The sequence below is a fragment of the Aeromonas sp. s12 genome, assembly GCF_040907925.1.
GTDB classification, from domain to species: domain Bacteria; phylum Pseudomonadota; class Gammaproteobacteria; order Enterobacterales; family Aeromonadaceae; genus Aeromonas; species Aeromonas veronii.
In genome coordinates, this window is the sequence record NZ_JBFOCT010000022.1 from 1 (window position 1) to 57,671 (window position 57,671).

Here is a 57,671-nt window from a genome sequence, read left to right on the forward strand (position 1 = left end):
CGCGAATTCAACTTCGAAGTGCGACACTCGCCTATGCCGCCTGACGGTACTCTTCGAATACCTTGACAGGCTGCCTGAATCCGAGACATTTCCGAGGTCGTAGGTTGAGCCACTGCTCCGCTCTCCTGACATCCTCGTCCGTGACCTCTCTCAGGTCTGTTCCCTTTGGGATAAACTGCCTCAACAGCCCATTGCTGTTCTCGTTCAGACCGCGCTCCCACGAAGAGTAAGGGTGCGCAAAGTAAGTCTCGGCACCCAGCGCTTCCTCTATCGCCTTGTGTTCGGCAAACTCGCCGCCGTTGTCAAAGGTGATGGTATGCACCTGCTCGATGTAGGGAGTTAACATCTCGATTATCGCATCCCGCACCACCCCAGCCTGTTTGCTCGCGACCCGCTTGACCAGATAGAGCCGGCTCTTGCGCTCCACCAGGGTGACCAGTGCACCTGTGCCTTGCTTGCCCAGCACCGTGTCCGCCTCCCAATCACCGAGCCGCTCCCGGCTATCGACGATAGCCGGCCGTTCATCAATAGAGCGGGCTTCCTTGATGGGAGAACGCAGGCTGCTCGCCCCCTTGCGGTAGCGCTTGTGGCCCTGGCGCAGATGGCGGTACAACTGGCCACCCCGGGCTTTGTCGGCGGCCACATGGCGGTATATCCACTCGTGACTCACCATGAGGCCTATCTGCTTGCCCACCGCGCTTATCTGCTCCGGGCTCCACCACCAGGCGAGTGTCAGCTCGACAAACTGGATGACATCGGCAGATAGCCGAGATTTGGCCGCACTGGCCCGTCGGTGGGTGGCGTGCTGATGCGCATTGTCTGGCTGGTAGCCCTGCGGCCCGGCGTTACGACGCAGCTCCCGGTAGAGGGTGGAGCGATGAACGCCAATGGCGCGTGCGGTGGCAAGGATGGACATCCCCTGTGCGCGAAGCACCGATAACTGGTATCGTTGCCCCTCGGTCAACTGCTGATAGCTCATGGTGATACTGCTTTTACTTTGGCGAGCAGAAGGGTACCACCAATCAGCAGTTGGCCACCTCTCGCCATTCATCCATGAGTGTCGCACTTATTATCTGAATTCCCGGAAAAAGCGATTGAATAGGTTAGCCACGAGGGGGTAATAAAGTGGGGGTTAAGCAGAGAGTTAATAAAGTCTTTGTGTTTCATGGGATTGTGAATCCGTTCACAAATCATGACGTTTTTTTAAAAACATCATGTCACGCATTGCAAATTGGATTCGTTGGAGTATTGTTTTCGGTTTCATATGGTTATACTAGTTCCGGAGAAACTATTGATGTCAAAGCTACTCCTTATGGCTGCAACCTTGGTTGCAAGCAATGCGGTGATGACCACTACGGTTATTGATGTAAACGTAATGGTTCCTAAATCCATCGTTGATCAAGATGGTGCCGAAAAAGTGTTTAACACCATTCACTAGCGTGTAGCGGCTATGGACGAGTATTACACCAGTCAGCGCACCGGCATCGTCAAAAATGGCAATCCTGAGAACCTGCATTTCGAGGTGAAGCAGATCCTCGTTATGAGCGATACCGTCCTAAATCCGACTTGCAAAAGCGATTACGGTCCTGCAACCGTGCTTCTCTATGAAAAAGTCATAGCTGTCCGTGACTCTTATGGACCTAATTTTGGCATCAAAGCACCACCACTCTGGGATGGCATTTGCAACAACGAGCAAGACATTCAAGACCTGACTTTTGCTGTGCACAGCTCTGGTGCCGATATGTGGATCACCACAAAGGGCGGCCCAGATGGCAAGTTTGATGGGATGGCTTCTGCTGGCCCTGACTTCTGGGTGAGCCGTTATGACACCACCCCTGATACCTACGCACATGAAGCATTCCACCTGTTCGGCGCAGAAGATCTTTACAACCGTAAAGGTGCAGAAGGATTCTGCGACCAAGGAGGCATCTGGGCTGGTCGTCTGATGTGTGGTTACGGTGATCTGACCAAGAACAACATGTTCGGTGGCAGTCCTTCTGCCATTGATCAAGGGGATATTTACCCTTACGGTCCAAGCGAGAGGTATTTACTCCAAAACTTCTACAACAACCCTGACAGCCCTGATGCCGCTCGCCTGTTGACGATGCCTGATGGCAACCTCCGCGCTTACTACGGATGGACAAAAGGCACTGGTGCAGGCGTCATGCCGAGTGCAGACGTTGCTGATCGCACTTTCACAATGAAAGTAGACAGCACTACCCTGACTAATGCGAAGCCGTACATCGATGTTACCATCACTGCCTCTGGCACTGATGCTGCCGGTAAGCGTCTCTCTGTAGAGCTGTATAGCGAGTCTGGCAGCGCGGTTGTGGGCCAGCACTACAACGATGGTATCTCGCAACTGGTGCGCTTTGACCCGACGACTGGACAGACTGCTCTGGATGCTACGGGCAACCCGACCTACACAGTGCGCGTGACAGCGCGTGACCTAGCGTTCGTCGGTGCCAAGAGCTTTACCCTAGGCCTGCGTAGCGGTACTGGCGGTAATGTGATTACCCAGCCAATCGTTATCACTGTGCAAGGTGCCAACACTGATGATGGTCGCAACGATGGTGGTGACAACGGTGGCGGTGGTTCGACAGGACCGATCTCATTGCTGACTTTGGTTATCTGCGGGTTGGTTCGCCGGCTTAAATGTGTTGATAAGCCTTGTACCAATACCTTTTTTCATCATTATGGCAAAGTGGTCAAGCTGCGTTGGCATGGTAGGTCGCCAAAGCACCCAGATGTTATGAGTGTTGCCGAGAATAATTACGGGCGTCCCCAAAACACGAATTCCGATTAAACGATTTATTACAGTCAAGGCTCCCACCATGTCGGGAGCCTTTCTTATTTCTATCTCTCTTTGCCGGATGTGCGGAGAAGTCGGACATCATGGCGCAGGGTTAACTTGGTCGCATTTGTAGGTCTGCACTCTTGAGCTTGAAGGTACAGCCTTGCTGGATGAGCTCCTCCCGATTTGCCAGCACCAGCGGGTAGAGCAGGGGATGTTGTTGATGTTCTCCGTTATAGCTCACTTGCATCCGTTCCAGTGCATAGTGCATCAAAGGGATGCGCTGGCTGATCAATAGCTGGTTCCCCGTCATGGCATAGTCTCTGGCAATGATGGCTTGTTGTCCTTCACTGAGCCCGGGATTGGGAACGACTACTGCAGTCACCTGAGTGTTCCACTCCAGATCCTGCTCCCGGCCGTGAGGGGAGGCATCCAGTAGATCCGGTTCGCCCCGAAAACGACTCATCACAAAGTCCAGATATTCCCCTTTCTTCTCGCAGTAGGCGCGTACGTGCCAGCGGATCCCGTCATAGACCAGAGTGTGGGGCACGATATTGCGGCCACTCTGCTCCTCTGAACTGAGGGATACGTAGTCGACATCGACCCGCAGCTGGCCACGGGCCGCCTGCACCAAACCGCGCACAATCCTGGGGTCGATATGGCGGTTTGGCACATCCAGGATCTCGATATGGCCGTAGCGCAAATCCATCAGCGGCAGCGTTAACAGGCCCGCTTCATGTTGGCGCTGGTGCTGCTTTTCACGGTGTAGCAGCATCAGGTACTCATCCACTTTTCCCTCACTAAAGCGCGGGACAAAGTGCTCTGTGGGTTTGTATCCCTTCAGGCTTCTGTCATAGACCAGCCCCTCCGGTGAGTAGTGGGTCAGGTAGTGGTTGATGTCCCGCGATGCCTGTTGACGACCGATATTGAAGGCGGTCATCAAATGATTGGTGGTCAGCCGCCCTTCCCACTGCAAGACGATCTCCAGTAGACGAAAACGCAGGGTTTGATCCCAGGTGAGCTCTTTGGGTGCCATACGTGCTCCAAAATGCGACATGTTTATGTAACCAGTATCGGCATGAGTATACAGGATACATATAATGAGTCCATCTAAATGAGCGCCAAAGGAACATGTCATGAACGGGAAGCTGGTTAGTGCATACAGTCATCACGCCGCGTGCCGGATGCAGCAGCGCGGTATTGCTCCCGAGCTGGTAGAGCTGCTGCTGAGCATCGGACGTTCTTCTTATCACCAGGGACGCGAACTGGTTTATCTCGATCGCAAAAGCGTGACGATGCTGCAAGCCGGTACGGAGTGCCAGAGGAATGCTGCCAGCGGCTGCGCGGTCACTATCTGGTACTGCAAGACGGTGAGATTGTCACCGTCGGTCATAAAACCACCCACTTCAAACGCGATCGTCACTGAGGCGCTATGAACTCAAGACTGTTATCGGATCAGGCGGCCATGCCCCTGGTCAGGGGGATATATTGCCTACTGTCAGCCGAGCGAGCTAGGGAGCTGACCGTTCTGCTTGCCAAAGGCACGCGTCACCAAGAGGGTGAGACTTCACCACTGGCGGTGGTGACGGCATTGGCTATCCATGTCGAGCAACATCGGCTGGATTGCACGTCACAGCCGATCTATCTGGGGCGTGAGCAACTGATGACTGGTGCAGCCGATTTGCTGGGGGAGGATGCCAGCTTTGAAGATCAGGATGCGTTTCGTCTGTTGGCGCTGCTACTCGACAAATTGCTGCGAGGAGGGCGTGGCAGCCGTCAGGCCAAGCTGCATGGATTAACGGTAAGCGTTATGGAGCAGCGGGCGCTGGCAGCAACATCTCCAAATAGCGGTGCTGTGTTGCGTGGGAGTTGGCGTCGAAAATCACTAGATCAACTCGGCATAAGTAATTGGCTCGCAGTGGTCGAATCTGCGCTCTGGTGTTTTTGGCATAGCGAAACACTGCAAAAGGGTGAAGCACTGCTTGGTGTGTTACCGAAGGCAGATATCCGAGTGCGCATTGTATATGGCATGTTGGCAGGAGCCTTTTACCTAGGGGACTAATCGAGGTTCAGCCCATTTAGGGACGAACTGCTCCGTCACTTTAATCTCCGGATTACAGGCCTATCCTGACCGCAATCATGAGTTTTGTTGACGCAAAAAATGCCTTTATCAAGATCAGGTGCGAACAGGTCCTTAATGTGAGATAGTTTGCCCTAATTGGTATCTAGCATGAGGTCAGCGTGAGTCAGCAACTCAGCTTTGCGAGCCGCGAATTTAGTGGCAACTCCGGCATAAGTCGCACAGACACATTCATTGTTTACTTATTTGGTCTGTGTTCGGGGGCAACTATATGTGATACCGAAATAATATTCAATTGCAAAGGGGAGAGTGGTCACAGTATTTATACATTGGACACAAAGCGTTGTAGTGGTTGTGATTACGTCGGTGACTACCATCGAGGCGAGAGCATTCCTCAATGCTTAAAGTACAAAAAAAGGAGTATTTTCATGGTTATAGTGAAATTACTTCATTTGCCTGGGTTATATTTTCATCGTTTCGTCTAGAAAACTCAAAGGAGTGAAAAGTAATGATTGAAACAAAAGATAATGAAATTAAAAACACTACAGAAACCATACACTCGATTGTAAATCTGATCGAAAAAGATGTTCTTAATCCAGATGACAGTGCGGATAATATCGAGAAGGCATTGTCGATTGATTTGGTCGGCGAGAATCGCCTAAAAGTAGGTGAAGTAGTTCAGTCATTTGTACAATCCTATAGCAATAAGTTAGAAGAGACTCCAGATATAGCTTGGCTTGATAGTAAGTTTTCTCAGTATCCAACTATATGGAAAGATAGTGATGAACGAAACAAAACAGCGCTGATAATTGTTGAGTGTGTCCAGATGTTTGAGGAAGAAAAAAAGACACTTATCAAATATCGTGAGCGAGGACTATCCCGTGGTAGCTATCTTAAAACAGCCATAGAAAACGGTGCTAAGGCTCAGGGGGTTAATGATATTGGAAGTTACGCTGCCGAAATCGACAGAGCCATAGAGCAGGCAAATAATGACAATATTAAATTGATGTATAGAAGGGATGGTGAGATTAACCAATCATGGCATCTTGATGGTTTCATTGCCGAGCAACACCATGTCGAAAGTTTTAATCTGGAAGCTGCTGCACAGGGATGTAGTTACCGTGCGGAAGTACTTAAGCCAGCACCAGGTCAAACATATGGTAAGAATTCAGTCGATATAGTTATCCGAGATGGAAATGGTAAAATAGTCAAACGCTACCAGTCAAAATACGGTGCTAATGCGGACTCAACCAAAGAGCTTTTTGAGAAGGGAGACTATCGGGGGCAAAGAAAATTAGTACCAGAAGGTCAAGGGAAAGAAATCAATAACAGCACAGAAATTATTGAACATGAAGGCGTAAAGTCAAAGCCTTTATCCAAAATCGATGCCAAGGAACGTCAGCGTAAAATCCAAAAAGAGCAGGATGCCAAACAATACGAATGGAATGATGTTAATAGTAAAGCTATTGCTAAGAATATAGGGCAGAAGGCTGGTGTGGCAGCTATGTTGGCAATTGGTTTTCAAGGTGCGCGTATTCTAGGTCGACGAATCTGGAATACTCTAAGAGGGAAGGCTAACAACAGCATTGAGGAAGATGTTATAGAGTTTGCCGAAAGTGCCTTAAAGTCGGGAGTCAGCTCTGGGCTAACAGTTGCTGTAACCGGCGGTATGGTTGTTGCCTGTAGAAGTGGCTGGCTTGGAGCAACTCTAAGCCGCACACCCGCTGGCCAAATTGCAAACGCAGTATGCGTCGGGATCGAAAATGTTACAATCCTTGCAGATTTAGCATCTGGAAAAATCAGCGGCGAAGAGGCATTGGACAGAGCGGGTGATACAACTTGCAGTTTGATCGGCTCTTTGGCACTAGGCGCAGAGGGAGCAACAATAGGAGCCAAGGTAGGCTTAATACTAGGACCTATAGGCGCCGTGATAGGGGGCATTGTAGGGGGAGTTGTGGGTGGGATTGCCGGCAATTCTGTGGGACGTGCCATTTGGGAAGGTGGCAAAATTATCAGTAAATTTGTGGCTAATAGTGTTAAAACCGCTGCATCACGCCTGTTTGAAGGTTCAAAAAGTGTAGCTAATAGCATTGGTAATTTTTTCATTAGTGTTTTCTGTTAGTAATGGTGGGGTGAAATAAAAATGACAAAGACAATCAAATTTAATTTAATAGTTGATGGAAAACCGATCCGGAATTTGGATGAGCTTCGAGAGAACTTCAATATTGAGGATGTTCTTGCCTTCTATCGAAATGGCTTATTGAGTCGTTGGCTCGAATCACGAGATCTGATTGAAGAGTTTTCTGAGTTAAGAACAATATCAGAAGACGATGTAGAGGCGGCGAAAGAATTATGCAAAATTTTTCATGGTAATTTTACAAATCAACAGATTGAAATGGCCGCGTATCCATTCGCTTTTCGTCGGAAGCATATCGAGCGCCTTGAGCATCATGAAAGTTCGGATGCAAAAATAAGAGAAATTATCCGCACATACCATGAAAACTACACAAAACTTCTTTCGAGTATTGAAGAGCGAAGTGCAGACTATCCATTTATTAAGTCGGCCATAGCTGAAATATTTTCACATTACTTTGAGCTTTATATCCTTGATGCGCGTGCATTTTACGAACGCTTTATTAAAACACATCCATTAGTTATCTTGGCAGTTTTAGCTAATACGGATATGCGGCCTCACATTGCGAAAGAACTTTCGCAAGTTAAGCAAGATATTGGTAGTGCATGGCCGAATCCTGCACTACCTCACGTTCAAAGCTTTGCCGGGGTCACAGAAGGTTATTGGAAAGATTTAAAACCTGAAGGGACTAGCTATCTTATTATTCAAATGGTTAATGGGAACTTTGTACGTAACTTTGGCAAAAGTGGTGAAGAGCTAAAAGTAGATGACGTAAATGGTAAATTCCCTATCTTAGATGGTATTGACTATAAGAGCAATAGTTCAACTCATGCACTTGTTTATATGGAAGTTTAAGTATGAGCCAGGAAGATAACACTAATTTTTCGACCAAACTAGCTGCGTATGTTGCTGCTTTACGTCCAATTATTTATATAAACCATTTCGATTCCCATTCAGTTGATTCGCTTATAGCAAGTATTGCTGAGAAGGGAACTAAGATATATGAATATAATGAAGCCGGACATCATATCGATTTCTTACATAAGATTTCGGTTGGAACGCTACCCGGTTATGATAACCTGAATGGATTTCTATCAGCATTTGATGACAATGAACCAAAAAATGTTTTTTTGGTGTTAAAAGATGTGCACCGCCAGCTCCGTCCCGAAAGTGCTGATGCAGCTATCATCGCTCGACTAAAGTCAATTGCAGAGCGTACGATGTTTCGTGAAGGCGTATATGTCACTGTTTTTTTAGTATGTTCAGAACTCGTAATTCCATCTGAACTGGAAAAAATAGTTACTATTTTCGATATTCCCTTGCCAGGACCTGATGACATTGAAAGTATCATTCAAGATTACGCCAATGGATTCAATATTCCAATTACCCTTGAGGATATCAATGAATTATGCGTATCCTTTAAAGGATTGAGTGATTTCGAAATTAGGCAAATTCTTAACCTTGCTTATCAACGCTCAGGACTAATCACGGCAGCAGACAAACAGTTGATTCTTGATGAGAAGGAACAGATTATAAAAAAAACTGGTATTTTAGAAATTTTGTCCTTCAATTCTAATCTCAACGACATCGGTGGTTTGGACAACCTAAAAAGATATCTTCACAACAAATCTCATATATTCAATAATTTGGGTGAGGCTCGTCGATTTGGTATTGATATACCAAAGGGGCTTCTTATTGTTGGCATGCCTGGTTGCGGTAAAAGCTTGACTGCTAAAGCTACAGCTAGCCAGTTCAATGTACCATTGTTGCGTCTTGATGTTGGTAAATTGATGGGGAAATATGTAGGTGAGAGTGAGAATAATATGCGTCGCGCAATCAAAACTGCGGAAGCTGTATCTCCTTGTGTGCTATGGATTGATGAATTGGAAAAAGCTTTTTCGGGTCTCAGTGGGCAGAGCGGTAGTAACGATGTAACTACTAGACTGTTTGGGCAATTTTTAACGTGGCTTCAGGAAAAAGAAAGTTCTGTTTACGTGGTTGCCACATCAAACGATATCTCTGCATTGCCTCCCGAATTCTTGCGAAAGGGGCGATTCGATGAGCTTTTTTTAGTCGATCTTCCTTCAGCAGAAGAAAGGCGTCGAATTTTTGAGATACATCTTAAAAAACGTGGAAAACTTGGGGAACAAGTTGATGTACTCAAACTTCTCAAAGATACTGAGGGTTATAGTGGCGCAGACATCGAATCACTGGTGAAAGAAACGGTTGAGATAGCGTTTGTTTCTGATGATAAAACTGTGACGACTGAGAAACTAACAGCTGTAATCAAAACAACCAAGTCTATATCTATCACGCTAAAGGATAAAATTTCCCAGTTAAAAAGTATCTACGATAAGTATGATTTTCAGAAGGCAAGCATTGGCTGATCAATATCGGCCTACTATCTCAAATTTCTGAAACCAAAAGGGTGGAAAAAACGGGAGGTATTCCTCCCGTTTTTATTTGAGTATGTAAAACCTTCCGTTGTTGCCAAGTAGCATTATGCTGTTATGGAGGCTTTGCGGGGAACAGGTTCGAGGTGAGCTGCTGATGCAGACCGTTGTCAGCTGACAACGGCTGATGTTGGTCTACTGAGTTCGATTTCATTTCACCGCAAATGCACTGTTTGATACCTAGAGTGGCGTTCGTTGTTGCCCAAATCGATGCAGCTTGAATGGAACTAACTGAGGACTCGATGAGCTGATCACCACCATCCTCTTCAAGTCTGCATCATGGGCACGTCGCTTCATCCCATCACCAACTGGCCTCAATACAACAATTCTTTGATTAACCGTGGTTCACTCACCTTCTGGGTTGATACCGATGCCATGCACAACTATTTTCACCAAGACCATCACGGGCGACGGGACCGCAGCCAGCTCTACAGCGACCAGAGCATCTGCACCTTAGATGCTCAAGGGGAATTTCAACCTCACTCTGCTGGCCACTCAGGGAATACTCTACTCCTTATTCGCGTTGATGAATGTGCCGCTGTGTCTGTCGGACTATAGAGGTGCCAGCAAGCGGGTAAGCACGGTGACGGTGGCGTATCGGCAGCCATTTAAAGCAAAGGTTACCGATCAGGTATCGACTCAACCGGGCTGAAGGTGTTTGGTGAAGGCGATTGGAAGGTCAGAAAACACGGCGCCGAGAAGCGGCGAGTCAGGCAGCAAGCTGCATCTGGCAGTGGACCCCGCCACTCACAATATCGTGGCAGCACAAGTCTCGTTGGAAAATGTCCATGATACCGAGGTGTTGCCCACCTTGCTCAACCCACTGCGGCGCAAGCTGGGACGTGTTTATGAGGATGACGCCTACGACAGCAAAGCCAGCCATCAGCATATCTTGCGCAAAGGGGCGACAGCCTGTATCCCGCCTCGCAAGAATGCAGGGCTCTGGAAAAAGGGGCACCCAAGAAATGAAGCCGTGCTGGTGATGCACAAAGAAGGGCTGGCGCACTGGAAGAAGATATCAGGGTATCACCGTCGCTCACTGGCCGAGACGGCGATATATCGGTTCAAGCAGTTGCTGACGGGGAAAATCAGTCTGCGTAACTACAACGGCCAAGTGGGAGAAGTAATGGCGTATGTAAGCGCCATAAACAAACTGAACACTCAGGGTTTTTCCCGTTAGACAGCCCCGAGTGTAGCAGTCACCAAAGGCTGGGGGCAGTTGCTGCTTGGTTTGGGAAACAACGCCTATGATTGTTTTGACTTGTCTATCTGATGCTCTCGGAGACAGTTCTATAGGATCAAACACCGAAGTTGAAGTTAGTTCATCTGATTATAATTTCAGGCTTATTTTAATTTTTTTCAACTAAATCATGATGTTATTTTTGTTTTTATGGCGTCATTATTGGCATTTTTGTAGAGCATATGTTGCTCTCATTGTCTCCTGGAAGCTTCTCTCTTATCCGATTTGTTATGAAGGCGCTCACAAAATTGAGCAATCGTTTGGCTTTTGATGAAATCTATGCTGTATTATTTATTCAAAATAATGAAGATAAAGACGATGACAAACGCATACATCAGTAAAGAAGGCATGGCAGTGATATGTCTTGCAAAGTATCTCATGACGACACGGCCTGACGACCGTCTGAGGACCATAGATTCCTTGTCAGAGGAGATTGGTGTATCGGTTGGATTTATACAGAAGGCGTTTACCACGCTGGAAAATGACAAGGCTGTCAGCTTGAGTAAGCAGGGGCGTAATGGCACTTATATTCGGCAACTCGATTATCAAAAGCTTGTCCGTTACTCCGGCATCAGCCATGTGGTGTGTGCCATGCCGCTGCCTTATACAAAGCACTACGAGGGGCTGGCCAGTGGATTGAAGGCGCAACTTGGCAGCCTACCACTCTACTTTGCCCATATGCGCGGCGCTGATGTCCGTGCCGAATGCTTGAAAAAGGGTGTCTATGACCTAGCCATTATGTCCAAGCTTGCTGCTGGAACATTGGGTGGTAGCGTTAAAATCTTGGCGGATCTGGGGGCTGAGTCCTATTCACTCGAGCATCGCTTGATTTATCGGGAAAACGAATATGAGACTATCAAACGCGTGGGGGTCGATCCGGCATCTCCTGATCAGCGAATTCTGACCGAGAAGGCGTTTGCAGAAAAAGAAATTGAAATTGTCGAGATCAACTATTCCAACAGCTTGAGTTATCTCGTTTCCGGGCAGATAGATGCGGTCGTGTGGTTGCCCGAGGCCATCGATATGAATGTATCGGGGCTGTGCGAAAAATCGCTCCAGCATATTGATGAATGTCGCCAAGCATCCCAGGCGGTCATTCTTGTCGGTCGCCAGAGCCAGCATGTCAGCGAGCTAATTAGTAAGTTACTTGATGTTCATCAACTATTGGTCCATCAGCGTTTAGTAATTGAAGGGAAGTTGATACCAAGTTATTAATATTTGAATATGGAGATATGCAGTGATAGCGCGATTACAGTTACTCCGGTCAGCCGATGTGATCAGTCATGATGCATTAAACGCATGTTTAGTGGTAATGGAAGACCTCAGGGAGAGCTTTCCAGTTGGTGATGCTAACGAACAATTCCAGATGATGATTGTCCATCTGGCCAGGGCATTTGATCGGATTAAGTCAGGAACACCAATAGAGCAAGGCATGGATCCAACCCTGTTTGATGAAGTACAGGAAGATCCATTCTTCCATGATATTGATGTGCTCAACAAAAGACTGCTTGATAAAATTGATCTTGCGACAGCTCCGGAGAGTGAAAAGTCATTTATGTTGAGTAATCTTTTATCACTGCACTACTCATGTCAGGAGGGTATGTAATGTCGATTAGCCTCGATGGTTACACCTATTGTCATGAACATCTGCACATTGACCTATCTTCACAGAAAAGAGATGAAGATTGTCTTCTTGATAGTTATGCGTCGATCCGGGATGAGCTTATTGCACTCAAACAGTATGGCGTGCTTAATATCATCGAGATGACAAATCGTTTTATGGGGAGAAATCCTCATTTTATTGAAAATATAATGCATGATACCGGCATGAATATCCTGATGTCGACAGGTTATTACATCGAAGGTTTCTTCCCCGAGAAGCTATACCGTATGTCAGCTCGCGAGATATGCGGTGAGATAGTGCATGAAATCACGGTGGGTATCGATGACAGTTCACTTAAAGCTAGTGTCATTGGAGAAATTGGTAGTAGCGAGAACGCATTTACCGAAACGGAGCGAAAAGTCTTTGAAGCTGCAGCAATGGCGCATTATGAGACCGGCCGCCCAATCTCGACCCACCTTTCCATGAGCACCATGGCAAGAGAACAGGTGAAGTTATTCAAGTCGTATGCGGTCGCAATGGAAAGGGTCACTATCGGTCATTGCGATCTTAAAAATACTCTGGATGACATCTTGTGGTTGATCGAACAGGGTTGTCATGTTCAGTTTGACACTATCGGCAAGAACAGTTACTTCCCTGATTCGTCGAGAATCAACATGCTGAAAGAATTGGCTAGCAGGAATTTGTTGGATAGAGTCATGCTATCTATGGATATAACTAGAAAATCACACCTTAAAAAAAATGGAGGCCTTGGATTTTGTTATCTGGTGGAAAGTTTTATTCCACAGTTACTTGAGTCAGGTATTAGTAAAACTCAAATAGAAAAAATGTTACGTCTTACCCCTTACCACTTTTTTAAATGAGGCTGGATATAAAAATGAAAAAAATAGGGATTGCTGGATTGCAACGTGAGCAGATAAAGGCGCAGATTGAACAAGCTGCACCGGGGGAGTTTGAATGTCATATTCTCAATGACATGGATGCCGCCATGAAGGTAAAAGCGGGAGTCCTGGATTATTACATCGGGTGTTGTAATACCGGTGCTGGGGCTGCACTATCAATCGCTATCGCTATTATCGGTTATCCGAAAAGTTGCACTATTGCTAAACCTTCCATCAAAGCTAAGTCCGAAGAGGTGGAGAAGTTTATTCAAGAGGGCAAGGTGGCGTTTGGTCTTTCAGTGGAACATGTCGAACATGCCATTCCTTTATTAATTACCAAGCTTGCCGCCAATTGAGGGCACAAAAATGGACATTATTCAATTAGGGTTAGTCACTCTGTTGTGTGCCATGACAGCTCTGTTGGCCAATATGAGTGCATCGGTATTTCATGACGGAATCAGGCCGATTCTACCCCAAGTCGTCGAAGGAAATATGTCGCGGCGTGATGCGGGATCCGTGGCGTTTGGCTTGTCGATTGGTTTCGTCGCCTCAGTCGGTATTTCGTTTACGCTTTCCACTGGTCTTCTAAACCCTTGGTTGCTCTTTTTACCGACCGACATTCTTGGTGTGATGATGGCTCGGCGCTGGCAAGCCGCATTAGCTGGCGGTTTGTGGGGGATTCTGGTTGTTACCTCTCTTTCCGGTGTGAATGCTGTATTGACAGGCTTGCCTGTCGATGCGGTTGGCGCGTTAGGTGAATTGGGTACGCCAGTGATGACCGCTTTTGCACTGTTTCCGCTGCTCGCCATCTTTTATCAGTTCGGTTGGAAAGCTGGTGCTATTTCGGCTGCAGTTATTGTGCTGGCTCGGCTGGCCACGATGAAAATTACCACTATTTATCCTGAGTCCCTGCAAATTTTCGTTGGGATGATGATGCTGGTGGGGACTGCCATATACAAAGACATCAACGATAAGAAAAATGGTATCGCGCCGCCTGATATGTCGGGTATGCACAGTTTGTTTGAAGAACGCACCAAGCGCATCATGAAAAACCTGCCGTTCCTAGCTGCAACCGGTGCGCTGGTAGCTGTGGTTGTCAACGCTGGTTATTTTGCTGGTTCTGAAGTCTCTATCTATCCGCTTGCCGATGCCTACAAGTTGACCGATCCTGTCGCGCAGCAGACGGCAATCAACCAGGTTGCTCTTTCTGAATTCATGCGCGGGCTTGGGTTCGTACCTCTGATTGCGACCACTGCACTGGCCACTGGTGTATATGGTGTGGTCGGGATGACTTTTGTGTTTGTGGTTGGTTATCTCTCACCTAACGTACCTGTTGCTGCGGTGCTGGGGGCCCTGACCATTTGTGCGGAAGTATTCTTGCTGCGTCGGATCGGCCATTTCCTGGAACAATTTCCGTCTATTCGTAATGCTTCGGATAATATCCGTAATTCGATGAACACGCTGATGGAGTTTGCACTCCTGATCGGTGGGGTACTGGCGGTGATGAAAATGGGTGGGACCACCGGGATTACCATTTTCACTATCTTGTTCTTCCTCAATGAGGTGATGGGCCGTCCTGTACTAAAAATTGCTGCTCCGGCTCTCGCTGCCATATTAACTGGTGTTGCACTCAATATTTTCCATATCGTCGGAATTTTTAATATCTGACCCCAGGGTTACCCGGTTTGACAGCCTGAAAACTATCGGGCCGGGTAAGCTACATTTATAAGGTGAGCGAAGATGTTTCTTGATGCTTTGAAAAGACAAAATCCGAGATTTATAGAGTGTGCAGCTGAATTATTAAAATCCAACCAGGTTTTGCCTGACACTTATATTATTGATGTCGACCAGTTTGTTGAAAATGCGAGGGTGATCAAGAAAACTGCAGATGAGTATGGGATCACACTCTATGCGATGACGAAGCAATTTGGACGTAATCCCGTTTTAGCAAAATTGCTGATCGATGAGTTAGGTTATGATGGTATTGTCTGTGTTGATTTCAAAGAAGCACGCCATTATTCAGATCTGGGAATAAATGTTAGTCATGTTGGGCATTTGGTTCAACCACCTACTGGGATAGTCCATGAATTGGTGAGTGTCACCAAACCAGAGATTATAACCGTTTATTCTATTGAAAAGGCCAAGGAGATTTCATCTGCTGCAGTTAATGCGAATGTAGTTCAAAAGATTATGGTCAAGTTTTGTCAGCATGGTGACATTATTTATCCCAGTCAGGAGTCTGGATTTTTACTAAGTGAGCTGGATGAGGTTATCCAATCATTGTCAGCACTACCGAATATCGCTATAGCGGGGGTCACTCATTTTCCCAGCTTTCTCTATGATGAAGATAAAGATGTGACCGTGGCCACACATAATTTCAGGACAACGATGATTGCCAAAGAGCAGGCTGAGCGAATGGGTTGCCGGATAACACAGGTCAATGTTCCGTCTTCAACTAGTTGTGAAACAATACCGCTAATTGCCTCTCGAGGTGGGACGCATGGCGAACCGGGACATGCTTTGACCGGTACAATTCCATCAAATCAGAATGGGGATCAGCCAGAAAAGATTGCAATGCTTTATTTGAGCGAGATATCTCATCAGCATAACGGAAATAGTTATTGCTATGGTGGTGGATATTATCGGCGTGGACGTATTCGTGGCGCACTGGCAATGGATGGCTCAGATCCACACGGACGCTTCATGCCATTTGTGGCAGGTGATGATGGCAGCATCGATTACCACATCCAGTTGGCGGGAACGTGTCCCGTCGGCACACCCGTTATTATGGCTTTCCGCTCCCAGGTGTTTGTGACCAGGAGTGATGTTGCGCTGGTTGCAGGAATATCGACAGGGACCCCGAAAATCATCGGACTCTATGATTCGCAAGGGCGAGAGTTGTAAGGGAGGGATTATGGCAAGGTTTATTGTTGTCGTCCTCGATGGCTTTGGTATCGGCGAAATGCCGGATGTACTGGCCGAGCGACCACAGGATCACGGTGCCAATACAGCAAGAAAGCTCATTGAGCATTTTTCAGATAAACATCTGCCGACGTTGGCACGGCTTGGATTGTTGAATACGGTGTATCCCGTCAACTCAGTGATGCAACGTAGCCAGGCTGCAAACTGGGGTAAGTCAATGCTGGGCCATGAAGGGTGTGACACCTTTATGGGGCATCAAGAGATCATGGGGACCAAACCGAGAGCACCGCTACAAGCCCCCTTTAGTACATATATCGAAAAGATAGAGGCAGGGTTGATTGCCGCAGGATACCAGGTCAACCGAATATATCGCGATGCGCTTGCCCTACTGGAGGTCAACAGCTGTGTCGTGATCGGGGATAACCTTGAGGCCGAGTTGGGACAGGTTTATAACATTACAGCCAATTTGAACTTGATATCATTCGATGACGTCGTGAAAATCGGAAGAGTAGTCAGGAAATATAATGATGCTGGACGAAACATAGCGTTTGGTGGACTGATTGATTCAATGGATGACATCTATTCAGCCATAGAAACCAAACCAGATAAAAACGGAAATATAGCATTTATTGGGGTCAACGCTCCACGTTCTGGAGCCTATAATAACGGATTTAAGGTTATTCACCTTGGCTATGGAGTCGATCCATCGACACAAGTGCCACACTGTCTTAATCAGGTTGGAATCAAGACGTTCTTATATGGTAAGGTCGCCGATATCGTAGAGAATGAACACGGTGTTTCATATCCAGGAGTAGTCGATACCGATACACTGTTTGATTTATTGCTGCGGGATGTTGTTCGGAAAGATAATGCATTTTTCTGCCTCAATGTTCAGGAAACGGATCTTTCTGGTCACCAACAAAATGCTGGGCGTTACTGGAATACGCTCGAGAGAGCTGATGCCGGATTATCAAAGATATTAGACGCTATGTCCATAAGCGACCTTTTGATTGTTATGGCTGATCATGGCAACGATCCCTTTATCGGACATTCTCTTCATACAAGAGAAATGGTGCCAATATTGTTATTCAGCCATGAATTAAAGGGGCTTGAGTTAGGTGTTCGCGATACCCTATCTGATGTGGGGGCCAGTGTTGCCAAATTCTTTAATGCTCCCATGCCAGAATTTGGCTCGCCCATAAAGTTCTAGTTCGACGATATATAAACACTAATTATGTTCTTTACACATCACTTTTTATGTTGGTGAGATAGGCTTATATTATTAATCAGGAGTTGCTCGATGAAACATGGATTAAGTCTTTCATTATTAGGTAGCATATTTATTGCGACCACGGCATCTGCCTCAACTGGGGGAATGCAAGAGTTTCTCGATAGTCTCAGAAATTTTGAGTCCGGTATCAATCCGGCACTGAGTCAGTTTTACCTCGATAATCTGGATAACCCCGTTTATACCTACGCTAAGGTCACCAAGCCGGGTCGACTCGTCAGGGACTGCGCCACAGGGAGTATGGTGCAAGAGCCTACAACGATAAGGCAGTACTTTACCAAACTGGGTCTTGGCAGCATCTATAACGAAAATACCCCTCATGACCCGGGCATGTTCAAGTTGATGCAGTACAGCTCGATGAATGCGTGGGGCTTTGTCGGGTATCAGCTGGGTGAAGCGGTATTGATCGATGGAGGCTATTACAGCCCGCCGACAGTACAGATTGCAGGTAAGGAATACGACAGCTTTTATATGTTCGTGCCCGATTCGACCTGGATCGGTTGTAAAACCGAGGCGCTGGCTGAAATCCCGGGATCAGGCGGTAATCAGGTGTACGTAACGGATATTAACCGCTGGCAAGGGCATTTTATCGGAAAGAACGGGGTCAACAATTTCACCGATTTCATCAAGCCCGATAAACAGGAGTTGGTGATCCGGGATGTCATGCACTTCAACTACAAGGTCATCAGCAAGCTCCTACAAGATGCCAATATGACCTGGGCACAGGCCTTGTCGAAAAGCTGGACCGATACGGATGATAACGGGCAGCAGGTAACGGTCAAGGCAACTATGTCCGGTATCCTGGCCGCTGCTCACTTGCGTGGAGCGTGGGGAACCGCCGAGCTGTTGACCAAAGACAAGATCACGTGTGACGAGCAGGGAACTTGTATCACCAAATATGTGCATAAGTTTGGCGGTTACAACACGCTGTTTGATGTACCGGGTGACAGCGTCACTCAAGGCTCCCCTTACGATGAAGTTCTGATGGCGGGGTGGGGGAATGACACCGTTATCTTGGGGGGTGGCAAAAACCAGCTGCTACTCAATGAGCAGAAGGGCTCTATCACCACGGTTACCGACTTTGTTATCGGCAAGGATAAGATCGTGCTACGTGGCTGGTCCAGCGAATCACCTCTGGCGTCCATGGTGGTCACTCAGGGGAAAAATGGCGCTGAAATAGATGTGGCCGGACAAAAAATCATTCTGAACAACATCAATGCTGGCGATGTACTGGCCAATCCTTCACAAGTGATCATTCAGTCTATGGTGTACACGCTGGCGTGGAATTCAGGCAAGCAGGTCGTCGCCCAGTTTGACCCCAAGGTGGATCGTATCGAGGGTTCGTCGGGGATTGGGTTCAAGCATCTCAAAGCTTATGAGACTAGCTCTTCGGTGGTGATTGGTCCCCAAGCCGATGACGGCGGCATTTATGCTTCGTATGAGCTGATGGGGTTGACGTTGGCCGACCTGTCGCCTGATATGTTCCTCAACGTGACCGGCAGCTTTGATCGTCTGGGTTTTATCGTGCCGCTTGATCACAAAACCTGGGGCTGGAATATGTCGCAGGTGGTGAACAGCTTCAATCCGCAAAAAACGGTGCTGACCGTTCCAAGCAATCAGCCAGTGCCATTTTCTGCTGTAAAGTTGACTCAAAATGGTGCCAACACCGAGCTGACCTTGCTCGAGCCGTTTGCCAAGGGTGACACGAAGATCGTTATCCTGCGCAATACCGATGTGAAGAGTCTCTCTGAACGGAACTTCTCCGGCTTCAGCGGTCAGTACAAAGAGGTGACGATCGATATTCCCGTGATGTTTGACATTCGTGCTAGTGTCGTCGGCACCGGTGGCTCTATCTCTCCTGCACCGGATACTGCAGGTATTATTCAGGCAAAAGGGGGAAGTGCACTGACAGTTGCGTTCATTCCTGATCCCGGATATCGAGTGAAGAGTATCACCGTCGATGGCGCGGCCCAGCCGGTGGCGAGCGCTTATACCTTCCCCAGCTTGGCGGCCAATCACCGCCTTGAAGTGAGCTTCGAGAAGGGTAGTGCCTGTCCGGCCTCCTGGAACAGCACTCAGGTGTACAACACCGGTGACAAGGCGACCTATGTCGGCAACATCTATGAGGCCAAGTGGTGGAACATCAATAACCAGCCGGACCAAGGTGGTCCCTGGAAGCTGCTAGGCGCTTGTCAGTAAAGTGTGTGCTGACACGTGACCCTAACGCGGTCGCTTCTTATCTAAAAATTCCCGAGCATTGCTCGGGAATTTTTCTTTTGAATTTCATTCCCTTTACCCGCTGTTACTCTTGTGTCTGTCAGACGAGCTGTGTTGTGTCAGCAAATCCGCACTCTTGAGCTTGAAGGTACAGCCTTGCTGGATGAGCTCCTCCCGGTTGGCCAGTACCAGCGGGTAGAGCAGGGGATGTTGTTGATGTTCTCCGTTGTAGCTCACCTGCATCCGCTCCAATGCGTAGTGCATCAAAGGGATGCGCTGGTTAATCAACAGCTGGTTCCCTGTCATGGCATTGTCTCTGGCAATGATTGCCTGCTGACCCTCGCTGAGGCCTGGATTGGGAACGACTACCGCATGGGTGTTCCACTCCAGATCCTGCTCCCGGCCGTGAGGGGAGGCATCCAGCAGATCCGGTTCGCCGCGAAAACGACTCATCACAAAGTCCAGATATTCCCCTTTCTTCTCGCAGTAGGCACGAACGTGCCAGCGAGTCCCGTCATAGACCAGAGTGTGAGGCTCGATATTGCGGCCACATCCCCGAATAGCTGCGCCGTGGTGCGCGGCAGCTGGCGGCGAAAGTCACGCAATCAGCTGGGCCATGCCAGCTGGTTGGATGTAGTGGAGGCAGCCCTCTGGTGCTTCTGGCATGGTGACGATTTGGCAAGCGGCGAAGTGTTACTCGGTGTGCTGCTGGGCAGGGATGAGCGGGTGCGGTTGGTCTATGGACTGTTAGCCGGGGCTTTCTATCTGTCAGATCGGACAGATTGAAGCCGCGGCGCCATCGTATCCCGCCATCCTGCGGCTGATTAACCAGCCAGCTCAACCACCGGATAACAGGCATCTCCCCACAGGGTATCGGGATGGGTCATCATCAACTCGATGATCACCGGCACCAGTTTGCCGAGCAGGTTGGCACAATCCTTCAGTTGTTTGCGATTGACCGAGCTGTTCCAGGTCGCACCGCCATGAATTAGCTGGTTGCGCAGGGTATAGAGGCGGTTAAACACCACGCCCAGCAACTGTGGGGTGTTGCTGCTGGCGAGGGCCTGGTTTGCCATCTTCTTGCCTTGTGCCAGCCGCTCCTTCCACTGGGCTTCGCTTATTTTGCCGCTGTGATAATCCCAGAAGCCTTGCAGTACAAACGGGGTATCCAGCAGTATGCGGATACTGCCAGAGAACTCCTGCCAAACCAGATGCTCGATCTTTTTGTGCTCATCCAGATCGCACAGTTTCTCCAGAAAGCCTTTGAAGGTCTCCTGTTCAGAGAGGCGACGATCGTCATCGATTTCAGTGGCATAAGCCGCATTGAACGCAATCCAGAGAAAGATAAAGCGGCCATCTTCATCTTCGGCCATTTCAGCACGTTGCAGCCAGCTTAAGGCACGATGAACTCGCAGGTTGAGGTTGCTGGGAGAGTGTTCACGCAGAGTCCGGTGACGAGTTTTCAACTGTTCAAAATTCAACGACGATCTCCTTCTCAATCAGATGAATAGCCAGCTTTGACAACCAGACTCTCTGTCCTGCTGCTGGATCATCAGGTTGATGAAGAACTGGCTGGAATAGCATGTGGTGATAGCAGCGGCTACTTGCGGATGACACCCTTCAGCGTTGCAATGGCCAGCTCCACCATGGTGGCCGACGATTGTTCCAGTGGGGCATGGCGGCACTCGGGACAGGCCTCAAACCAGGTGTGGCCACGTACCATAACATCGCTCTTGGGAACAACCGTCTTGTGCCAGCCACATGTTGGGCAGCGATAAGTAGAAGGGGGTGGTTGTATCGGCATGATATCCCTCAAGCAAGTTCCATTTGGCCTAGAGTAACACGGCTCAAATTATTGCAGTGAGCTCCTTGTTCACACTCTTTAGAGTCAAAGTTGTATCCGCCTGAAAACACGACATGTGCAAAACCCCAGTATCGAAGCTGTGCGGCTGGCCCGGTATAGTCAGCCGAGTTCACATCAGAGGGGATATGCGATGAGAAACCAACACGGCTTTTGGTTAGCGACACGCCCGTTGTCATTAATCGCCCTGTTGCTGGGCCTAACGCCGCAAATCGTGTTTGCTGCAGACTGCACCTATCGGGAGAATGCGCTGGGCAATACTATTTACCAGTGTGATGATGGCAAACAGGGCACTCTGCGTGAGGATGCACTGGGCAACATCAAAGACTCGGGTACCGGCATCACCTGGCGCACCGATCCGTTGGGCAACCTCAAGGGCAGCGATGGCACCACCTACCGCAAAGACGCACTGGGCCATGTGCGCGGCAGCAATGCCAAAACCGGCGAACGGGTGACGTGGCGTGAGGATAGTCTCGGTAACCTGCGTGCCTCTGATGGCACCGTCTGCCGAACCAACGCGCTGGGGCAACTCATATGCCGTGGCGAGAGTACACCGCCAGCTTTGCTTGAAGACAAATGATGGCTTTTGCAGCAAACGGTCGGCGATCACACTGTGATGTGATATCAGGCATGGTTGCAACGGGGCCAAATGGGTAAACTTGTCGGCAATTTCTGGCTCCGTAACCGGCAAGGTTGTGAATCTCTGCCTCTTTTCGTTTTCCAGGCACCCTTGGTGTACACAGACTCTTATCGGAATACCTGACTCATGGCTATCAAGAAGAACGAACTCTACTTCTCCCTCCTGAAACAGGGGCTGATGCAGTGGTTGTTGACCGGCTGCATCCGCCTACCGCAGGAGGCATGATGGAGAGCATTAATAATCAAGTGCAGTCGGTACGCCAGTTGCTGGCCATTCCCCAACTGGCCATCCCAAGCTATCAGCGACCGTACCGCTGGGGTGCCAAGAATATCTCGGATCTCTTCAGTGATCTGGCGACCCATCAGGACAAGAGCGCCTACCGGCTGGGCTCGGTGGTGTTTCATCAGCACACCGATAGTGAGCAGGGCGAGATGCTTGATATCGTCGATGGCCAGCAACGCACCCTGACCCTGATGTTGACCGTCAAGGCGCTGATCGAGGTACTGGATAACGAAACTCGCAGTGGCAAAGAGAAGAGTATCCGGTTTCAACGTCAGGATCTGCGTGAGCTATTGCAGGCCTTGCGTGGACCTATCGATGCGTTTATGCAGCGTCAGCACTTCCCCAGCCGGGATTCGGAGTTCAACCTCAGACGCAACTATCTGGAGTTGCGTCGGCTGGTGGCCCGCCCTGAGTTTGACGAGCAGCAAATCGACTTTCTGCTCAACCGCTGTCAGGTAGTCTGCTTTGTGCTGCAGGATATCTCGGAGGCGTTCCAGTTCTTCGATTCGCAAAATGCCCGGGGGCGCGATCTGGCTCCTCACGATCTGCTCAAGGCATTTCACCTGCGCGAGTTTGCCGACCATGAGGCCAACCTCAAGGCCGAGGCCGTCGCCCATTGGGAGTACCTGCCAAGCGACGAGCTGGCCAATCTGTTCGCTCTCTATCTCTATCGGGTACGCCAGTGGGCCGAGGGCAAGTCGGCCCGCTACTTTGGCAAGGGGGAGGTGGATCTCTTCAAGGGGGTCAACCTAGATCGGGTAGGGCACTTCCCTTACGTGGAGTCGCTGCGTATCGCCCACCACTTTGTCGATGAGTACAACAGCCAGTACCAGCGCAAGATTGACGGCCAGCGCATGACGTTTCCCTTTCATCTCGACCAGATGATCATCAATGGTCGGCGCTTTTTCGAGATGGCCGAGTACTACCAGACGCGGGTCGCCGCCATCGTGGCCGAGGAGTCTGATTCCGGCAAAACGCAATCAGCCACCCTGCTCGGCGAAACGCTGACGCCGATGGCCAGCAAGGTGCTCTCGACCCTGGGCAGCTACGAGCGTCGCCACCGCACCGGGGATCGTTATGTGCGGGCCATGTTCGACTGCGCCCTGATCTTCTATATCGACAAGTTCGGCAGCCAGGGGCTGTCACTGGCCATCGAGAAGTGCTTTATCTGGGCCTATCGCTGCCGTATTCGCCAGCAGGTGGTGCAACTGGCGACCATGGATAACTACGTGCTGGAGCACAATCTGATCCGTGCCATTCGTGATGCCCGTCTGCCGGGAGACCTGCACGGCTTCCCTTTGCCTAGCATGAGCAGTCGAGAGAACAAGAACAATCGCAACGGCGCCGAAGATGAACTGGTCGGGCTGTTTCGGGAGATGAAATATTATGAGTGATGCAGGCGTTTGCCCCTTTTCCATCCGTGCACTGCTCGAAGACAGCGCCCGCTATCTGGTGCCCATGTACCAGCGCAACTATGCCTGGGGCGAGGGAGAGATCACCCAACTGCTGCAGGATGTGCTGGATTATCAGCAAAAATCGGTCGGAGCCAAGGAACAGCAAACCTACTATATCGGCACCTTGGTGGTGTTTGCCCGGGACGATGGCAGTTTCGAGGTAATCGATGGTCAGCAGCGCTTTACTACCCTCTCTTTGCTGGCCAATTGGCTCAAACACCACGCGAAAGATTCGGTGGATATGAGCTGGTATCAGACCATCAACCTCGCTTTTGAGAGTCGCCCGATATCGAGTCATACCTTCGAGCGCTTGTGGCAGGGTGTTGCCCCCCACGATTTGCGGGGGAGTGCCTTCAATGAAGGTCTGGTGAACGGTTTTGAATTGATTGGCAAGGCAATGGCGGATCTTGGTTTGGTGGGGGCTAAACTGACAGCCTTTTGTGACTACCTCTTCACGCATGTGCAGGTCTCTCGTATTGAGGTACCCAAGGATACCGATCTCAATCACTTCTTCGAGGCGATGAACAATCGCGGCGAGCAGTTGGAAAAGCATGAAGTGATCAAGGCGCGGCTGATGGAGACGCTGAACCAGATACCCGAGGAAGAGCATCGTCGCCAAAGTATTCATATCCTGACCCGGGTATGGGATGCCTGCGCCAATATGGAGCGCTATATCCAGTACGGCTTTACCCCGCAAGAGCGCCACCGTCTGTTTGGTGAGAGCGACTGGGGCCAGTTTGTGCCCCGTGATTTTGCCCATCTGCTTGATCTGCTAGGGTCCCCTAACACGGCCAACGCTGCCGATAAAAACGGGGCCACTGCCGCTAGCCAGGGGCGCACCTTGTTGGCCATTTTGCAGGATGACAAGCTCGATGGTGAGCAGACGGTGGAGGAGGAGAGCGCAGGCTCCGAACGCTTTAACAGCGTCATCAACTTCTCCAACTTCTTGCTCCATGTGCTGCGACTCGTTAGCCGCGACCCGGGCGATACGGAGGGGGTGCCGCTTGATGATAAACAACTGGTTGATCAGTTTGAGATCCGAGTGATAAGGCAACCGGATCCAGTAGCGGCAGTTAAGCGTTTTATCTATGGCCTGTTAAAGAGCAAGTATCTGTTTGATCAGTTCATCATCAAGCGCGAGTTTGCCGATGGCAAGGATGGTTGGAGTCTGAAGCGGCTGCACTGGTATTCGGAAAAGAGCGTCAGTTACATCAATACCTTTGACAAGGATGAAAATGAGAATGGTTTCTCTGGTGTTAACCGGCGGATCCTGATGTTGCTGTCTGCGTTTCATGTGTCGACCCCGACCCTGGTTTACAAACATTGGCTGAATGGTGCACTGAGATATCTGTTCGACAATTGTCACCCTGATCAACCGGTAGAGGCAGGGGCTTATCTGTCCTATCTGGAGAGTCAGGCTCGCCGCTTTGTCTTCCAGCGCTTTTTGGCGCCGGGTGAAGGGGCTTCCTATTACCAGATGCTCTACCTTGATAATGCCCTGTTGCCCGCGATCAATGTGGATGAGAGCTGGCACAAGGTGATTACATCCAAACTTCGCTTCGGTCATATCGAGAACAACTTTGTCTTCAACTTCCTCGACTATCTGCTGTGGGTACGAGATCGGAATTGCGACAAAGTTGCTGGCCCCTTTGAGTTCACTTTCCGCAGCTCGGTGGAGCACTTCTCACCCCAGCATCCGATGGATGGCTATAAACCGGTTGAGCAGAGTGCACTCCATTCGTTTGGCAACCTTTGCCTTATCAGCCACAGCAAGAACTCGCGCTTGAGTAACTTCCAGCCGCAACAGAAGCAGGAGCACTTTGAAGCGAGCCTTGCCAACAACCAGATTGATAGCCTCAAGTTGCTCGCAATGATCAGGCTTATGAAAGAGAAGGGTCGCTGGCAGGAGGATGAGATAGCTGAGCATCAAAAGCAGATGTTGCAAGTGTTGTTATCCAGCCAGATTGTGCAATAAGAGGCTATTTGGCCGACTATCAACTAGTGATAGCTGTAGTGGTCAACTAAATCCGGACACTTGGTTAGGCCGAGCTTCGGCTTTTGCTGGCGGTATCCCGTCATTGTGTTGATGTGGACGCCGCCAGTTGTAGTAATCCATCAGGTAGTAACTGATATCCCGCTTCGCCTCTCGCAAGCTCATATATCCCATAGCCGGGAGCCACTCTGACTTCAGGCTCCTGAAAAGTCGCTCCATCGGGGCGTTATCCCAGCAGTTTCCACGCCGACTCATGCTCTGGGTCATACGATAGCGCCACAGTCGTTGCCGAAATGCCCGGCTGCCATATTGGCTGCCTTGGTCAGAGTGAAACAGCACGCCTGACGGACAACCCCGCAGCTGATAGGCCATCTCCAGTGCTTTGATTGCCAATTCTGCATCAGGTTTATCAGACATCGCCCAGCCCACGACCCGCTGGGTGTGCAGGTCAAGCACCGCTGCCAGGTAATGCCAACGACCACCGGCCCAGACGTAGGTGATATCGCCACACCACACCTGATTGGGTTGCTGGACATCAAATTCGCGAGCCAGCAGATTGGGAATATCCGGTCGTTCAGACCGCGCGACCTGATAGCGATGAGCGCCCGGTTGCTTGGATGCCAGCCCGGCTTCCTTCATCAGGTTACGTACTTTGAATCGGCCAATCTGATACCCCAACTCCCGCATCATCGACATCAAGGCACGGCTGCCCGCTGAGTCCCGGCTTTCTTTGAACAAACGGCGCAACTCACAGCGCTGCTGCATACGCTCACGGTTAATCGTCCGCCATCAAGAGAGCAGTCGCCTTTTTTAGTATGTCCTTTTCACGTTCGAGCCGGTTGATACGGGCTTCCAGCTCCTGAATTTTTTGCTGCTCCGGAGTCAGTGCTTTTCCGATGGGGGTTGTACCACAGCGTTCGGATTGCAGTTGCTGAACCCAGCGGCGCAGTACGGTTTCACCGACATCCAGTGAACGGCTTGCTTCGGGGACAGAATATCCCTGGTCGAGCACCAGGGATGCGGCTTCGAGTTTGAATTCGGCAGTAAATGAGCGACGTAATCTTGTCATTGGACACCTCAGGTCATGGTGGCGACTGTACCACCTAAAATGGTGTCCGGGATGATTAGACCACTACACATATCCGCTGGTTATAAGGGGTATAACCAGCGTGTGACAGCGGGAGCCTTTAGACTGCAGGCCTCAAAACAGCAATTTTGCAGGTGGTGCAGTTATGGTGATTACTCAGGGTCCACAGTTCAACGGCAAGGCATCCAAGCGGATGCATGTGATGGCCAAACCTATCGGGGCCGTGTGTAACATCGACTGTACCTACTGCTACTACCTCAGCAAGCAGGATCTGCTGGAATACAAGAAGGGGTGTTCGCCCCAGATGGATGAGCAGACCCTTGAGACCTATATCCGTCAATATATCGAGGGGCAGAATACCCCCGAGATCATCTTCTCCTGGCAGGGGGGCGAGCCGACGTTGCTCGGGCTCGACTATTTTCGCAAAGTGGTCGAGTTGCAGCGCAAATACCAGCCGCAAGGGGTGGTGATTGCCAACGACCTGCAGACCAACGGCATCTTGCTCAACGATGAGTGGTGTGAATTTCTGGCCGCCAACAACTTTCTCATCGGTTTGAGCATCGATGGCCCCGAGCTGCTGCACAACGCCTATCGGGTCAACCGAGCCGGGCGCGGTACCTTCAATCAGGTGATGACGGCGGTGGCGTTGCTGCATAAATACAAGGTGAAGTTTGCCACCCTGACCAGCGTCAACAACCTCACCAGCAAGAATGCGCTGGAGGTTTATCGCTTCCTGCGTGATGAGGTGAAGTCGCCCCAGATGCAGTTTATCCCCATCGTCGAGCAGAAGAGTTTTCGCACCACCGCGCCCCAGACCTGGCAACCGCAGGAGCAACTCAAGCAGGGGGACAAGCGCCTCAATCCCTGGCACAAAAATTCGGTGGTCGAGCCCTGGTGCGTCTCGGCCGAGGGGTGGGGGGATTTTCTCATCACCATTTTCGATGAGTGGGTGCAGCGGGATCTGGGACGGGTCTTCGTGCAATATTTCGAGGCGAGTGTCGAGACCTGGATGGGACGCAAGAACCCCCTCTGTACCTTGGGGGAGATCTGCGGCAAGGGGCTGGCGATGGAGCCCAACGGCGATGTGTTTGCCTGTGACCACTATGTCTATCCCAAGTACAAGATCGGCAATATCCACCATCAGCCGCTCAGTGAGCTGGCGTATTCGCCCGCCCAGCAAGCGTTCGGCTTTGCCAAATCGCGCAGCCTGACCCGCCAGTGCCAGCAGTGTGACTACCAGTTTGCCTGCTATGGGGAGTGCCCGAAGAACCGCTTTATTCGCACCCACGAAGGGGAGGCAGGTCTGAATTACCTCTGTGCCGGTTGGTACAAGTTTTTCAGCCATATCGATCAGTCGATGGCCTATATCCTGCGCCGTGCCGGTTATCCGGTGGCCCATGGCAAGTATCGAGATGCGGTGATGAATAATGGCGTCATGACACATGGTCAGAGGAAATAAGCGATGCAGAGCATGTTGAGTCGCCACGAGTTTCGTCACACCCGCTCCGGCACCATGGGCTCCTTGTGGCTGGCCCTTGGCATGACCCTGTCTGGCGCAGCGCTGGCGGTAGCCAGCCCTGAGCCGCCGGTCACCACATCAGCGAATGGGGCACTCACCGCATCCGTGTCAGTCACTGCACCCTCAGCCGCCCAGATCCAGCAGTGGGCCTACAGTGCGCAGGATATCTCCCTGCCAGCGGTGGAGCGGGCCGATGCCCTGCGCCAGCTGGCGGCTTATCCGAACCAGAACAGTCTGGTGGCGGTGGCCAGAAGCCTGCGTGATGAGCACGCATTGGTGCGCGAAGCGGCGGTGATTGCCGCCGATCCCTATCAGTTTGTGCACCGCTGGCGACTGCTCTCACCGCTGCTGGCTGACAGCAGTGCCGCGGTTCGCCGCGCCGTTACCCTCAATCTGGCTCGCGATTATGGCGCCATGAATGAGGAGCAACTGAGCGCCATTGGCCAGCCGCTGGCGGAGTTGAGCGAGTATCTCACCCGGCAGCAGGACCCTGCGCAGCAGCTGGTGCAGGCAGATCTCTATCGCTGGACCCGGCAGTGGGACAAGGCGCAGGCAAGCTACGAACAACTGCTGGCCAATCAGCCCGATAATCCCCTAGTCTGGCTTGCTCTCTCTGACAACTTGCGGGCCCAGCAACGGGATGCCGAGGCACTGGTCTTGCTCAACAAGGGGATTCTTGCGCTGCCACAGAATGCCAACCTCCATTACGCCAAGGCGCTGACCCAGGTGCGCCTCGATCAGAAGAGCGAAGCGGCAGTCACCATGGCACAGGCGGCGGAGCTCGCTGGCAATAACAGCTACTTCTGGTATCTCAACGGGGTGCTGCAAGAGCCGCTGGATCTCGAGAAAGCCATCGGCTCGTTCGAGCTGGCCTACCGGATCTCCGGCGCGCCGGAGCAGCTCTATGCGGTGTGCGATATCTACCTTCGCCACGATAACCCCAAGAGCAACGCCTGCATGAGTGAACTTGGCAAGATAGCGCCCCCCGAGGTGCTGGCCGAGCTCAATAGCAAGCGCGCGAGCAAGACGAGCACGCCGCCGGTTTCCGCTGGCCAGTGATGGCTGCCACTTCTCTTACTGCACAGGTCAGGTTATGACGATCATACCGTTCAAATGCGCAATTCCGTTGCTGGCGACCACCCTGCTGGTGGCTGGCTGCACCCTCTCGGTCAAACAGGGCAACCAGCCGCTCCATCCGCTGCGACAGAAGATTGAAGCGGACATGGTGCTGGTGGAAGGGGGCCGTTTTGAGATGGGCTCCAACGACCCTAGTGCCAAAGCGAGCGAAGGGCCACAGCATACGGTCTCGCTCAACAGCTTCTACATGGCAAAATTCGAGGTGACCCAGGCCCTGTTCGAGGCGGTGATGGGCCCCTCCATCAGCTATTTCCAGGCGCCGGATGTACCGGTCAACAACCTCAGCTGGCAACAGGCCAATCTGTTTGTGACAAGGCTCAATGAGTTGACCGGCGCTCACTACCGCCTGCCCACCGAAGCTGAGTGGGAGTATGCAGCCCGGGGTGGCAAGCTGAGTAAAGGCTATCGTTACAGCGGCTCCGATCAGATTGATGAAGTGGCCTGGTACAGCGGCAACGCCAAGAATCGCGCCTATCCGGTGGGGCTGAAAAAGCCCAACGAGCTGGGGCTATACGACATGACCGGCAATGTGGGGGAGTTTGTGGCTGATGCCTATGAAGAGACCTTCTATCGCCACAGTCCTCAAGAGAACCCTAACAATGCCCTGGAGAGCAAGAGCCACCTCGCCCATAAGTCGGTGCGAGGCGGCAGCTACGCCTATGAGGCTGAATTGTCTGAAAATTTCCGGCGTGATTTCGCCAGCCAGTCGGTGATGATGGCTGACATGGGATTGCGACTGGTGCGTGATACCCGTTAGGGCTGATCGATGGAGGTGGTCAGCCCCAGCTCGCTGACCACATCGAACAACTGCTGGCGCAGCCAGCGGTGGCCCGCCTCGGTGGTCCGGCTGGGGTGCCAGATGGCCGACAGGCTGAATACTGATTCCTCGAAGGGGAAGGGGAGTACCCGCACATCATACATGCCGGCAAAGGTATTTATGATGGAGGTGGGCAAAACTCCGATGATCTCGCTGCACGCAATGATGGGCAGCATCTCCATGGCGGTCGGCACCCGTACCACGATATTGCGGTTGGCCATTTGCGGCAGGTGCTCGGCGGTGATCATGCTGCCTCTGACCTGCCACTGGGCCAACGCCACATGCTCCTCGGTAAAATAGGCCTCCACCGTCAAGTTGCTGCCCAGTCGCGGGTGGTTGCTGGCACACACCACCTTCACCTGCTCGCCATAGAGCACCTCGCTCTTGAGCATGCTGCGCCCGCTCTGGGTCATGTCGATGATGAGATCATAACGCTGCATCCGCAGGTCACTCTCCATATCCTCGGTAAAGAGGGGATGCACCTCGAGCGAAATACCTGGGGCGTGTGCCCGGATCTTGCACAGCAGCGCCGGGACCAGTTGGGCACTGACCAGTCTGACACAAGCGATGGAGAAAACTCGCTGGGAAGTGCGCGGATTGAAGGTGCGCGAGGTCGAGAGGGTCGAGCTGAAGTTTTTCAGCGCGGCCGCCATCGCCGGATAGATGTCGATGGCAAACGAGGTGGGCTCCATCCCCACGACCTTGCGATTAAACAGAGGATCACCGTAGATCTCCCGCAGTCGCTTGAGGGCCTTGCTGACGGCGGGTTGGCTGATCTCCATGCGTGTCGCCGCCCGGGATAGGCTGCGCTCTTCATAGATGGCGACAAAGATCGGGATCAGGTTCAGCTCGGTACTTCTGATGTCTAACAAGAGAGGCCTCGTTACATGCTCGTGGAAAAATCACACTGCCTTGGCACTGCCGGGTAGCCGGAGGGGAGAACCTGCCACACCAGTCAGGTGGCGTGGCAGCCAGCTGGTATCCCACTTTGGCAGTGTAATGAAGTGGGAAAAGTGGGACAACCAGTGCAGGGGTTGGTTGCTGCGTGGCGCACTTTATTTATCTGTTTGCGTTGCTGGATGACTGATCCGCTGAGGTCGGTTTGCCAGTCAGGGGGGGCAATTCCGGCAGGGCCGCTTGCCAGCCGACAATGTGGCCCAACTGTGAGCGGATGTTGCCATGACTGGTGCCCCGTCGCCTTTGCAGGCGCACCAGCAGGCGCCAGCCCATCCTGAGCGCATCAGCCCGATCAAGGGGGTCTTGCTGGAATACAACCTGTTGTTGCTGCCAAACCGGATCGGAACTGACACGACTAAGTTCCAGCCAACCCCTCTTGGCCCGCAGATAGCGATAGGCCAGTACCCGCACCGCCCCCCACTGCCTGCTCCAGATGGCGACCCCATATTGCCAGCCGAGCGGGCGAGGGTGGTGACGGTAGTAACGGGCCATAGCCTGGAGCGCCAGCACCAGCAGGGCTACACCACCGGCTACTCCAAGCAACCGATGCCAGTAGGTCGCCAGCCAGGAGGCGGGAGTGTGGCGCACTTGCAGGGTCTGCCCAGGGAGGGTCAGGGTCTGCAGCTGGCCAGTCTGGCTGTTCCACCAGGCAAGCTCCAGCGCGGGCAGGGTCAACTCACCACCGCGCTGCACGATATAGGTAGTCTGATCTTCCCGTGTCGAGAGGTACTCCCCCCGCTCCTGGGTATCGTTCAGTCGGGCTTGCGCCGGATAGGCCTGTACCCGCCCACCGCTTGCAAGCGGAGTGATCAGCGGCGGGATCAGTACCGAGAGGGTATCCTGCCCGCTGGCGGTCACGGTGCGGGTGATAGCATCCCCTACCTGCAGCTCGCCGTCAGCATGGTCATCCGCAGAGCGCTGCCAACGCTGGCTCAGGGTGAGATTGCTGGCGCTCAGCCAACGCCCGCCGACCGTCAGGGCTGGGTCGGGCAGAGCGGCGGCAAAACGCTGAGGGTGGGTGGTAAGGGTGATCTGCCGGGAGCCCCCTTCAGGGCGCGCCACTGAGGCCCGCACCGTGATGGCGGGGATCTCGAACTGGCCGGATTGCTGGGGATAGAGCGTCAGCTCCCAGCGCTGGTGCGACCAGGTCTCGCCATCACGGCGCTGGGTGAAGTTGGTCGCCAGCTCGCTGCGCTGCTTGACCATGACCCCCGGCAGCTCGAACTGGCCGATGCGGGTACCCGCGGTAAACCAGCGGTTGGTGGCCAGCTCCAGATAGAGGGTGATCTGTTGGTTGACGGCATAGGGGCGCTTCTCCTCCCCCTGCTCTTTCAACCAGCTCTTGAGGGTTACCTGAGTGGCATCAGTCGCATCAGCGGCCTCGGCAGCCTGTGCTTCGACCGTGAGCAGCACGGCCCCGAGCAGGGTAGCAGTCACCATATATCTGCACAGCCAGTGGCTGAGTTTATTGTGCCGGTTGCACATGGGTAGGCTCCTTGTGGGTGGCAGAACGAGGACGGGCGGTTGCGCCCTTTTGCTGCGCTTGTAGCTGGAGGCGGAATTTGGCTTGCAGGAAGTCACCGGGATCAGACTCCACCCGGCGCAGCCACTTTTCGGCCTGCGCCGGATTGGCCAGGATCTGATCTGCGGTCAGGGTTTCGCGCGCCATCAGGGATGAAACCACGGTCTCTTCCGCTCCGTTGGCACTGCGTGGCTCATCATCGGGCAGTTCACTGGAGTGATCAGGTCCATCCGGCGTGCCGGTCTGGCTCTGACTGGCGCGGTTGATCTCGTCAACAATCCCGCTCATCACCTGATAGTTGTGGGCGGCTGATTGACGCATGCTCGGGTCGCTGGCCTCGTCAGCCAGTTTCCGGAACAGCCGGCGGGCGGCCAGATACTCACGCTGTCTGGCGAGGGCATTGCCGGCATAGAGCAGAGCCTGTTCTGAGTCGGCTTGCAGGAATGCTGACTGGGCCAGCGCAAACTCGGCGCCATAGTAGTAGGCCACCCCCTTGTAGAAGGGATCTTCATAGTGTTTAGCCGCCTCCAGATAGTCACCTTGCTGGAAGTACCACTGCCCCTGCTGATCCGGGGTGAGCCAGAGGTTTAACCACTGCTGTTTCAGCTCCTTTACCCAGTGATTGATCGCAGGCTCTGTCGGCTCTGCGGGCGCCAGCGAGAAGGTGGTGGCCTGCGCAGGCGTCGTCTGTAACAGGGAGAGACCGATGGCTGCCACCAGACCCCACTGCACCAGCCAGCCTTTGCGAAACCAGAGCAGCAGCAGGGCGACGACCGGAAAGAGCAGGTAGTAACCCATGTCCTGCCAGGGCATCAGGGAGTCGTTGTGGATCAAAAAGTTGCGTTCAATCCCCAGGTTGATGCGCTCTACGTCGCGATTATCCACCGTCATGGTGAGCAGGGCGCCATTGCTGTCACTGGCCAGTCGCCGTAGTGAGGCAAGCTCCAGCGGGCGTTTGCCACTCAGGGCCGGGTCGCCAGCGGCCAGGATCAGCAGCTGACGGGATTGACCACGGAAATAGTCAGCCAAGGGGGCGATGGCGGAGGGGCTGATGCCATCACTCACCAGCAAAACGGTGCTGCCGGTCTCATCGGCCAGAAGCTCGGTGAGCAGCGGGATCACCTGTTCGGTGCGCTTGCCCGCTTTAGGCATGATCTCGGGACGGATGGCGGCGAGGATAGGGTCATAGACGGCACTGTCACGGGTCAGCGGCATGGCGGTGTGGGCCGAGCCGGCAAAGACCACCAGCCCGTTGCGCCCGCCATCGCGGGTCGCCAGCAGATCGCTGATCTTCTGCTTGGCCTGCGTCAAGCGGTTGGGGGCGATATCCGTTTCCAGCATGGAGTCGCTGTTATCGAGCAGGATCAGCAGGGCGCCCTGATCTTCGCCAAAGGGGGAGGGTTCACGGCTCCAGGTCGGCCCTGCGCAGATCAGGATGGCGAGCCCCATCAGCAGCCCCAGCACCTTGAGGGGCAGGTTCTTTTTCCAGCCGGTGTCCCCCAGCGTCAACGCCTCGCGCAGATGGGGCGGCAGCCGCTGTTGCCAGTTGTTTGCTTCATCCATGTGCCAGCGCAGCAGCAGGATGGCGACAAGGGGGAGCAAGGCAAGCAGCCACCAGGGGCGCAGGAAGTGGGCATTCAGCCAGAGCTGTTGCCAGTAGAGAGGATCCATCATGGCGTGTCTCCTGAGAGAGCAGTGCGCAGGCGGTAGCGCCTGAGGGTCAACAGGGAAAAGAGGGTGAGATAGAGGACGACGCTGACGGCGATGAGGTAATGGTGCAGGCTTTCGCGAGTCTGAAAGCGGGTGCTTTCGTAGCGTTGTGGCTCCAGCTCACCGATCACCTGATAGGCGCGCGTCAGCTGCGCCTCATCAAGAGCCTGAAACAACTGGCCGCCGGTCAGGGTCGCCAACTGTTGCAGGGTATCGAGATCGAGAGCCTGTTCGCCGACGGTGGCCGGATCCCCCATAGCGATAGTATGCAGCCGCACGCCGTTGACCGCGGCTACCCGGGCCGCATCCCGCGGGCAGACAAAACTGCCGGTGTCGTTGCCATCGGTAAGGATGATGGCGACTTTCTCCCGCTTGGCGCTGTTCTGGTCTAGTTGCCCGTGGCGATCACTGTTGTTGAACACTTTGATTGCCAGACCGATGGCATCCCCCAGATGGGTGCTCTGGCCAGCCATGGCGACATCGGTTTCCTGCAGCAGGGTTTGCCAGGTGTCTAGATCGGCGGTAAACGGCGCCTGAAGAAAGGCGGCATCCCCAAACAGGATGAGCCCGAGTCGATCTCCTTTACGCATTGCAGCAAATTGTTTAAGCACCTCTTTGGCGGCGTCTAGCCGACTGAGGGACTTGCCGGGGTCGGGGGAGAAGTCGGTCTCGGCCATGGAGCCGGAGAGATCCAGCACTATCATCACATCCCGCCCGAACCGCTCGCGCACCTGAGGCGGGCCATAGATGGTGGGCTTGGCCAGTGCCAGTACCGCCAACAGCCAAACGGTGATCAGGGCGATCCGCTGCCACCAGCTGGCAGTCAGCTGGGTTGCCCCCTCACGCGGCGGCTCATCCAGCAGATCGATCAGCAGGTCGAAGAAGGGCACCTTGATGGCACTCTGCCGGGTGCGATAGGCCGGAATAAGGCGAAACACCAGCAACGGCAGGGGCAGCAGCCAGAAATAGTGGGGGTGGGCAAACTCGAGACCTGCATCAAGCATGATGAGCCTCCGTCGCCAACGAGGCTGTTTGTATTGGAGTCTGGTGGTGGGCAAGCCAGTCGTTGCAGAGGGAAACGAGGCAGAGCTGATCACTCACGCTTAGCACCACCTGATCACAGACCAGCGATACCAGCCAGCGTTCCCCCAGTTCGGTCGCAAAACGGGGCTGCCTATCAGCCATGGCATTGTCGAGGGTCTGCAGCAACGCCATGCCAAACAGCTTGCCGTGCCGGGGATCTAGGTGGGTCAACACCTGCTTGATCAGGTGAAACAGCGCCAGACTGGCCCCGGCATCAGACCAGTTGATCGTGCGCAGGGCCGCCTGCGCTTCACGGCGGTAACGCTGTTGCCACCAGCGCTGTGCCCGGTGATAGAGCCAGAGCAGCGCCAGCGCCCCCAGGCTCAGCGCCAGCAGCAGCCAGCCTGCGGTTTGCGGTTGCCAGCTGATGGTGGGTGGTACGGTCACGTCCTGCAATTCGCGCAGCATATAGGTGCCGGGCAGCTTGTGGTTCATCAGTGATCTCCTCCCAATGCGGTAATGAGGCGGGCGAGGTGGTGGCCACCGGTGTCGAGGGTGATAAGCGGCAATCCCTTGAGGGCCATCAGTCGCAGCAGTTGATCTTTTTTCAGCTGCTGCTGGCGGGCTAGCCCCTGATCCAGCACAGGGATCTGGTGGGGAGCAATATTGAGCTGGTACTGGCCATCGCCGACTATCCAGCTGGCGTCAGCGGCTGTGGTCGACAGAGCCGACTCGAGGGGATCGGCGATGTGCAGTGCCAGCACATCGTTGTGCTGCTGCAAGTAACCGAGGCGGGTCAGGTCGGCCTCGGTTACTCCAGCCCAGTCGCTGAGAAAGATCAGGGTGGTATTTTTCAACTTGAGGCGGCCCAGCATCGCCAGCAGGGGGGCCAGACCGGTCGCCTCGCCGTCGCGGCTGGTGGCCGAGAGAGCATGATTGGCGGCACAGAGCTGGCGCAGCCCTGCCAACCAGTGGCCACGGGAGCGCTGGCCGCGCAGCCACGCCACGCCATCGCAGTGCAAAATGGCGAGCCCGACCCGATCGTTCTCTTTGAGTACTTGCCAGCCGAGCAGGGCAGCCACTTCGGCGGCCACCACTGACTTCATCACCTCCACCGAGGAGAAGAACATGCCGCTGCGCTGATCAACGCAGAGGATCACGTGACGATCTTTCTCTTCGCTGTAGCTACGGACATGGGGGCGGCCGGTGCGCAGGGTCACTTTCCAGTCCAGGGTGCGAATATCATCCCCTTGCTGATAGTGGCGCAGCTCTTCAAAGTTGAGTCCACGGCCGCGAAAGCGTGACGGGTGACGGCCGCACAGCAGGTTGCCGCTGTTTAGCCGGGGCAGCAGTGAAAACTGGCCGACCAGCCCCTGAAGCCGGACCAGTGTCAGGTAGTCGCAGTGGATGCGGGGGTCACCACTGGGCGGTTGCCCGCCCTGTGTCAGCCTGTCATGGGATAAGGAGCGAGGTGTCATGGTATCGCTTACCCGATGACGACGTGATCGAGCAGAGTCATCACCACCTGCTGGTGATCCACCCCATCTGCCAGCGCGTCATAGCTGAGGGTAAAGCGGTGGCCAAGCACGCTGGGCACCATGGCACGCACATCGTCGGGCAGCACATGGTTGCGCCCTTGCAGCCAGGCATAGGCGCGGGCGCACTTGTCCAGAGCAATGGATGCGCGGGGGCTGGCGCCGACCGCAATCCACTGTTGCAGCCCGGTGGCCGGGTAGCGATCGGGGTGTCGGGTCGCCATGACCAGCGCAATGATGTAGTGCTCCACCAGCGGTGAGACCGTCATGGCCGAGAGCTCTGATCTGGCCTGCAAGATGAGTTCAGGGGAGAGGGGGGCGAACCCCTCGTTCTGCTGGCGGGTACCGCGCTCTTCGGCCCGCACCAGCCGAATAATGGCAAGCTCTGCCTCATCATCGGGGTAGGCGACCGAGACCTTGAGGGCAAAACGGTCCATCTGGGCTTCTGGCAGCGGGTAGGTCCCCTCCTGCTCGATGGGATTCTGGGTGGCCAGCACCATAAAGAGCTCGGGCAAGCGATGGCTCTTGTCACCGACGGTGACGGTGCCTTCGGCCATCGCCTCCAACAGCGCCGCTTGTACCTTGGCGGGGGCGCGGTTCACTTCATCGGCCAGTACGATGCTGTTGAAGATGGGGCCTGGCTGGAAACGCAACTGGTGGGATCCGTCACGCTCCTGATACATCTCTGTGCCGGTTACATCTGATGGGAGCAGGTCGGGGGTGAACTGAATGCGGCCGAAGCTGGTATTGAGGGCTTCTGCCAGCGCCTTGACCGAGCGGGTCTTGGCGGTGCCGGGCAAACCTTCAAGGAGCACGTGGCTATTGGTCAGCAGGCCGATGACCAGGGCGCGGATCACATGGGACTGGCCGACCACACTGTGACCAACCTGTTCGATAAGTTGCGAGATCTGTTGTTGCAAGGGGTTCATAGGGTTTTCCACAGGGTACATTTAACGAGACAGAGATTGGGCTAGGAGGGGCCAACGGGTTTTCACTTTCCAGCTGGTTCGGGGCGAGCAGGCTGGAAATTGAAAACGCCCACCAGAGAGTGATGGGCGTTGGAGTCACCGCCTTACTTGATGGTGGCGACTTTTTGCTTGAGTGCATCCAGCTCTGCCAGTTTGCCCTTGAGCATCAGGCTCTGGGAGCTAATGCTGGCAGGGTTCATCTGGAAGCTCTGCTGCATCGGGTAGTTGGGCAGAGTGTCGAAGAACTCTTTCAGGATCCCCTGTGCAGGTACGAACAGCCACATGTTGTCTGCCATCCAGCGCAGATACATGCCTGACTCATGCGGTGCCTTCTCGAACGGATCTGCGCGCAGGTTGATGATCTGCGGCCAGTTCGGAGTCACACGCGCCGCGTCGGTGATGTTGCCCTCCATGGTGGCAAAGTTCAGTTTGAAGTCATTCCAGCGCACGGCGTTGAGTTCGCCGTTTGAGGAGAAGTAGAGCATGGAGTTGCGCGGGGAGGTGCCGGCTTTACCGGAGAGATACGGCATGAAGTTGTAACCGTCCAGTTTCACCCGCCACTGTTTGCCGTTGGCCTTGTAGCCCTTGGCCAGCTTCTCTTTCACATCCGGTACACCGGCTGCGGCCAACAGGGTCGGCATCCAGTCCTGATGGGCCATCATGGCGTTGACCTTAGTACCAGGCTTGATCACGCCCGGCCAGCGAACCAGTTGCGGAACCCGCATCCCACCCTCCCATGTGGTGCCTTTTTCGCCGTAGAAGGGGGTGGTGCCGCCATCCGGCCAGCTGACGGTCTCGGCGCCGTTGTCGGTGGTGTAGATCACGATGGTGTTGTCGGCGACCCCCAGCTCGTCCAGTTTGTCGAGCAGGATCCCCACCTGATCATCGTGCTCCAGCATGCCATCGGCATAGATGCTGACGCCGGATTTACCCTGATACTTCTCTTGCAGACGGGTCCAGACGTGCATGCGGGTGGCGTTGTGCCAGATGAAGAAGGGCTTCTTGGCTTTGACTGCTTTCTCCATGAACGCTAGCGAGGACTCGAGGAACTCTTCGTCAGCATGCTCCATGCGCTTGCGGGTCATGGGGCCGGTATCTTCAATCTTGCCGTCGGCAGAAGATTTGATGACGCCGCGTGGGCCGAACTTCTTCTTGAACTCCGGATCTTTCGGGTAGTAGTAGGTTTCCGGTTCTTCTTCCGCGTTCAGGTGATAGAGGTTTCCGAAGAACTCGTCGAAGCCGTGCTTGGTCGGCAGGTGCTGGTTCTGATCGCCCAAATGGTTTTTGCCGAACTGAGCCGTCATGTAACCCTGCTCTTTGAGCAGATCACCGATGGTGGGCGCCCAATCCGGAATACCGTGGGTGGATCCGGGCATGCCGATGGTCAGCAGACCGGTACGGAATGGCTCTTCACCGGTAATGAAGGCGGCGCGGCCGGCGGTGCAGGATTGCTGACCGTAGTGATCGGTAAAGAGGGCCCCTTCATTGGCGATCCTGTCCAGATTCTGGGTCTGGTAGCCCATCATCCCCTGGTTGTAGGCACTGATGTTCCAGTAGCCGATGTCATCGCCCATGATGGCAAGAATATTGGGCTTGGCGGCTGCTGTGGCACTACCAGCGGTGGCCATTAAGGCAAGGCTCATGGCTATTTTGTTTATTTGAATGGCCATTATTGGCTCCACTCCTAATCTGATGTGAATTGGTACACAAAATGGGCGATGAAAGCAGCGTGCGTTTAACGCGGTGGAAATATCATCCCGTGCAGGCTGTTGGAGGGGATGGAATACCCGGATGGGCACATTCCCCTTTATCGCTGTCGTTATGACCAGCAAAGAGTGATATGACCTGCATAGCCCGAGTTAACCGCCGCTTGGAAATCAGCTTTCAACAGTTTCACTCTATAAATCCCGTTTATCCTTGTCGCCTTATAGCGAATATAACCGCTGGTTATCCGATATTTTTTCTCCAACCCTTTGGTCGCAGGCTATCGGGTGGGCTCGAGCGAGCATGGGAAGCTGTGTCCAGAAAGCGTGAGGTGTCTACCGTTATCGATGGCGACAAGGCGAATAAATGGGTGATGGAGTTCACAGTTCGGTTAATTAATTTTGGGATGGTGGTAGTTATGGGCGTTGTGGTGTGCCTTTATTCAAAATTATTACTGGCAAACCGAGCACTCTTTAATTCTGATGAAGTCATAATTAAGTAAAGTTGGGGTGTTGATTGTTTCGCTCAGATATGAGTTTTTAAAACTGCTCACAATCTCTACGCGAGATTTAAAAAGTCTGCTCGCATATTTTTGAACGTATACATATGACTTGAATGGGTGTGGCCAAATAAATCCAGCTGTAATCTTTGCCTTTTCAAGGTGTCAGGGTCATAAATGCCTATAAAAACAAGGTAAAAGGCTCGGCTATTGACTAAGTTGATAGAAGGCGAGGCATAAAACAGCGCCAGTTTGATACAACAACATCGCATGGGACCCGGATCATGGACAGAGCGCAGGGCGCAGCCCCCTTTTCGTTGCAAGTGGATCTAAGGCAGGTGGTGTATGCCCTGTCAGCCTCGCTGGATCTGGTGGGCATTGGCGATGTGGCCCACGGTAAACGGGTCGGGATTATGGCTGCCGAGTGCAGCCGGGAGCTGGGAATGAGTGAGGCCGAACGCTGTCTGCTGTTCGAGCTGGGGGTGCTGCATGATATCGGTGTCTCCTCGACCATCACCCATCACCATCTGGTCAGCGAGTTCGATTGGGAGTCCTCCCAGCGCCACTGCGAGGTGGGATATCAGCTGCTCAAGGATTTCCGTTTGCTGGCCCCACTGGCCCTGCCTATCCGTTATCACCACACCCACTGGCACCTGTTGCGCGAGATGGCCGATGTGGACCCCAATGTAGCCCGTCAGGCCAATCTTATCTTTCTGGTGGATCGCTGCGATGCGTTGGCGGCGCCCTACTATGGCGATGGTTCATTGTTGATGCACACCAACGAGATCCGCGCACGCCTGCAGGATTTCCGTGACGAGTTCTTTGCCCCCGAGCTGGTGGATGCCTTCCTCAAGGCGTCTCGCTCTGAGGCATTCTGGCTGCAGCTGGAAGCTCGCTCCATCAATGATTACATGCTGGAGATGCTGCAGGTGCGGGAGCCTTGCCTGACCTTCAACGGGGAGCTAAAAGCGCTGGCGCAGATCTTCTCCGGCATTGTCGACGCCAAAAGCCCATTCACGATGACGCATTCACTCGGTGTGAGCAGGTTGTCTCGGGCACTGGCAGAATTGATGGGAGTCAGTGCCATCCATTGTGACATGCTGGAGATCGCCGGTTTGCTGCATGATCTGGGCAAGCTCAGGGTGCCGGACGAGATCCTCGACAAGCCTGCCAGCCTGACGAAAGAGGAGCGGGCCATCATCAACACCCACAGCTTCGAGACTTACCAGATCCTGCGCCACATCGAAGGGTTTGAGGAGATTGCCTGCTGGGCGGCCTATCACCATGAGGAGCCAGACGGTGAGGGCTATCCGTTCCACCTGCCGGTATCCGCCATGGCGCTTGAAGCGCGGATCCTGCGGGTCGCCGATATTTTTCAGGCCATGGTGCAGGACAGACCTTATCGCCGCGGTCTGCCTGCCCGTGACGCATTGACCTTTATGCAGCAACTGGCGGATCAGGGGCGGGTCGATCCCGCTGTGGTGGCGGTGCTGGCCGATCACCTGCCGCAGATGATGATGGCAGCCATTCCGGATCGCGAGCCGGATCATGCCATCAATTGAGGGAGAGGCTGGCCGCTGACTCATACTGCCGTGAGCCAGCTATGCTTGGAACAAGCCGAGCATGGTGCCGGTACCGGCGCACAAGACGCCAGCTTGATGGACTACCGTAGGGGAGCAGATATGGAATCGCTAAAAGCCAAGGATTATATGCAGAGCAGACCCATCACCTTCACTGCCGATATGATGGTGCAAGCTGCGGTCGAGAAATTTCTGAACAGTCATCAGCTCGGTGGCCCGGTGGTGGATGGCCAGGGCCATCTGATTGGTTGGATCTCCGAGCAGGATTGCATCGCAGTGCTGCTTAAGGAGGCCTATCACTGCGAACAGGTGGCGCAGGTCAAGGATGTGATGCGCAAGGAGGTGTTGTCGGTGGGACCCGATACCAGCATTTTGAGCCTGGCGGAGATGATGATGGGACAAAAGCCGAAGATCTATCCGGTGGTGGAGGAGGGACGCCTGCTCGGTGTCATCAATCGCCACAATGTCATGCAGGCCATTCACGCCCAGCTCACCACCTGTTTTGTCCATCACTCCCACGGTTAACCCTGTTTTTCTCTCTCCCAAGGCAAGCTTCGGCTTGCCTTGGCTATTTCATATGCTGCGATTTATTCATGTTATGCCATCTTACAATGGTTGTTTTGTGATGTTTGAGGAGCGGCCAATCTCTCTGTCTTCCCATATATAACGCTACGTTAAGGCTTGCACCGCCCCCGTTCGCTCTTTAGGATCGCTCCCAGCTTATCGATATGGCCCCTCTGGGCACCTATTTAAGGAATTCGTACCTTGTCTCTCTCTATCGAGGCGCTGCGCCGCCGTCTCTCTGCCTGCATGAATCTCGACGCCCGCCGCCTTTCCAGTCGTCTGCACGGGGTCAAGAAGCTGCCTGAAGGCAAACAGGCCGCCGTGCTGGAGACCATCGCCGCTGATTTGGCCGCCGCCGAAGTGCGCTATCAAACCCGTCTGGCCGGAGTGCCCAAGGTCACTTATCCGGACAACCTGCCGGTCAGCCAGAAGCAGGCTGAGATCGCCAAGGCCATTCAAGAACATCAAGTGGTGATCATTGCAGGGGAAACAGGCTCGGGCAAAACCACCCAGATCCCCAAGATCTGTCTGGCACTCGGGCGCGGAGTGAAGGGCTTTATCGGCCACACCCAGCCACGCCGTCTGGCGGCCCGCACTGTGGCGGCCCGTATTGCCGAGGAGATGGAGTCCGAACTCGGTCACTACGTGGGCTACAAGGTGCGCTTTACCGATCAGGTGAGCGAGCAGACCCACATCAAGCTGATGACCGACGGTATCCTGCTGGCCGAGATCCAGAACGACCGGATGCTCACCCAGTACGACACCATCATCATCGATGAGGCCCACGAGCGCAGCCTCAATATCGACTTCATTCTGGGTTATCTCAAGCAGCTGTTGCCCAAGCGCCCCGATCTCAAGGTGATCATCACCTCGGCCACTATCGACCCGCAACGTTTCTCCCGCCATTTCAACAAGGCGCCGGTGATCGAGGTCTCCGGCCGCACTTATCCGGTGGAGGTACGTTACCGTCCGCTATTTGTTGATAAAAAAAGCAGTGACAAGAGCGAAGGGCTGGAAGAGCGCGACGAACTGCAGGGGATCTTCGACGCGGTGGAAGAGCTGGCCCGCGAGGGGCTCGGGGACATCCTTATCTTCATGAACGGCGAGCGGGAGATCCGCGATACTGCCGATGCCCTGCGCAAACTCAACCTGCGCGATACCGAGGTGCTGCCGCTTTACGCCCGTCTTTCCAACGCCGAGCAGAACAAGGTGTTCCAGCAACATGCCGGACGGCGCATCGTGCTCGCCACCAACGTGGCGGAGACCTCACTGACGGTGCCGGGCATTCGCTACGTCATCGATCCGGGCACCGCCCGCATCAGCCGCTACTCTTGGCGTACCAAGGTGCAGCGCCTGCCCATCGAACCGGTCTCCCAAGCCAGTGCTAACCAGCGTAAAGGGCGCTGCGGTCGGGTGGCGGATGGTATCTGTATCCGCCTCTACTCGGAGGCGGATTTCAATAGCCGTCCCGCCTTTACCGATCCCGAGATCCTGCGCACCAATCTGGCCTCGGTCATCCTGCAGATGCTGGCGCTCGGCCTTGGTAATATGGAGGCGTTCCCGTTCGTCGAACCGCCGGAGTCACGCCATATCAAGGATGGCTTGACCCTGCTCAAAGAACTGGAGGCGGTGCGCGAGCTGCCCGCCACGGGCGATCGTGAGGCAAAATTGCAGCTGACCGAGACCGGTCGTCAGCTCTCGCGCATCCCCCTTGATCCGCGTCTGGCGAAGATGGTGATCAGCGCAGCGCAGACTGGCTGCCTGAGCGAGGTGATGGTGATCACCGCTGCCCTCAGCATTCAGGATCCCCGCGAGCGTCCCATGGAGAAAAAACAGGCCGCCGACGAACAGCACAGGCGCTTTGAGGACAAGGATTCCGACTTCTTCGCCTTTGTCAATCTGTGGAATTACCTGAAAGAGCAGCAGGATCTCCTTGGCAGCAACCCGTTCCGCCGCATGTGCCAGAAGGAGTTTCTCTCCTACCTGCGGGTGCGCGAATGGCAGGACATCCATTTCCAGCTGCGTCAGACGGTCAAGGAGCTGGGTTTTAAAGCCAACCATGAACCGGCAGATTTCAAGACGGTGCACTGTGCGCTGCTGACCGGCCTCTTGAGTCACATCGGCAACAAGGATCTGGAAAAGCCCGAGTTCCTTGGCGCCCGCAACGGCCGTTTCCACCTGTTCCCGGCCTCGGGTCTGTTCAAGAAGCCGCCCAAGTGGGTGATGGCCGCAGAATTGGTGGAGACCTCGCGCCTCTACGCTCGCATCAATGCCAAGATTGAGCCCGAGTGGGTGGAGCCGCTGGCAGGCCACCTCGTCAAGCTGCACCACAGCGACCCACATTGGTCGAAGAAAAACGGCGCTGTAATGGCCAAGGAGAAGGTGACCCTCTATGGTCTGACCCTGGTCAACGAGCGCACCATCAACTTCAGCCGTATCGATCCGGCGCTGTGCCGCGAGCTGTTTATCCGCCGCGCTCTGGTGGAGGGGGATTTCGAGACCCGTCACCGTTTCTTCAGCGATAACCGCAAGCTCTTGGCCGAGGTGGAGGCGCTGGAGCACAAGTCCCGTCGGCGCGACATCCTGGTGGATGATGAGGACCTGTTCCGCTTCTACGATGCCCGTTTGCCGGAGGAGGTGATCTCTGCCCGCCACTTCGACAAGTGGTGGAAAGAGGCGCAAAAGCGGGATCCCGAGCTGCTCAACTTCGAAAAAGAGATGCTGATGAAGGGGGACGCAGCCCACATCAGCGATCTTGACTACCCCAACTTCTGGCAGCAGGGGCGCCTCAAGCTCAAGTTGACCTATCAGTTCGAGCCGGGGGAGGCCGCCGATGGCGTGACCCTGCATATTCCGCTGCCGCTCCTGAATCAGGTGGAGGTGAAGGGGTTCGAGTGGCTGATCCCCGGGCTGCGCCATGAGCTGTTGGTGGCCCTCATCAAGTCGATGCCCAAGCCGATGCGCAAGAACTTCGTGCCGGCGCCAAACTATGCCGATGCGCTGCTTGCCAGCATCAACCCCGAGCAGGGACCGCTGCTGGACGAGATGGAGCGCCAACTGCGCCGCATGACCGGCGTCACCGTACCTCGCGAATCCTGGGACTGGGCTGCGGTGCCCGATCACCTGAAACTCACCTTCCGGGTGGTGGACGACAAGCACAAGAAGGTGGCGGAAGGGAAAGATTTGGAGGCATTGAAAGAGTCCCTGCGTGGCAAGGTGCAGGAGACCCTGTCGCAAGTGGCGGACGATGATATCGAGCAGTCCGGCCTCACTCTGTGGAGCTTTGGTGAATTGCCTCAGGAGTACAGCCAGAAGCGCGGCGGCTTCGAGGTGAAAGCCTATCCGGCGTTGGTAGACGAGAAGGATTCGGTCGCCATTCAGCTGGTGGAGAGCCCTGTGGTGCAGCAGCAGCTGATGTGGGCGGGCCAGCGCCGGCTGGTGCTGCTCAACGTGCCATCTCCTATCAAGTATCTGCAGGAGAAGCTGCCCAACAAGGCCAAACTCGGGCTCTATTTCAACCCGTTTGGCAAGGTGGCGGAGCTGATAGATGACTGCATCGCCTGTGGCTGCGACAAGCTGATCGAGCAGCATGGAGGGCTGGCTTGGGACGAGGCCGGTTTCGAGGCGCTCAAGGAGTTTGTCCGTGCCGAGCTCAACGATGCGGTGGTGGAGGTGGCCAAGCAGGTGGAAGCCGTGCTGACGCTGTCCCATGAGATCAAGAAGCGGCTCAAGGGGAAGATGCAGCTCGACACCGCTTTTGCCATGTCGGATATCCAGCAGCAGCTCGGCAACCTTATTCACAAAGGTTTTGTCACCGAGACCGGCTGGCAGCGGTTGCCTGATTTGCTGCGCTATCTGCGCGCCATCGAGCGTCGCCTGGAGAAGCTCGCCATCGATCCCAACCGGGATCGGGTCTACATGCTCAAGGTGCACAGTGTGGAGTCGGAGTACAAGGCGCTGCTGGCCAAGATCCCCAAATCCCAGCTGATCCCGGCCGAGGTGGTCAATATCCGTTGGATGATCGAGGAGCTGCGGGTGTCGTTCTTTGCCCAGAATCTGGGGACCCCTTATCCGGTCTCCGATAAACGGGTGCTTAACGCCATCGCTCAGTGCTAAGCTGCTATCTAACTGTTTTAACAGCATGATAGCGGGTGCTGAGAAGGGGTTGCCGGTCAGGTAGCCCCTTCAAACCGCAAGTCAGGGAGGCAAGGATGCTGGGGATCTGGTTGAGTGTGGCGCAGGTGGTGATCAGCGGTTATCAACCCATCGCGGAACAAACCTGGGTGCAGTTGAACCCGGAATATTACCCGCTGGCGCGCACGCCGCCTGCGATGTTTGTGGCCTGGCGTGGCAATCAGTTTCCGCCGCTGGCCCAAAAGCAAAAGCAGGGTCGCTGGCAGATCCTCTTTCCAGCCAGGTTGGTGCCCCCCTTCGATCTGTTCGAGGGGGAGGCACAGCTCTCCAAAACCTATCTGGCAAGGCTGCGGCGCATCGACGAGATGGCTTACGGGGTTGTCCCCGGGCAGGCTGTTGCGGCTGGTGCAATCGTGCAGCAGGGGAGTGGGTCCCCTGCTTATCACGCGCAACCTGTCGCGCCCTTTATCGCCGAGTTCCGCACACCCCAAGACGCGTTCGGTGGTGTTGATATACCCTGCGACCCCGCCGAGAGCGAACCTCTACTGGTTCAGCTGGGGGTGGCCTTTCGCACTGCGGGGATGAGTGGTGCCCAAGGGGATGAGGGAGTAGCGAGCACCGATATGGCGCTCGCCAGCCACACGGCTAGCTTATCCGCAGGCAGTGACGTCATGCTTACCCTCTCGGCTCCTGCGGCCGGCGGTCCACAAACCGTGTGTCATCAGGTCGCTGCAGGGGAGACCCTGTGGCGTATAGCGAATCAGTTATCCAGTGCCCGGGGAGCCGATACCTACAGCTATTTGCTGGCGCTGGTGGCAGAGAATAAGCCGCGGCTTGGCAAGAGCATTCGAGTCAGAACGGGGGAGGGACTCTACTGCCCGCGCGCCGAGACCCTGGCGCGGTTTGATGCCCTGAGCCCGGCCCAGCGTCAGCAGCAATTCGCCCGGTTGGAGCAGGGGCGCTAAATGCAGAGTCGGTACCTTGTATCCGAATTTGGCCCGTGGTAGTATTCGCGCTCGTTTTGCGAGGTGCTGACCGGTCGCAGTTAGCACCATAAATTCATCCAAAAGAGATACATACTATGTCTTTCGTATTCCAAGCTGAAGTCCGTTCTGACCTGGGGAAAGGTGCGAGCCGCCGCCTGCGTCAAGCTGACCAAGTTCCTGCCATCGTTTACGGTGCAGGCAAAGAAGCCCTGTCCATCACTGTTGACCACAAGAAAATGATCCTGGCTCAAGAGAAGCCGGAATTCTATGAGTCTGTACTGACTCTGGTTATCAACGGTGAAGAAGTTAACGTAAAAGTGAAAGCTATCCAGCGTCACCCGGTACGTTACAAGCTGATCCACCTGGACTTCGTTCGCGTTTAATAGCGAACCGTCAGGTTGAAGAAAAGCCACTCTCAGGAGTGGCTTTTTGCTATCTGGCATCTTGTGAGCAGGCTGAAGGGACTTACCTGATAAGCCAGCAAGGCGGTTATCCCAGCTGGCTAAGGGCTTGTTGGCAACGCTGCTCGGCGGCATCAAGCTCCAGCAGTACCATCCTGATATCTTCCATCTGCTGTTGCAGTGTCTCCCGTTTTTCCTCAACCAGTCCCAGCATGGTCTGTAATTGGGTGCGGCTGCTCTTGTCGGCATCATAGAGATCAAACAACTCGCGGATCTCGGCGAGGCTGAATCCGAGCCGCTTGCCGCGCAGGGTGAGCTTGAGGCGAACCCGATCCTGCTTGCTGTAAATGCGGGTTTGTCCCTCTCGGGCGGGATTGAGCAACCCCTGATCCTCGTAGAAACGGATACTGCGCGTCGTAATATCAAATTCCCGGGCCAGCTCACTGATGCTGAAGCGCCGTCCTTCATCCTTGTTGTTCATACAGACTTCTTGGCGAACTAAATCCTGTCTGCACCTTACCTAAACGTAAACTGCACTGCAACTCTTGTTCCATCGCGTCAGAACCCCTATGTTATGGCCATGTAACAAACAGAGGCAGGCAAATGGATATTGCAATTGTGGCGGCAAAACGGACTCCGATGGGGGCGTTTCAGGGGGCATTGGCAGAGGTAACTGCGCCTGAGTTGGGTGCCTATGCTATTGAGGCGGCACTACAGCAAAGTGGGCTGCGTCCGGAGCAGGTCGATGAAGTATTTATGGGCAATGTGCTGGCTGCGGGCGTGGGGCAAGCGCCAGCCCGGCAGGCGTTGTTGAAAGCAGGGTTGCCAGATAGTGTGCCTGCTACCTCGGTCAACAAGGTGTGCGGATCCGGCATGAAAGCAGTGATGCTGGCGGCGGATACCATCCGCCTTGGTGACAACAGGGTAGTGGTCGCGGGGGGGATGGAGAGTATGAGCCGTGCCCCCTATCTGCTGGATAATGCCCGCAGTGGCTTTCGGATGGGGCATCAAAAGGTGTTGGACCACCTATTCCTCGATGGTTTGCAAGATGCCTATGATGGCCAGCTGATGGGGGTACATGCCCAGCGCAGCGCCGATCAGGCCGGTTTGACCCGCAGTGCCATGGATGAGTTTGCTCTTGCGTCGTTGCAGCGTGCGCGCGATGCGCAGCAAGCCGGCGCGTTTGCATCCGAGCTGACAAGCGTCTATCGCGGTGAGCGCTTGTTGCTGGCTGAAGACGAACAACCCGGCAAGGGCAGACCGGAGAAGATCCCGACCCTGAAGCCTGCCTTTGGCAAGGAGGGCACCATTACGGCAGCAAATTCGAGCTCTATCTCGGACGGTGCGGCGGCGCTGATATTGATGGATGGCGCCACGGCGCAAGCCTGGCAGGTACCAGTGCTGGCACGGATCGTCGGTTATCAGAGCCATGCAGCATTGCCTGCCGAGTTTACCTCTGCGCCCATTGGCGCCATTTCACGCTTGCTGGTGCGTCTTGCATGGTCGGTGGAAGAGGTGGATCTCTTTGAGATCAACGAGGCCTTCGCCATGGTCACCATGCTGGCCATGAGCGGGGTCGGCATCCCTCATCACAAGGTCAATGTGCATGGTGGGGCCTGTGCACTCGGTCATCCGTTGGGGGCGAGTGGCGCGCGTATTCTGGTGACGCTGATCGCCGCGCTGCGGCAACGGGGCCTGCGGCGAGGCGTAGCCGCGCTCTGTATCGGGGGCGGGGAGGCGACCGCTATCGCGGTCGAGGTGAATGACGAGACGAATTAATTGGTGGCTTCCATCGCCAGCAGTTGTTCCGTGACCCAGGTGGTGGCGGCCAGATAGAGGTGACTCACCTTATCCTCGCTCAGCCCCAGGCGGGCTGTTCTGGCCGTTACCCGTGACCAGTTGGCGCTCTCGTAATCTTCACAAAACGCGAGGTAGAAACCGAGATTGCCTTTTCGCTCCAGCAGCGCCAGCCGAATATCGTCGATAAGAGGGATAGTGCCGAGCAGCTTGTCCATCGGCTGCTCCATCAGTACATCCAGCAGGGAGAAGAGACCGGTGATAAAGGCTTGTTGTGCCTGCTGGCTCGGAGCGTGGGCGTGGGCCAGCAGTTCACAGAATCGGGCACGGATCATCGACATCTGGTAGAGCTCGGCGCTCTTGCCCTTGCCGGCGCTGGTCGCGGCTACCAGCGAAACAAAGCGCTTTAACTGGGTGTTGCCCAGATAGATGGCAGCCTGGCGAAATGACGAAATAGGGTTGGTGTGGCCTTTGAGATGGTTGACATAGCGCAACAGCTTGAGAGAGAGGGAGATATCCTGACCGAGCAGCTGCTCAATCTTGTTGATATCAGGCTCTGCCTCGTTGACCACGTTGAGCAACTGCATCACCACGACTTGCGCCGGCTCCATGGTGGCTTGCTTGACCATCTCGGGTCGACTGAAGAAAAAGCCCTGGAACAGCTGGATCCCCAGCTGTTTGACCCGCTCGAACTCCGCCTTGTCCTCTACTTTTTCCGCTAGATAGGTGAGCCCCAGCGTCTGATGCCGCTGGATAAACACTTTGATCTGCATCAGGGGGGTGGCACGAAGATCAAACTTGATGATGTGGATAAAGGGGAGGAAGCGCTCCCAATCCGGTGACATGGTGAAGTCATCGAGTGCCAGTTGATATCCCAGCTTGTGCAGCTGTTTCACCTTTTCCAGCAGGGCATCATCCGGTGGGGAATCTTCCAGGATCTCAATCACCACTTTTTCGGGCGGCAGGCACTCTGCCAATCCCTCCAGCAGCAGTGAGTGGGGGAAATTGATAAAGCAGGGGCGGCCCCCCAACAGCTGATCGATATTTTGTTGCAGGAACTGTTCGACCACCAGGCGTGACGTTGCCTGTTGGGAGGAGATGCTTGGGAAGACATTATTCAGACTATCGCGAAAGAGCAGCTCATAGGCATGAGTTTTGAGGTCTCTGTCGAGGATCGGCTGTCTTGCTACGTAGGAATACATGCCTTGCTCCAGTAAAGGTACTGGGTTGATTTTATGGTGTTGCAGAACACTATGCCAGTGTTCACCTTATTGAGTAAGGCAATAATTGGCATAGCGTTTTTTGCAGGGAAGGAATTTAGAAGAGATAGCTCAATTGTGCACCAGCCAGCCAGGCATCCCCTTCGGAAGTGCCCTGGAAGGTGGAGGTCGTCATCGGATTACCCGGTTGCAGCTCCATTTTTTCAGTGACATCCACCTTTTTGCCATCGATCAGGGTCAGCCCCAGATCCACGGTCAGGTTGGGCGTGAACTGATACCCCATTCCCAGGCTGTACCAGAGCCGATCGGCATCTGGGATGGAGATGGTACGACGATCGGCTGGCACCGGGCTGGCGTCATAGGCCACACCGGAGCGCAGTTGCCACTTGGGAGTGACCTGATAGGTCATACCGATGGCGTAGCGCCAGCTATCTTCCCAGTGCTCATCCTTGATGTGCATGTTCTGCAAATTGTTGAGATCAGCTTCCAACTGAACGAATTTGCTCCAGTTGGTCCAGTTTAGGCTGCCGTGGAGAGCCAGCTTGTCAGTCAGTTGATGGAATGCAGCAAGTTCTGCGGTGGCGGGTAATGGCAGATCCAGACTGCCGGTATCTCTGATCTCGGTAACGGAGCCATCTGCATTGGGTCGGCCCACGATAGCATCTCCCGAGAGGGTCAAAGTGACATCGTGACGGTAGGAGAGGCCAATTCGGGTTTGTTCGGACAACTCCAGCAAGGTGCCTACATTCCAGCCCCATGCCCAGCCATCCCCTTGCAAATGTTTTGCGATCAGGTTTCGAGAAGGGAAGGTGCCACCGACTTCGCCTTCGCCCTGAATAGCAGAGATCCCGGCACCAATTGACCACATCTCATTGATGCGGTAGGCGAGTGAGGTACCCAGGTCCATGGTCTTGATATCGGAGACATTGCCAAAGTGTCCTGCGCTGTAGTTATCCGGCATCTTGACGCCAAGGCCGTAGTAAGAGGTTGCCGAGAAGCCGAGGCGCCACTGCTCATTGAGTGGAATGATGAGATAGGCGTTGGGAACCCAGGCCGCGGCGGCGATATCGTGTGCACTGGCGTCGGAGGTGACGATACCGGCTTTGGTCGGCAAGCGGGTGTTACCTTCAATATTGACGTCAGGACTGACATAGATGACTCCGCCAGAGAGCGCCATCTGATCGAAGCGGGTCATGGCTGCTGCATTGCGGGAGAGCACACTGGCGTTATCCGCGATGGCGGCCTCACCGGCAAAGGCGCGTCCCAGGCCTGTAGCGGACTGTTCAGCCAGCTGGAACCCGGCGGCATGAGTCTGACCCGCGATCACCAGCAGGGCGATGGCGGACGGTTTGATGATGGGATGCATGGCAAAATCCTTGCTGTTACCCGAAGGTTCAATCGGTCATATGAATGGAGGCAGGATTTTATATGGTATGACCAGTAAGGCAACGGTAATGGCCAGTATCTGGATAAAACAAGATTAAATGCTGGAAGGATGCACTCTAATAGATTGATTAGAAAAGAAAAATAAACACGTGTGTGCTACATGTGTGCGCTGAGATGGTTTTGTCGGATAAAAAAAGAGCGCCTGACGGCGCTCTTTCAATTCTATCAATAATCAGAACTTCATGTTGAACTGGGCAGAAGCCAAGAAGGCGTTGCCGTGGGAAGTACCTTTCCAACGCAGGCTGTCGGAGTGGCTACGCAGACCTTCGTTGACGTCAACTTCTTTACCGTCCAGATAAGCCATACCAAAGTCAACGCTCATATCGGTGTTGATATGGTAGGTGGCACCGGCGCTGTACCAGATACGGTCTGAGTCGGGAATGCTCAGGCTGCGGTAGTCAGCTTCGATCGGGGTGTTGTCATAGGCAAAGCCCATGCGAGCTTCCCATGCTGGGTTGATATACCAGGTACCGCCGATGGAGTAGCGAGTAGAATCTTTGAACTTCTCATCTTTTTGCAGACATACGCCGCCAGCACATTGGCTGCTGGTTGCTTTCAGCTCCTGGAAGGCGCTCCAGTCAGTCCAGTTTACAGAGTAATGAACAGCAAACTGCGGGCTCAGGCGATGGTAACCAGCGAACTCGGCTTGTGCAGGCAGATCCAGCTTCAGGTTGCCATCCACGGTGCGATTCAGTGAGCTTGCACCTTGGAAATCACCGTCAAAGCTCATATCGACTTGTGAACGGTAGGTCAGTGCAAAGCGATGGTTTTCATTGACTTCATACAGGGTACCAACGTTCCAGCCAAAGCCCCAGGTGTCGCCTTTCAAGTGAGCCAGACGAGTATCGGTCGGCAGCGGGCCACCTTGGCTAGGTGGATTCAGCGGGCCCAGCAGACCGGCATAGCGGTTGAGTTCGGCGGCACCGTAAACGGCGTTGATACCAGCACCGACACTGAAGTGTTCGTTGACACGATAGGCAATGTTCGGGTTGATATTGAAGGTCATCAACTCGGTATCACCTGCACCGGCACCAGCCGGGAAGGTTTTGGAGTATTCGGTGGAGAGACCGTAGTTGGAGAAGATGCCAATACCCCAGGCCCACTGGTCATTCAGCGGCTGAATAAAGTAGGAGGCGGGAACGAAGGCTGCCGGAGCAATGCCACTTTCGCTGGCTGGAGCCATTTTGTTCGCGCCAGCGTAAACAGCACCATCTACATCCACATCCGGTTTGATGTAGGTGCCGGAGACAGAAACTGCCATCTTGTCGAAGGTGGTCATGGCCGCCGGGTTACGGGCCAGCACGGAGGCGTTGTCGGCAATAGCTGCTTCACCGGCATAGGCGCGACCCAGACCGGAGGCCGAGTGCTCGTTCAACTGGAATGCCGCAGCATGGACTTGACCGGTGGCCAGCGCGATGGTGGCGGCAATCAGGCTCTTCTTGAAAATAGTTGTCGTCATGGTGTTCTCTCTTGTAGGCAGATTTTTTTGCCGATATTGGCTGCACGTTCAATGCAAACCTCGACAAAATCCGTTTTTATTTCAGCTTCTTCCCAATCAATTCTGGCGTGATTCTATGGATCTGGTAGGAGGTAAGAAATCAGACCAGTGACAGCAGAATACATAAAAGTGATCGATGTGTTAATCATTTGTTTTAACTTGCTGTTTAATTCATCATTTTGAGGGTCTAAAGGTGGATTATTGACCTGGATTGCCGATCTCCGTCACAAAAATAATTTTGTCAATTTTTCGAAATCTTGAGGCAAATGAGTGACAAAGGGGAGTAAACAGGGAGGGAACAGGCTGCGGCTCGTGACCGCAGCCTGCTATTGAGGATGGATCTGAGGTTGTTAACTAGCGATGTTAAATGTCCCACTGCAGACGTGACTGCAGGGCGTTGGCAACGGGGGCAAGTGGCTCTTTCATCTCGCCAATCAGTACCATATTGGCGCCTTTGAGCTGGACTATCTCCCCTTTGAGGGTGCCATCTTCAAAGGTGGCCTGTTGCAGGGTTAATGGCACATGTTTGGGCACTAAAAAGAGAGTGACTGGCCCCATCTTTCCCTGGATCACCATGTGCAAGGCTGGTCCCTGATAAAACGAGCAGTGATTGACATAGGTCACCTTGAGCCCATCCATCCCGCTCAAGGTGGCGCCATACTTCTCCATCTTGGCATTGATGTTATGCAGATTGACCTGCTCATCGACACCTTCAATAAAGGGCTCTTCGCCATAGACATGAGCCATCGCTACCTGTGCTAGGGAGAGGGCCGCAGGAGCCGTTTCTGGCAGCGTGATCCAGCGGGTGCTCATTCCCAGCAGGAAGGCGACCGATGCAGCCAGGGCGATCTGGCGCCAGGATGTTGATGTCCGGATCTTGACCGGCGCCGTGCCAAGGGGGCGGGATGGCGGCATATCATCTGGCGCGTCACTGTCATGCAGCATGGCTTGCCTGAGCAGGATCCGTTCGGCCAGTCCGGCGGGGACCTTAACCTGCATGGCGTGCTTGAGAGTTCTGTCGAACTGCTTCATCTCGTCGAGATAGTTCCGATTGGCTTGGCTGGCTTCAGCTGTTTTGAGAAAATCCGGCAGTTGATCGTGGGGCTGGATCATGGCATTGCGGCGAAATTCGAGTTCATCCATGTCCGTGTCCTCTTGTTTGGTTCTTCTGCTCCATCGCCTCCTTGATCTGGTTGCGGGCGCGAAACAGTCGAGTCATGACGGTGTTCTTGTTGAGGCCGAGCATCTCGGCAATCTCCTCACCACTGAATCCTCCCACGACTTGCAGCAGCAGTGGCTCCTGATACTCCTCGGGTAACCGGACGATGTGACGGTACAACCACTCGTTCTCCATTTCCTGTTCGCTGTGCAGCGCATCGTGCTGGGGCTGAGGGTGATCGTCGAGATCCACCAGCTCCAGCTGTTTGCGTTCAAAGCGGCGGGCGTTCTCCCGTCTGAGGATGGTGATCAGCCACCCTTTGGCCGCCTTGTCATCCTGCAGGGTGTCGATAGCCTTCCAGGCACGCAGGAAAGTCTCTTGCACCAGATCTTCCGCTACGTTGGGATCCCGGGTCAGCCAGTAGGCATACCGGTAGAGATCGCCATGCAGCGCATGAACCAGTGCTTCAAATTTGGTTTGTTTGTCAGCCATGGGATCAGAGACCGGCGAAGTGGCCGGATCATTTCCACCAATATGCTGCTGAGCACGTTTTTTTCTAAAAAACAGCAGTGCCATAGGGCAATCCTTGTCAGGGGGCGTGGCGGCGTGAGCGGGAACTCCCGTGCGCCAGCAGGTAAATCAGATGCGCAATACCGGCGGTTTCATCGGCCCTGAGGGTACGCGCCAGAGCGCGCCACTCGATGTGGGTGCCAGAAGAGGGCCGTGCAAAACAGGCTCGCTCGAGTGCGGCGAGCGTGTTGCCGACCCGATTATGCCCAGCGTCAGACAACTGGCCTAATTGATAATAGGAGACCTGCCAGCGCATGGTCGCCCACTTGATCAGCGCCTTGCGACTGGCATCCGGCTGGTGTTGGGCAAGGGCACGTTGCAGTTGATAGAAGGCGCGCCAGCGGGGCCAGTGGCGCCATAGCGCACGCAGCGTTATGGCCAGCACGACCCACCAAAGGCTCTCTCGCAGTGCCATCTGCGATGTCTGCTGATCAGGTTGCCGATTTGTCGTTGCCTGAAACGTCAGCGTGATGGCAGGCAGGCTGGCCTGCTCAATCCGGCCACTTTGGGTATTAAACCAGGGCAGATCAATGGGGGGCAGCTGGTAGTCGCCGCTCTGCTCCGCGACCAGAGTCTGGCGCCACTGTCGCTCAAACAGCAGCTTGCCATCTCGGTAACGCTCCTGCTGTTGCTCGCCATCGGGATGTGCCTGTATGCCGTTTGGCAGTTGATGTGCCATCAGGGGGGCAAGCTGTATCTGGCCGCTGTCACCATTTTCCATGGTCAGGGTGAGGATACGGATCAGTGGTTCACCCACTTCCCCCGTGGAGGCCGGTTCAAGCCGTTGACTCAGGGTCAGCCGGGTGGCCACCGGCGTGGCGGGTGCCTTGTCGACCCTCACCTCGAGTGGTGCCGCGCGGGCCGAGAGTTTTTGCGGCTTGTTCCCTTGCTGCGTGAGCTGCCCCTGTAAGCGGGGCGAGTCGAGGTACCAGAGTCCCGGCGCTTTTGCCTGAACGAGCCAGCTGCGGGTGAGCCGGCCAGGCAGACCTGACTGAACGGGGGCGATCCACTCGTCGCTACCGAGGCGACGGATGGTGAAGTGGGCAGAGCTAAGCTCGCTTAGCGCCGGGTTTTGCATACTGGTGGGCAGCCATAGTGTCAGCCGGTAGATCACCGGCTGGCCGGGATAGAGCGGGCCCTGATGATCAAGGCTGGCCTGCATCTCGAGGGGCGAGGGTGCCTCGGGCTGTGGCAGCGCGGCTGTTTTCGCCTCTCTCAATGGTAGGGTGAGCGAGGGGGTGAACTCATTTCCCAGCTTGAGCGGGGTAATCACCACCTCGGTATTTGCAGGTGAACCGCTCTGGTGCAGCGGGATCTGCCAGCGCGTCAGTTGTTGTACCGGGGTCGTGACCCGGCTCATGGTCACTCTGCCCACTGCAAACTGGCGCTGTAAGGGGGTGATCTCCAGTTCGCTGCTCTGGCGCTCGCCATCCGCTTCGATGATCAGCAGCCAATCGCTGGGATCGGCCCCCGGCAGCAGCTCTGCCCGAGGGGGCAAAGCCCAGCAAAGTGGACTCGCGAGTGCGAGCAACAGCCCCCATCCTGCCCGCGTCACCAGGGCTCCTCCACCTTGATAAGATCCCGGCGCAGCGCCTCTTTTCGCAGTCGCTGCTCCAGCAGCAACACAGGGGGAGAGGGTGGCAGGGGCATTGCTGCTACCTGCTGATCTGCGGATGGTTCGGGCTGTTTACTGTTGCTGGTATCGGGAGCAGCCGCCGCTGCGCCCTGTAACAGAGATAGGTTATAGAGCGCATCTTCATGGCCGGGTTCAAGTGCCAGAGCGGCCAGATAGGCCTCTTTGGCGGCCGCAAACTCCCCCAGTTGCAACAGGGCATTGCCGCGGTTGTAGTGGGCGGTGGCGCTCGCTGCTTCCTGATAGGCTGCGATGGCTTGCCGGTAGGCACCAGCTCGATACCAGGCGTTGCCGCGCCAGACGGGATCGTTGAAGGAGCGGGCGGCCCGCTGAAAATCCCCCTCT

Annotated in this window: 49 protein-coding genes and 3 pseudogenes (1 of these 52 running past the window's edge); 29 read left to right on the plus strand and 23 right to left on the minus strand. The window is 54.3% G+C overall.

The annotated features are described in order from the left end of the window. Positions 1-31: 31 nt before the first annotated feature. Positions 32-979: an IS30-like element ISAs2 family transposase gene (locus tag AB5Y67_RS09770; RefSeq protein ID WP_019706001.1), complete on the minus strand. Its 948-nt coding sequence runs from the start codon at positions 977-979 to the stop codon at positions 32-34. Positions 980-1,294: 315 nt separating this feature from the next. On the opposite strand from AB5Y67_RS09770, the gene AB5Y67_RS09775 reads away from it, so the two are divergent. Further along, a complete protein-coding gene (locus AB5Y67_RS09775; RefSeq protein WP_368207695.1) occupies positions 1,295-1,438 on the plus strand; it encodes a hypothetical protein in 144 nt (47 codons plus the stop codon). Positions 1,439-1,450: 12 nt separating this feature from the next. Further along, a complete protein-coding gene (locus AB5Y67_RS09780) occupies positions 1,451-2,806 on the plus strand; it encodes an SVAGG family GlyGly-CTERM protein (protein WP_368207696.1) in 1,356 nt (451 codons plus the stop codon). A gap of 100 nt (positions 2,807-2,906) precedes the next feature. Here the strand turns inward: AB5Y67_RS09780 and AB5Y67_RS09785 are convergent, their stop codons facing one another. After that, the gene (locus AB5Y67_RS09785) at positions 2,907-3,830 is read right to left on the minus strand and encodes a WYL domain-containing protein (protein WP_150389167.1); all 924 of its coding nucleotides are present in this window, start codon (positions 3,828-3,830) and stop codon (positions 2,907-2,909) included. Between the two features lie 100 nt (positions 3,831-3,930). Here AB5Y67_RS09785 and AB5Y67_RS09790 point away from each other — a divergent pair, with 100 nt between their 5' ends. The 14 genes and pseudogenes from AB5Y67_RS09790 to AB5Y67_RS09855 all read left to right on the plus strand — a co-directional run bounded on the left by AB5Y67_RS09790 (position 3,931) and on the right by AB5Y67_RS09855 (position 19,612). Further along, positions 3,931-4,230 carry a DUF4258 domain-containing protein gene (locus AB5Y67_RS09790; RefSeq protein ID WP_223849309.1) on the plus strand — a complete coding sequence of 100 codons (300 nt, stop codon included), beginning with the start codon at positions 3,931-3,933 and terminating at the stop codon, positions 4,228-4,230. Continuing rightward, positions 4,227-4,856: an ADP-ribosylglycohydrolase gene (locus AB5Y67_RS09795; RefSeq protein ID WP_223849308.1), complete on the plus strand. Its 630-nt coding sequence runs from the start codon at positions 4,227-4,229 to the stop codon at positions 4,854-4,856. The genes AB5Y67_RS09790 and AB5Y67_RS09795 overlap by 4 nt, the downstream gene beginning before the upstream one ends. A 526-nt stretch (positions 4,857-5,382) precedes the next feature. Continuing rightward, positions 5,383-6,996, plus strand: coding sequence for a hypothetical protein (locus tag AB5Y67_RS09800; RefSeq protein WP_150389166.1), 1,614 nt, complete (start codon positions 5,383-5,385; stop codon positions 6,994-6,996). A 21-nt stretch (positions 6,997-7,017) separates the two neighbouring features. Further along, positions 7,018-7,863, plus strand: coding sequence for a hypothetical protein (locus AB5Y67_RS09805; protein WP_150389165.1), 846 nt, complete (start codon positions 7,018-7,020; stop codon positions 7,861-7,863). A 2-nt stretch (positions 7,864-7,865) separates the two neighbouring features. Next, complete coding sequence (locus tag AB5Y67_RS09810) at positions 7,866-9,395, plus strand: AAA family ATPase (protein ID WP_100653831.1); 1,530 nt, start codon at positions 7,866-7,868, stop codon at positions 9,393-9,395. A gap of 345 nt (positions 9,396-9,740) precedes the next feature. Next, a pseudogene (locus AB5Y67_RS09815) lies at positions 9,741-10,657 on the plus strand (IS5 family transposase). Positions 10,658-10,971: 314 nt separating this feature from the next. Then, positions 10,972-11,916 carry a GntR family transcriptional regulator YhfZ gene (gene yhfZ, locus AB5Y67_RS09820; protein WP_197725323.1) on the plus strand — a complete coding sequence of 315 codons (945 nt, stop codon included), beginning with the start codon at positions 10,972-10,974 and terminating at the stop codon, positions 11,914-11,916. Between the two features lie 58 nt (positions 11,917-11,974). After that, positions 11,975-12,307 carry a hypothetical protein gene (locus AB5Y67_RS09825; RefSeq protein ID WP_127005503.1) on the plus strand — a complete coding sequence of 111 codons (333 nt, stop codon included), beginning with the start codon at positions 11,975-11,977 and terminating at the stop codon, positions 12,305-12,307. Continuing rightward, the gene (locus AB5Y67_RS09830; RefSeq protein WP_199428237.1) at positions 12,307-13,185 is read left to right on the plus strand and encodes a hypothetical protein; all 879 of its coding nucleotides are present in this window, start codon (positions 12,307-12,309) and stop codon (positions 13,183-13,185) included. Before AB5Y67_RS09825 ends, AB5Y67_RS09830 begins: the two co-directional genes overlap by 1 nt. Positions 13,186-13,199: 14 nt before the next feature. Next, positions 13,200-13,559: a DUF2620 domain-containing protein gene (locus AB5Y67_RS09835; protein ID WP_029303224.1), complete on the plus strand. Its 360-nt coding sequence runs from the start codon at positions 13,200-13,202 to the stop codon at positions 13,557-13,559. A 10-nt stretch (positions 13,560-13,569) separates the two neighbouring features. Further along, positions 13,570-14,871, plus strand: a complete 1,302-nt coding sequence (locus AB5Y67_RS09840; protein ID WP_199428236.1) for a YhfT family protein — start codon at positions 13,570-13,572, stop codon at positions 14,869-14,871. A 72-nt stretch (positions 14,872-14,943) separates the two neighbouring features. After that, positions 14,944-16,107 carry an alanine racemase gene (locus tag AB5Y67_RS09845; RefSeq protein WP_199428235.1) on the plus strand — a complete coding sequence of 388 codons (1,164 nt, stop codon included), beginning with the start codon at positions 14,944-14,946 and terminating at the stop codon, positions 16,105-16,107. Between the two features lie 10 nt (positions 16,108-16,117). Continuing rightward, positions 16,118-17,335 carry a phosphopentomutase gene (locus AB5Y67_RS09850; RefSeq protein WP_127005505.1) on the plus strand — a complete coding sequence of 406 codons (1,218 nt, stop codon included), beginning with the start codon at positions 16,118-16,120 and terminating at the stop codon, positions 17,333-17,335. Between the two features lie 90 nt (positions 17,336-17,425). Next, positions 17,426-19,612 carry a carbohydrate-binding protein gene (locus AB5Y67_RS09855; protein WP_150389162.1) on the plus strand — a complete coding sequence of 729 codons (2,187 nt, stop codon included), beginning with the start codon at positions 17,426-17,428 and terminating at the stop codon, positions 19,610-19,612. 93 nt (positions 19,613-19,705) lie between these two features. Here the strand turns inward: AB5Y67_RS09855 and AB5Y67_RS09860 are convergent, their stop codons facing one another. Both AB5Y67_RS09860 and AB5Y67_RS09865 read right to left on the minus strand, forming a co-directional pair. Next, a complete protein-coding gene (locus AB5Y67_RS09860; RefSeq protein ID WP_223849307.1) occupies positions 19,706-20,083 on the minus strand; it encodes a hypothetical protein in 378 nt (125 codons plus the stop codon). 36 nt (positions 20,084-20,119) lie between these two features. After that, positions 20,120-20,191: pseudogene (locus AB5Y67_RS09865) on the minus strand (hypothetical protein); the annotation flags it as partial. Here AB5Y67_RS09865 and AB5Y67_RS09870 point away from each other — a divergent pair. Then, positions 20,159-20,416, plus strand: coding sequence for an ADP-ribosylglycohydrolase (locus AB5Y67_RS09870; RefSeq protein WP_113739471.1), 258 nt, complete (start codon positions 20,159-20,161; stop codon positions 20,414-20,416). The pseudogene AB5Y67_RS09865 and the gene AB5Y67_RS09870 overlap by 33 nt on opposite strands. Before the next feature lie 38 nt (positions 20,417-20,454). Here the strand turns inward: AB5Y67_RS09870 and AB5Y67_RS09875 are convergent, their stop codons facing one another. Continuing rightward, a complete protein-coding gene (locus AB5Y67_RS09875; RefSeq protein ID WP_068979527.1) occupies positions 20,455-21,111 on the minus strand; it encodes a HEPN domain-containing protein in 657 nt (218 codons plus the stop codon). A 119-nt stretch (positions 21,112-21,230) separates the two neighbouring features. Then, the gene (locus AB5Y67_RS09880; protein WP_265114136.1) at positions 21,231-21,353 is read right to left on the minus strand and encodes a hypothetical protein; all 123 of its coding nucleotides are present in this window, start codon (positions 21,351-21,353) and stop codon (positions 21,231-21,233) included. A gap of 352 nt (positions 21,354-21,705) precedes the next feature. On the opposite strand from AB5Y67_RS09880, the gene AB5Y67_RS09885 reads away from it, so the two are divergent. From AB5Y67_RS09885 to AB5Y67_RS09895, 3 genes are all read left to right on the plus strand, one after another. Continuing rightward, positions 21,706-22,071 (plus strand): hypothetical protein, encoded by a 366-nt coding sequence (locus AB5Y67_RS09885; RefSeq protein ID WP_223849306.1) that lies wholly within the window; start codon positions 21,706-21,708, stop codon positions 22,069-22,071. A gap of 284 nt (positions 22,072-22,355) precedes the next feature. Next, on the plus strand, positions 22,356-23,807 hold the full coding sequence (locus tag AB5Y67_RS09890) for a DUF262 domain-containing protein (RefSeq protein ID WP_150390526.1): 1,452 nt from the start codon (positions 22,356-22,358) through the stop codon (positions 23,805-23,807). Continuing rightward, positions 23,800-25,842 (plus strand): DUF262 domain-containing protein, encoded by a 2,043-nt coding sequence (locus AB5Y67_RS09895; RefSeq protein WP_150389161.1) that lies wholly within the window; start codon positions 23,800-23,802, stop codon positions 25,840-25,842. Before AB5Y67_RS09890 ends, AB5Y67_RS09895 begins: the two co-directional genes overlap by 8 nt. A gap of 42 nt (positions 25,843-25,884) precedes the next feature. On the opposite strand, the pseudogene AB5Y67_RS09900 reads toward AB5Y67_RS09895, so the two are convergent. Next, a pseudogene (locus AB5Y67_RS09900) lies at positions 25,885-26,929 on the minus strand (IS3 family transposase). Between the two features lie 163 nt (positions 26,930-27,092). On the opposite strand from AB5Y67_RS09900, the gene AB5Y67_RS09905 reads away from it, so the two are divergent. Genes AB5Y67_RS09905 through AB5Y67_RS09915 form a run of 3 tightly spaced genes read left to right on the plus strand, consistent with a single transcriptional unit; the run spans position 27,093 to position 30,360 of the window. Further along, positions 27,093-28,406, plus strand: a complete 1,314-nt coding sequence (locus AB5Y67_RS09905) for an anaerobic sulfatase maturase (RefSeq protein WP_199428232.1) — start codon at positions 27,093-27,095, stop codon at positions 28,404-28,406. Positions 28,407-28,409: 3 nt separating this feature from the next. Beyond that, a complete protein-coding gene (locus tag AB5Y67_RS09910; RefSeq protein ID WP_199428231.1) occupies positions 28,410-29,525 on the plus strand; it encodes a tetratricopeptide repeat protein in 1,116 nt (371 codons plus the stop codon). A 34-nt stretch (positions 29,526-29,559) separates the two neighbouring features. Beyond that, positions 29,560-30,360 (plus strand): SUMF1/EgtB/PvdO family nonheme iron enzyme, encoded by an 801-nt coding sequence (locus tag AB5Y67_RS09915; protein ID WP_199428230.1) that lies wholly within the window; start codon positions 29,560-29,562, stop codon positions 30,358-30,360. Here the strand turns inward: AB5Y67_RS09915 and AB5Y67_RS09920 are convergent. From AB5Y67_RS09920 to AB5Y67_RS09955, 8 genes are all read right to left on the minus strand, one after another. Continuing rightward, positions 30,357-31,292: a LysR family transcriptional regulator gene (locus AB5Y67_RS09920; RefSeq protein WP_199428229.1), complete on the minus strand. Its 936-nt coding sequence runs from the start codon at positions 31,290-31,292 to the stop codon at positions 30,357-30,359. The genes AB5Y67_RS09915 and AB5Y67_RS09920 overlap by 4 nt on opposite strands. Before the next feature lie 187 nt (positions 31,293-31,479). Then, positions 31,480-32,817 carry a BatD family protein gene (locus AB5Y67_RS09925; protein ID WP_325793784.1) on the minus strand — a complete coding sequence of 446 codons (1,338 nt, stop codon included), beginning with the start codon at positions 32,815-32,817 and terminating at the stop codon, positions 31,480-31,482. 25 nt (positions 32,818-32,842) lie between these two features. Continuing rightward, complete coding sequence (locus AB5Y67_RS09930) at positions 32,843-34,573, minus strand: VWA domain-containing protein (RefSeq protein WP_199428227.1); 1,731 nt, start codon at positions 34,571-34,573, stop codon at positions 32,843-32,845. Then, positions 34,570-35,613 carry a VWA domain-containing protein gene (locus tag AB5Y67_RS09935; protein WP_368207697.1) on the minus strand — a complete coding sequence of 348 codons (1,044 nt, stop codon included), beginning with the start codon at positions 35,611-35,613 and terminating at the stop codon, positions 34,570-34,572. Before AB5Y67_RS09935 ends, AB5Y67_RS09930 begins: the two co-directional genes overlap by 4 nt. Beyond that, positions 35,606-36,127, minus strand: a complete 522-nt coding sequence (locus tag AB5Y67_RS09940) for a DUF4381 family protein (protein WP_042082087.1) — start codon at positions 36,125-36,127, stop codon at positions 35,606-35,608. Before AB5Y67_RS09940 ends, AB5Y67_RS09935 begins: the two co-directional genes overlap by 8 nt. Beyond that, positions 36,127-37,110, minus strand: coding sequence for a DUF58 domain-containing protein (locus tag AB5Y67_RS09945; protein ID WP_199416824.1), 984 nt, complete (start codon positions 37,108-37,110; stop codon positions 36,127-36,129). The genes AB5Y67_RS09940 and AB5Y67_RS09945 overlap by 1 nt, the downstream gene beginning before the upstream one ends. An 8-nt stretch (positions 37,111-37,118) precedes the next feature. Continuing rightward, on the minus strand, positions 37,119-38,096 hold the full coding sequence (locus tag AB5Y67_RS09950) for a MoxR family ATPase (protein WP_199416823.1): 978 nt from the start codon (positions 38,094-38,096) through the stop codon (positions 37,119-37,121). A 143-nt stretch (positions 38,097-38,239) separates the two neighbouring features. Continuing rightward, positions 38,240-39,778 carry an arylsulfatase gene (locus AB5Y67_RS09955; protein WP_325793783.1) on the minus strand — a complete coding sequence of 513 codons (1,539 nt, stop codon included), beginning with the start codon at positions 39,776-39,778 and terminating at the stop codon, positions 38,240-38,242. Positions 39,779-40,622: 844 nt separating this feature from the next. On the opposite strand from AB5Y67_RS09955, the gene AB5Y67_RS09960 reads away from it, so the two are divergent. The 5 genes from AB5Y67_RS09960 to rplY all read left to right on the plus strand — a co-directional run bounded on the left by AB5Y67_RS09960 (position 40,623) and on the right by rplY (position 47,985). Next, positions 40,623-41,900, plus strand: coding sequence for an HD-GYP domain-containing protein (locus tag AB5Y67_RS09960; protein ID WP_199416797.1), 1,278 nt, complete (start codon positions 40,623-40,625; stop codon positions 41,898-41,900). Positions 41,901-42,020: 120 nt separating this feature from the next. Continuing rightward, positions 42,021-42,443 (plus strand): CBS domain-containing protein, encoded by a 423-nt coding sequence (locus tag AB5Y67_RS09965; protein WP_021230185.1) that lies wholly within the window; start codon positions 42,021-42,023, stop codon positions 42,441-42,443. Between the two features lie 240 nt (positions 42,444-42,683). After that, positions 42,684-46,598, plus strand: a complete 3,915-nt coding sequence (hrpA, locus tag AB5Y67_RS09970) for an ATP-dependent RNA helicase HrpA (protein ID WP_325793782.1) — start codon at positions 42,684-42,686, stop codon at positions 46,596-46,598. Positions 46,599-46,693: 95 nt separating this feature from the next. Beyond that, a complete protein-coding gene (locus AB5Y67_RS09975) occupies positions 46,694-47,581 on the plus strand; it encodes a hypothetical protein (protein WP_064337892.1) in 888 nt (295 codons plus the stop codon). A gap of 116 nt (positions 47,582-47,697) precedes the next feature. Then, positions 47,698-47,985 carry a 50S ribosomal protein L25 gene (gene rplY / locus AB5Y67_RS09980; RefSeq protein ID WP_005333252.1) on the plus strand — a complete coding sequence of 96 codons (288 nt, stop codon included), beginning with the start codon at positions 47,698-47,700 and terminating at the stop codon, positions 47,983-47,985. 106 nt (positions 47,986-48,091) lie between these two features. Here the strand turns inward: rplY and AB5Y67_RS09985 are convergent, their stop codons facing one another. Then, complete coding sequence (locus tag AB5Y67_RS09985; RefSeq protein ID WP_005360322.1) at positions 48,092-48,484, minus strand: MerR family DNA-binding transcriptional regulator; 393 nt, start codon at positions 48,482-48,484, stop codon at positions 48,092-48,094. Positions 48,485-48,606: 122 nt separating this feature from the next. Between AB5Y67_RS09985 and AB5Y67_RS09990 the strand changes: the two genes are divergently transcribed. Next, the gene (locus AB5Y67_RS09990; RefSeq protein ID WP_199428224.1) at positions 48,607-49,782 is read left to right on the plus strand and encodes a thiolase family protein; all 1,176 of its coding nucleotides are present in this window, start codon (positions 48,607-48,609) and stop codon (positions 49,780-49,782) included. On the opposite strand, the gene AB5Y67_RS09995 is transcribed toward AB5Y67_RS09990, so the two are convergent. The 7 genes from AB5Y67_RS09995 to AB5Y67_RS10025 all read right to left on the minus strand — a co-directional run. Next, positions 49,779-51,002: an EAL and HDOD domain-containing protein gene (locus AB5Y67_RS09995; RefSeq protein WP_005333249.1), complete on the minus strand. Its 1,224-nt coding sequence runs from the start codon at positions 51,000-51,002 to the stop codon at positions 49,779-49,781. The two genes, AB5Y67_RS09990 and AB5Y67_RS09995, sit on opposite strands and share 4 nt — an antisense overlap. Before the next feature lie 115 nt (positions 51,003-51,117). After that, on the minus strand, positions 51,118-52,386 hold the full coding sequence (locus AB5Y67_RS10000; RefSeq protein ID WP_058057638.1) for an OmpP1/FadL family transporter: 1,269 nt from the start codon (positions 52,384-52,386) through the stop codon (positions 51,118-51,120). A gap of 252 nt (positions 52,387-52,638) precedes the next feature. Further along, complete coding sequence (locus AB5Y67_RS10005) at positions 52,639-53,925, minus strand: outer membrane protein transport protein (RefSeq protein ID WP_005360328.1); 1,287 nt, start codon at positions 53,923-53,925, stop codon at positions 52,639-52,641. A 402-nt stretch (positions 53,926-54,327) separates the two neighbouring features. After that, the gene (locus AB5Y67_RS10010) at positions 54,328-55,107 is read right to left on the minus strand and encodes a DUF3379 domain-containing protein (RefSeq protein WP_150389146.1); all 780 of its coding nucleotides are present in this window, start codon (positions 55,105-55,107) and stop codon (positions 54,328-54,330) included. Next, on the minus strand, positions 55,100-55,699 hold the full coding sequence (locus AB5Y67_RS10015; protein WP_199428223.1) for a sigma-70 family RNA polymerase sigma factor: 600 nt from the start codon (positions 55,697-55,699) through the stop codon (positions 55,100-55,102). Before AB5Y67_RS10015 ends, AB5Y67_RS10010 begins: the two co-directional genes overlap by 8 nt. Before the next feature lie 13 nt (positions 55,700-55,712). Continuing rightward, a complete protein-coding gene (locus tag AB5Y67_RS10020; protein WP_368207728.1) occupies positions 55,713-57,224 on the minus strand; it encodes a hypothetical protein in 1,512 nt (503 codons plus the stop codon). Between the two features lie 20 nt (positions 57,225-57,244). Further along, positions 57,245-57,671: the 3' portion of a VWA domain-containing protein gene (locus AB5Y67_RS10025; RefSeq protein WP_199428222.1), read on the minus strand. The gene runs 1,025 nt beyond the window's last position; the window shows 427 of its 1,452 coding nt (coding positions 1,026-1,452); its start codon lies off the right edge, out of view — the gene reads right to left on this strand; the stop codon is at positions 57,245-57,247.

What these genes read in the sequence shown, in the direction of transcription:
- AB5Y67_RS09790 (WP_223849309.1), top strand. Translation starts at nt 3,931, where the DNA reads ATGAACGGGAAGCTGGTTAGTGCATACAGTCATCACGCCGCGTGCCGG.
- AB5Y67_RS09770 (WP_019706001.1), bottom strand. Translation starts at nt 979, where the DNA reads ATGAGCTATCAGCAGTTGACCGAGGGGCAACGATACCAGTTATCGGTG.
- AB5Y67_RS10010 (WP_150389146.1), bottom strand. Translation starts at nt 55,107, where the DNA reads ATGGATGAACTCGAATTTCGCCGCAATGCCATGATCCAGCCCCACGAT.
- AB5Y67_RS09945 (WP_199416824.1), bottom strand. Translation starts at nt 37,110, where the DNA reads ATGACACCTCGCTCCTTATCCCATGACAGGCTGACACAGGGCGGGCAA.
- AB5Y67_RS09985 (WP_005360322.1), bottom strand. Translation starts at nt 48,484, where the DNA reads ATGAACAACAAGGATGAAGGACGGCGCTTCAGCATCAGTGAGCTGGCC.
- AB5Y67_RS09855 (WP_150389162.1), top strand. Translation starts at nt 17,426, where the DNA reads ATGAAACATGGATTAAGTCTTTCATTATTAGGTAGCATATTTATTGCG.
- AB5Y67_RS09805 (WP_150389165.1), top strand. Translation starts at nt 7,018, where the DNA reads ATGACAAAGACAATCAAATTTAATTTAATAGTTGATGGAAAACCGATC.
- AB5Y67_RS09890 (WP_150390526.1), top strand. Translation starts at nt 22,356, where the DNA reads ATGGAGAGCATTAATAATCAAGTGCAGTCGGTACGCCAGTTGCTGGCC.
- AB5Y67_RS09780 (WP_368207696.1), top strand. Translation starts at nt 1,451, where the DNA reads ATGGACGAGTATTACACCAGTCAGCGCACCGGCATCGTCAAAAATGGC.
- AB5Y67_RS09850 (WP_127005505.1), top strand. Translation starts at nt 16,118, where the DNA reads ATGGCAAGGTTTATTGTTGTCGTCCTCGATGGCTTTGGTATCGGCGAA.
- AB5Y67_RS09810 (WP_100653831.1), top strand. Translation starts at nt 7,866, where the DNA reads ATGAGCCAGGAAGATAACACTAATTTTTCGACCAAACTAGCTGCGTAT.
- AB5Y67_RS09880 (WP_265114136.1), bottom strand. Translation starts at nt 21,353, where the DNA reads ATGGTACGTGGCCACACCTGGTTTGAGGCCTGTCCCGAGTGCCGCCAT.
- AB5Y67_RS10015 (WP_199428223.1), bottom strand. Translation starts at nt 55,699, where the DNA reads ATGGCACTGCTGTTTTTTAGAAAAAAACGTGCTCAGCAGCATATTGGT.
- AB5Y67_RS09960 (WP_199416797.1), top strand. Translation starts at nt 40,623, where the DNA reads ATGGACAGAGCGCAGGGCGCAGCCCCCTTTTCGTTGCAAGTGGATCTA.
- AB5Y67_RS09785 (WP_150389167.1), bottom strand. Translation starts at nt 3,830, where the DNA reads ATGGCACCCAAAGAGCTCACCTGGGATCAAACCCTGCGTTTTCGTCTA.
- AB5Y67_RS09935 (WP_368207697.1), bottom strand. Translation starts at nt 35,613, where the DNA reads ATGCTTGATGCAGGTCTCGAGTTTGCCCACCCCCACTATTTCTGGCTG.
- AB5Y67_RS09910 (WP_199428231.1), top strand. Translation starts at nt 28,410, where the DNA reads ATGCAGAGCATGTTGAGTCGCCACGAGTTTCGTCACACCCGCTCCGGC.
- AB5Y67_RS09990 (WP_199428224.1), top strand. Translation starts at nt 48,607, where the DNA reads ATGGATATTGCAATTGTGGCGGCAAAACGGACTCCGATGGGGGCGTTT.
- yhfZ (WP_197725323.1), top strand. Translation starts at nt 10,972, where the DNA reads ATGAAATCTATGCTGTATTATTTATTCAAAATAATGAAGATAAAGACG.
- AB5Y67_RS09860 (WP_223849307.1), bottom strand. Translation starts at nt 20,083, where the DNA reads ATGAGTCGTTTTCGCGGCGAACCGGATCTGCTGGATGCCTCCCCTCAC.
- AB5Y67_RS09965 (WP_021230185.1), top strand. Translation starts at nt 42,021, where the DNA reads ATGGAATCGCTAAAAGCCAAGGATTATATGCAGAGCAGACCCATCACC.
- AB5Y67_RS10000 (WP_058057638.1), bottom strand. Translation starts at nt 52,386, where the DNA reads ATGCATCCCATCATCAAACCGTCCGCCATCGCCCTGCTGGTGATCGCG.
- AB5Y67_RS09975 (WP_064337892.1), top strand. Translation starts at nt 46,694, where the DNA reads ATGCTGGGGATCTGGTTGAGTGTGGCGCAGGTGGTGATCAGCGGTTAT.
- AB5Y67_RS09835 (WP_029303224.1), top strand. Translation starts at nt 13,200, where the DNA reads ATGAAAAAAATAGGGATTGCTGGATTGCAACGTGAGCAGATAAAGGCG.
- AB5Y67_RS09830 (WP_199428237.1), top strand. Translation starts at nt 12,307, where the DNA reads ATGTCGATTAGCCTCGATGGTTACACCTATTGTCATGAACATCTGCAC.
- AB5Y67_RS09930 (WP_199428227.1), bottom strand. Translation starts at nt 34,573, where the DNA reads ATGATGGATCCTCTCTACTGGCAACAGCTCTGGCTGAATGCCCACTTC.
- AB5Y67_RS09995 (WP_005333249.1), bottom strand. Translation starts at nt 51,002, where the DNA reads ATGTATTCCTACGTAGCAAGACAGCCGATCCTCGACAGAGACCTCAAA.
- AB5Y67_RS09775 (WP_368207695.1), top strand. Translation starts at nt 1,295, where the DNA reads ATGTCAAAGCTACTCCTTATGGCTGCAACCTTGGTTGCAAGCAATGCG.
- AB5Y67_RS09800 (WP_150389166.1), top strand. Translation starts at nt 5,383, where the DNA reads ATGATTGAAACAAAAGATAATGAAATTAAAAACACTACAGAAACCATA.
- AB5Y67_RS09915 (WP_199428230.1), top strand. Translation starts at nt 29,560, where the DNA reads ATGACGATCATACCGTTCAAATGCGCAATTCCGTTGCTGGCGACCACC.
- AB5Y67_RS09840 (WP_199428236.1), top strand. Translation starts at nt 13,570, where the DNA reads ATGGACATTATTCAATTAGGGTTAGTCACTCTGTTGTGTGCCATGACA.
- AB5Y67_RS09940 (WP_042082087.1), bottom strand. Translation starts at nt 36,127, where the DNA reads ATGAACCACAAGCTGCCCGGCACCTATATGCTGCGCGAATTGCAGGAC.
- rplY (WP_005333252.1), top strand. Translation starts at nt 47,698, where the DNA reads ATGTCTTTCGTATTCCAAGCTGAAGTCCGTTCTGACCTGGGGAAAGGT.
- AB5Y67_RS10005 (WP_005360328.1), bottom strand. Translation starts at nt 53,925, where the DNA reads ATGACGACAACTATTTTCAAGAAGAGCCTGATTGCCGCCACCATCGCG.
- AB5Y67_RS09955 (WP_325793783.1), bottom strand. Translation starts at nt 39,778, where the DNA reads ATGAGCCTTGCCTTAATGGCCACCGCTGGTAGTGCCACAGCAGCCGCC.
- AB5Y67_RS09905 (WP_199428232.1), top strand. Translation starts at nt 27,093, where the DNA reads ATGGTGATTACTCAGGGTCCACAGTTCAACGGCAAGGCATCCAAGCGG.
- AB5Y67_RS09845 (WP_199428235.1), top strand. Translation starts at nt 14,944, where the DNA reads ATGTTTCTTGATGCTTTGAAAAGACAAAATCCGAGATTTATAGAGTGT.
- AB5Y67_RS09950 (WP_199416823.1), bottom strand. Translation starts at nt 38,096, where the DNA reads ATGAACCCCTTGCAACAACAGATCTCGCAACTTATCGAACAGGTTGGT.
- AB5Y67_RS09895 (WP_150389161.1), top strand. Translation starts at nt 23,800, where the DNA reads ATGAGTGATGCAGGCGTTTGCCCCTTTTCCATCCGTGCACTGCTCGAA.
- AB5Y67_RS09925 (WP_325793784.1), bottom strand. Translation starts at nt 32,817, where the DNA reads ATGGTGACTGCTACCCTGCTCGGGGCCGTGCTGCTCACGGTCGAAGCA.
- AB5Y67_RS09795 (WP_223849308.1), top strand. Translation starts at nt 4,227, where the DNA reads ATGAACTCAAGACTGTTATCGGATCAGGCGGCCATGCCCCTGGTCAGG.